The organism is Kitasatospora papulosa, from assembly GCF_000717245.1.
GTDB lineage: Bacteria > Actinomycetota > Actinomycetes > Streptomycetales > Streptomycetaceae > Streptomyces > Streptomyces papulosus.
In genome coordinates, this window is record NZ_JNYQ01000018.1 from 1 (window position 1) to 54617 (window position 54617).

General features: G+C 71.4%; 58 protein-coding genes and 1 riboswitch (1 of these 59 running past the window's edge). Of the genes, 24 read left to right on the forward strand and 34 right to left on the reverse strand.

The features are described from left to right. Positions 1 to 405: 405 nt before the first annotated feature. Complete coding sequence (locus IA22_RS0130500; RefSeq protein WP_015576648.1) at positions 406 to 1047, reverse strand: DNA-3-methyladenine glycosylase; 642 nt, start codon at positions 1045 to 1047, stop codon at positions 406 to 408. Between the two features lie 85 nt (positions 1048 to 1132). On the opposite strand from IA22_RS0130500, the gene IA22_RS0130505 reads away from it, so the two are divergent. From IA22_RS0130505 to IA22_RS0130515, 3 genes are all read left to right on the forward strand, one after another. Then, positions 1133 to 1915, forward strand: coding sequence for a sporulation protein (locus IA22_RS0130505; RefSeq protein WP_030125456.1), 783 nt, complete (start codon positions 1133 to 1135; stop codon positions 1913 to 1915). A gap of 56 nt (positions 1916 to 1971) precedes the next feature. After that, complete coding sequence (locus tag IA22_RS0130510; protein ID WP_014157032.1) at positions 1972 to 2505, forward strand: YbhB/YbcL family Raf kinase inhibitor-like protein; 534 nt, start codon at positions 1972 to 1974, stop codon at positions 2503 to 2505. A gap of 141 nt (positions 2506 to 2646) precedes the next feature. Next, positions 2647 to 3153, forward strand: a complete 507-nt coding sequence (locus tag IA22_RS0130515) for an HNH endonuclease (RefSeq protein WP_014157031.1) — start codon at positions 2647 to 2649, stop codon at positions 3151 to 3153. A 68-nt stretch (positions 3154 to 3221) separates the two neighbouring features. On the opposite strand, the gene IA22_RS0130520 is transcribed toward IA22_RS0130515, so the two are convergent. From IA22_RS0130520 to IA22_RS0130535, 4 genes are all read right to left on the reverse strand, one after another. Further along, entirely contained in the window at positions 3222 to 3995 is a 774-nt protein-coding gene (locus tag IA22_RS0130520) for a sulfite exporter TauE/SafE family protein (RefSeq protein WP_030125457.1), read from the reverse strand. A gap of 78 nt (positions 3996 to 4073) precedes the next feature. After that, complete coding sequence (locus IA22_RS0130525) at positions 4074 to 5003, reverse strand: SPFH domain-containing protein (protein ID WP_014157029.1); 930 nt, start codon at positions 5001 to 5003, stop codon at positions 4074 to 4076. A 128-nt stretch (positions 5004 to 5131) separates the two neighbouring features. After that, complete coding sequence (locus IA22_RS0130530; protein ID WP_015576653.1) at positions 5132 to 5560, reverse strand: NfeD family protein; 429 nt, start codon at positions 5558 to 5560, stop codon at positions 5132 to 5134. 65 nt (positions 5561 to 5625) lie between these two features. Further along, positions 5626 to 6426, reverse strand: coding sequence for an ABC transporter ATP-binding protein (locus IA22_RS0130535; protein WP_014157027.1), 801 nt, complete (start codon positions 6424 to 6426; stop codon positions 5626 to 5628). A 120-nt stretch (positions 6427 to 6546) separates the two neighbouring features. Here IA22_RS0130535 and IA22_RS0130540 point away from each other — a divergent pair, with 120 nt between their 5' ends. Next, positions 6547 to 7326 carry a hypothetical protein gene (locus IA22_RS0130540; protein ID WP_030125458.1) on the forward strand — a complete coding sequence of 260 codons (780 nt, stop codon included), beginning with the start codon at positions 6547 to 6549 and terminating at the stop codon, positions 7324 to 7326. A gap of 105 nt (positions 7327 to 7431) precedes the next feature. On the opposite strand, the gene IA22_RS0130545 is transcribed toward IA22_RS0130540, so the two are convergent. Together IA22_RS0130545 and IA22_RS0130550 are read right to left on the reverse strand one after the other, a co-directional pair. After that, the gene (locus tag IA22_RS0130545) at positions 7432 to 8076 is read right to left on the reverse strand and encodes a response regulator (protein WP_014157025.1); all 645 of its coding nucleotides are present in this window, start codon (positions 8074 to 8076) and stop codon (positions 7432 to 7434) included. After that, complete coding sequence (locus tag IA22_RS0130550; RefSeq protein WP_014157024.1) at positions 8069 to 9214, reverse strand: GAF domain-containing sensor histidine kinase; 1146 nt, start codon at positions 9212 to 9214, stop codon at positions 8069 to 8071. Before IA22_RS0130550 ends, IA22_RS0130545 begins: the two co-directional genes overlap by 8 nt. Before the next feature lie 458 nt (positions 9215 to 9672). Here IA22_RS0130550 and IA22_RS0130555 point away from each other — a divergent pair, with 458 nt between their 5' ends. After that, a complete protein-coding gene (locus IA22_RS0130555) occupies positions 9673 to 10419 on the forward strand; it encodes a transglycosylase SLT domain-containing protein (RefSeq protein WP_014157023.1) in 747 nt (248 codons plus the stop codon). Between the two features lie 133 nt (positions 10420 to 10552). Here IA22_RS0130555 and IA22_RS0130560 read toward each other — a convergent pair whose 3' ends face one another. Further along, positions 10553 to 13087 (reverse strand): ABC transporter ATP-binding protein/permease, encoded by a 2535-nt coding sequence (locus IA22_RS0130560; RefSeq protein WP_030125459.1) that lies wholly within the window; start codon positions 13085 to 13087, stop codon positions 10553 to 10555. A 279-nt stretch (positions 13088 to 13366) separates the two neighbouring features. Between IA22_RS0130560 and serB the strand changes: the two genes are divergently transcribed. After that, positions 13367 to 14611 carry a phosphoserine phosphatase SerB gene (gene serB, locus IA22_RS0130565; protein ID WP_030125460.1) on the forward strand — a complete coding sequence of 415 codons (1245 nt, stop codon included), beginning with the start codon at positions 13367 to 13369 and terminating at the stop codon, positions 14609 to 14611. A gap of 87 nt (positions 14612 to 14698) precedes the next feature. Here the strand turns inward: serB and IA22_RS0130570 are convergent, their stop codons facing one another. The 4 genes from IA22_RS0130570 to IA22_RS0130585 all read right to left on the reverse strand — a co-directional run bounded on the left by IA22_RS0130570 (position 14699) and on the right by IA22_RS0130585 (position 17043). Then, on the reverse strand, positions 14699 to 15217 hold the full coding sequence (locus IA22_RS0130570; RefSeq protein ID WP_014157020.1) for a SixA phosphatase family protein: 519 nt from the start codon (positions 15215 to 15217) through the stop codon (positions 14699 to 14701). Between the two features lie 77 nt (positions 15218 to 15294). After that, positions 15295 to 15501, reverse strand: a complete 207-nt coding sequence (locus IA22_RS0130575) for a hypothetical protein (protein WP_014157019.1) — start codon at positions 15499 to 15501, stop codon at positions 15295 to 15297. Between the two features lie 148 nt (positions 15502 to 15649). Then, on the reverse strand, positions 15650 to 15766 hold the full coding sequence (locus IA22_RS38055; protein ID WP_086010434.1) for an SGM_5486 family transporter-associated protein: 117 nt from the start codon (positions 15764 to 15766) through the stop codon (positions 15650 to 15652). Between the two features lie 17 nt (positions 15767 to 15783). Then, positions 15784 to 17043, reverse strand: coding sequence for a CynX/NimT family MFS transporter (locus tag IA22_RS0130585; RefSeq protein ID WP_030125461.1), 1260 nt, complete (start codon positions 17041 to 17043; stop codon positions 15784 to 15786). A 127-nt stretch (positions 17044 to 17170) separates the two neighbouring features. Between IA22_RS0130585 and IA22_RS0130590 the strand changes: the two genes are divergently transcribed. Beyond that, entirely contained in the window at positions 17171 to 17845 is a 675-nt protein-coding gene (locus IA22_RS0130590; protein WP_014157016.1) for a FadR/GntR family transcriptional regulator, read from the forward strand. A gap of 9 nt (positions 17846 to 17854) precedes the next feature. On the opposite strand, the gene IA22_RS0130595 is transcribed toward IA22_RS0130590, so the two are convergent. The 3 genes from IA22_RS0130595 to fabG all read right to left on the reverse strand — a co-directional run bounded on the left by IA22_RS0130595 (position 17855) and on the right by fabG (position 19873). Next, complete coding sequence (locus IA22_RS0130595) at positions 17855 to 18220, reverse strand: hypothetical protein (RefSeq protein ID WP_015576660.1); 366 nt, start codon at positions 18218 to 18220, stop codon at positions 17855 to 17857. 160 nt (positions 18221 to 18380) lie between these two features. After that, the gene (gene fabI, locus IA22_RS0130600; protein ID WP_014157014.1) at positions 18381 to 19148 is read right to left on the reverse strand and encodes an enoyl-ACP reductase FabI; all 768 of its coding nucleotides are present in this window, start codon (positions 19146 to 19148) and stop codon (positions 18381 to 18383) included. 5 nt (positions 19149 to 19153) lie between these two features. Then, on the reverse strand, positions 19154 to 19873 hold the full coding sequence (fabG, locus tag IA22_RS0130605; RefSeq protein ID WP_014157013.1) for a 3-oxoacyl-[acyl-carrier-protein] reductase: 720 nt from the start codon (positions 19871 to 19873) through the stop codon (positions 19154 to 19156). Between the two features lie 470 nt (positions 19874 to 20343). Between fabG and IA22_RS0130610 the strand changes: the two genes are divergently transcribed. The 3 genes from IA22_RS0130610 to tyrS are packed head-to-tail and all read left to right on the forward strand — an operon-like array spanning position 20344 to position 24580. Further along, positions 20344 to 21867 carry a TldD/PmbA family protein gene (locus IA22_RS0130610; RefSeq protein ID WP_030125462.1) on the forward strand — a complete coding sequence of 508 codons (1524 nt, stop codon included), beginning with the start codon at positions 20344 to 20346 and terminating at the stop codon, positions 21865 to 21867. Then, a complete protein-coding gene (locus IA22_RS0130615) occupies positions 21864 to 23258 on the forward strand; it encodes a metallopeptidase TldD-related protein (RefSeq protein WP_030125463.1) in 1395 nt (464 codons plus the stop codon). The genes IA22_RS0130610 and IA22_RS0130615 overlap by 4 nt, the downstream gene beginning before the upstream one ends. Before the next feature lie 53 nt (positions 23259 to 23311). Beyond that, a complete protein-coding gene (tyrS, locus tag IA22_RS0130620) occupies positions 23312 to 24580 on the forward strand; it encodes a tyrosine--tRNA ligase (protein WP_014157010.1) in 1269 nt (422 codons plus the stop codon). A gap of 70 nt (positions 24581 to 24650) precedes the next feature. Here the strand turns inward: tyrS and IA22_RS0130625 are convergent, their stop codons facing one another. After that, positions 24651 to 24935: a GlsB/YeaQ/YmgE family stress response membrane protein gene (locus tag IA22_RS0130625; RefSeq protein ID WP_014157009.1), complete on the reverse strand. Its 285-nt coding sequence runs from the start codon at positions 24933 to 24935 to the stop codon at positions 24651 to 24653. A 212-nt stretch (positions 24936 to 25147) separates the two neighbouring features. Here IA22_RS0130625 and IA22_RS0130630 point away from each other — a divergent pair, with 212 nt between their 5' ends. Next, the gene (locus IA22_RS0130630; protein ID WP_030125464.1) at positions 25148 to 25510 is read left to right on the forward strand and encodes a DUF3099 domain-containing protein; all 363 of its coding nucleotides are present in this window, start codon (positions 25148 to 25150) and stop codon (positions 25508 to 25510) included. Between the two features lie 221 nt (positions 25511 to 25731). After that, positions 25732 to 25980, forward strand: coding sequence for a hypothetical protein (locus IA22_RS0130635; RefSeq protein WP_014157007.1), 249 nt, complete (start codon positions 25732 to 25734; stop codon positions 25978 to 25980). Here the strand turns inward: IA22_RS0130635 and moaA are convergent. The 3 genes from moaA to IA22_RS0130650 form a co-directional block, all read right to left on the reverse strand. Next, positions 25963 to 26952: a GTP 3',8-cyclase MoaA gene (gene moaA / locus IA22_RS0130640; protein ID WP_030125465.1), complete on the reverse strand. Its 990-nt coding sequence runs from the start codon at positions 26950 to 26952 to the stop codon at positions 25963 to 25965. The two genes, IA22_RS0130635 and moaA, sit on opposite strands and share 18 nt — an antisense overlap. 160 nt (positions 26953 to 27112) lie before the next feature. Further along, entirely contained in the window at positions 27113 to 28753 is a 1641-nt protein-coding gene (locus IA22_RS0130645; protein WP_014157005.1) for a solute symporter family protein, read from the reverse strand. Further along, positions 28750 to 29115, reverse strand: coding sequence for a DUF485 domain-containing protein (locus IA22_RS0130650; RefSeq protein WP_014157004.1), 366 nt, complete (start codon positions 29113 to 29115; stop codon positions 28750 to 28752). Before IA22_RS0130650 ends, IA22_RS0130645 begins: the two co-directional genes overlap by 4 nt. A 306-nt stretch (positions 29116 to 29421) precedes the next feature. Between IA22_RS0130650 and IA22_RS0130655 the strand changes: the two genes are divergently transcribed. Continuing rightward, positions 29422 to 30957: a S8 family peptidase gene (locus tag IA22_RS0130655; RefSeq protein WP_014157003.1), complete on the forward strand. Its 1536-nt coding sequence runs from the start codon at positions 29422 to 29424 to the stop codon at positions 30955 to 30957. Positions 30958 to 31028: 71 nt separating this feature from the next. On the opposite strand, the gene IA22_RS0130660 is transcribed toward IA22_RS0130655, so the two are convergent. From IA22_RS0130660 to IA22_RS0130675, 4 genes are all read right to left on the reverse strand, one after another. Further along, positions 31029 to 32072, reverse strand: coding sequence for a zinc-dependent alcohol dehydrogenase family protein (locus tag IA22_RS0130660; RefSeq protein WP_014157002.1), 1044 nt, complete (start codon positions 32070 to 32072; stop codon positions 31029 to 31031). Between the two features lie 21 nt (positions 32073 to 32093). Continuing rightward, positions 32094 to 32774 (reverse strand): lysoplasmalogenase, encoded by a 681-nt coding sequence (locus tag IA22_RS0130665; protein WP_030125466.1) that lies wholly within the window; start codon positions 32772 to 32774, stop codon positions 32094 to 32096. After that, positions 32771 to 33667: a sterol desaturase family protein gene (locus IA22_RS0130670; RefSeq protein ID WP_030125467.1), complete on the reverse strand. Its 897-nt coding sequence runs from the start codon at positions 33665 to 33667 to the stop codon at positions 32771 to 32773. Before IA22_RS0130670 ends, IA22_RS0130665 begins: the two co-directional genes overlap by 4 nt. A gap of 106 nt (positions 33668 to 33773) precedes the next feature. Continuing rightward, positions 33774 to 34493, reverse strand: a complete 720-nt coding sequence (locus tag IA22_RS0130675) for a VIT1/CCC1 transporter family protein (RefSeq protein ID WP_014156999.1) — start codon at positions 34491 to 34493, stop codon at positions 33774 to 33776. A gap of 142 nt (positions 34494 to 34635) precedes the next feature. Here IA22_RS0130675 and IA22_RS0130680 point away from each other — a divergent pair, with 142 nt between their 5' ends. From IA22_RS0130680 to IA22_RS0130700, 5 genes are all read left to right on the forward strand, one after another. Next, on the forward strand, positions 34636 to 35643 hold the full coding sequence (locus IA22_RS0130680) for a DEDDh family exonuclease (protein WP_030125468.1): 1008 nt from the start codon (positions 34636 to 34638) through the stop codon (positions 35641 to 35643). Positions 35644 to 35706: 63 nt separating this feature from the next. Next, positions 35707 to 35940 (forward strand): hypothetical protein, encoded by a 234-nt coding sequence (locus IA22_RS0130685; protein ID WP_073747930.1) that lies wholly within the window; start codon positions 35707 to 35709, stop codon positions 35938 to 35940. Between the two features lie 69 nt (positions 35941 to 36009). Then, entirely contained in the window at positions 36010 to 36804 is a 795-nt protein-coding gene (locus IA22_RS0130690; RefSeq protein WP_015576669.1) for an SURF1 family cytochrome oxidase biogenesis protein, read from the forward strand. Between the two features lie 72 nt (positions 36805 to 36876). Beyond that, a complete protein-coding gene (locus IA22_RS0130695) occupies positions 36877 to 38670 on the forward strand; it encodes a glycoside hydrolase family 15 protein (protein WP_030125470.1) in 1794 nt (597 codons plus the stop codon). 4 nt (positions 38671 to 38674) lie between these two features. Then, complete coding sequence (locus tag IA22_RS0130700) at positions 38675 to 39430, forward strand: SDR family oxidoreductase (RefSeq protein ID WP_015576670.1); 756 nt, start codon at positions 38675 to 38677, stop codon at positions 39428 to 39430. 23 nt (positions 39431 to 39453) lie between these two features. On the opposite strand, the gene amaP is transcribed toward IA22_RS0130700, so the two are convergent. Genes amaP through IA22_RS0130725 form a run of 5 tightly spaced genes read right to left on the reverse strand, consistent with a single transcriptional unit; the run spans position 39454 to position 41786 of the window. Continuing rightward, complete coding sequence (gene amaP / locus IA22_RS0130705) at positions 39454 to 40032, reverse strand: alkaline shock response membrane anchor protein AmaP (protein WP_015576671.1); 579 nt, start codon at positions 40030 to 40032, stop codon at positions 39454 to 39456. Between the two features lie 4 nt (positions 40033 to 40036). Next, positions 40037 to 40723 carry a DUF6286 domain-containing protein gene (locus IA22_RS0130710; protein WP_015576672.1) on the reverse strand — a complete coding sequence of 229 codons (687 nt, stop codon included), beginning with the start codon at positions 40721 to 40723 and terminating at the stop codon, positions 40037 to 40039. Next, positions 40720 to 41073, reverse strand: coding sequence for a hypothetical protein (locus IA22_RS0130715; protein WP_030125471.1), 354 nt, complete (start codon positions 41071 to 41073; stop codon positions 40720 to 40722). The genes IA22_RS0130710 and IA22_RS0130715 overlap by 4 nt, the downstream gene beginning before the upstream one ends. After that, positions 41070 to 41261 carry a hypothetical protein gene (locus tag IA22_RS0130720; RefSeq protein ID WP_014156990.1) on the reverse strand — a complete coding sequence of 64 codons (192 nt, stop codon included), beginning with the start codon at positions 41259 to 41261 and terminating at the stop codon, positions 41070 to 41072. Before IA22_RS0130720 ends, IA22_RS0130715 begins: the two co-directional genes overlap by 4 nt. A 33-nt stretch (positions 41262 to 41294) precedes the next feature. Continuing rightward, positions 41295 to 41786, reverse strand: coding sequence for an Asp23/Gls24 family envelope stress response protein (locus IA22_RS0130725; RefSeq protein ID WP_014156989.1), 492 nt, complete (start codon positions 41784 to 41786; stop codon positions 41295 to 41297). Between the two features lie 92 nt (positions 41787 to 41878). On the opposite strand from IA22_RS0130725, the gene IA22_RS0130730 reads away from it, so the two are divergent. Next, positions 41879 to 42574, forward strand: coding sequence for a hypothetical protein (locus tag IA22_RS0130730; RefSeq protein ID WP_030125472.1), 696 nt, complete (start codon positions 41879 to 41881; stop codon positions 42572 to 42574). Between the two features lie 53 nt (positions 42575 to 42627). On the opposite strand, the gene IA22_RS0130735 is transcribed toward IA22_RS0130730, so the two are convergent. From IA22_RS0130735 to IA22_RS0130745, 3 genes are all read right to left on the reverse strand, one after another. Continuing rightward, entirely contained in the window at positions 42628 to 43419 is a 792-nt protein-coding gene (locus tag IA22_RS0130735; RefSeq protein ID WP_030125473.1) for an enoyl-CoA hydratase/isomerase family protein, read from the reverse strand. Between the two features lie 151 nt (positions 43420 to 43570). Then, positions 43571 to 43792, reverse strand: coding sequence for a helix-turn-helix domain-containing protein (locus IA22_RS0130740; protein ID WP_006123601.1), 222 nt, complete (start codon positions 43790 to 43792; stop codon positions 43571 to 43573). 356 nt (positions 43793 to 44148) lie between these two features. Next, positions 44149 to 45747 carry an ABC-F family ATP-binding cassette domain-containing protein gene (locus IA22_RS0130745; RefSeq protein WP_014156986.1) on the reverse strand — a complete coding sequence of 533 codons (1599 nt, stop codon included), beginning with the start codon at positions 45745 to 45747 and terminating at the stop codon, positions 44149 to 44151. Between the two features lie 446 nt (positions 45748 to 46193). On the opposite strand from IA22_RS0130745, the gene IA22_RS0130750 reads away from it, so the two are divergent. Continuing rightward, a complete protein-coding gene (locus tag IA22_RS0130750; protein ID WP_030125474.1) occupies positions 46194 to 46604 on the forward strand; it encodes a VOC family protein in 411 nt (136 codons plus the stop codon). Between the two features lie 19 nt (positions 46605 to 46623). Here IA22_RS0130750 and IA22_RS0130755 read toward each other — a convergent pair whose 3' ends face one another. The 3 genes from IA22_RS0130755 to IA22_RS0130765 all read right to left on the reverse strand — a co-directional run bounded on the left by IA22_RS0130755 (position 46624) and on the right by IA22_RS0130765 (position 49974). Continuing rightward, complete coding sequence (locus tag IA22_RS0130755) at positions 46624 to 47922, reverse strand: hypothetical protein (RefSeq protein ID WP_014156984.1); 1299 nt, start codon at positions 47920 to 47922, stop codon at positions 46624 to 46626. Positions 47923 to 48107: 185 nt separating this feature from the next. Beyond that, positions 48108 to 49247 carry an alpha/beta hydrolase gene (locus IA22_RS0130760; RefSeq protein ID WP_030125475.1) on the reverse strand — a complete coding sequence of 380 codons (1140 nt, stop codon included), beginning with the start codon at positions 49245 to 49247 and terminating at the stop codon, positions 48108 to 48110. Between the two features lie 67 nt (positions 49248 to 49314). Beyond that, entirely contained in the window at positions 49315 to 49974 is a 660-nt protein-coding gene (locus IA22_RS0130765) for a class II aldolase/adducin family protein (protein ID WP_030125476.1), read from the reverse strand. Between the two features lie 247 nt (positions 49975 to 50221). On the opposite strand from IA22_RS0130765, the gene IA22_RS0130770 reads away from it, so the two are divergent. The 4 genes from IA22_RS0130770 to IA22_RS0130785 all read left to right on the forward strand — a co-directional run. Further along, positions 50222 to 51472, forward strand: a complete 1251-nt coding sequence (locus tag IA22_RS0130770; RefSeq protein WP_015576681.1) for an inorganic phosphate transporter — start codon at positions 50222 to 50224, stop codon at positions 51470 to 51472. A 12-nt stretch (positions 51473 to 51484) separates the two neighbouring features. After that, positions 51485 to 51706: a hypothetical protein gene (locus IA22_RS0130775; RefSeq protein WP_014156980.1), complete on the forward strand. Its 222-nt coding sequence runs from the start codon at positions 51485 to 51487 to the stop codon at positions 51704 to 51706. A gap of 153 nt (positions 51707 to 51859) precedes the next feature. Next, a riboswitch (cobalamin riboswitch) is annotated at positions 51860 to 51987 on the forward strand. Positions 51988 to 52115: 128 nt separating this feature from the next. Beyond that, complete coding sequence (locus IA22_RS0130780; RefSeq protein WP_014156979.1) at positions 52116 to 53060, forward strand: cobalamin biosynthesis protein; 945 nt, start codon at positions 52116 to 52118, stop codon at positions 53058 to 53060. Then, positions 53057 to 54617, forward strand: the 5' portion of a protein-coding gene (locus IA22_RS0130785; RefSeq protein WP_030125477.1) for a cobyric acid synthase. It continues 56 nt past the right edge of the window; the window shows 1561 of its 1617 coding nt (coding positions 1-1561); it begins with the start codon at positions 53057 to 53059; its stop codon lies beyond the right edge, outside the window. The genes IA22_RS0130780 and IA22_RS0130785 overlap by 4 nt, the downstream gene beginning before the upstream one ends.

The following is a 54617-nucleotide window of genomic DNA, read 5'->3' on the forward strand; positions in this document are numbered from 1 at the left end:
TTTTGGCACGCTGTTGAGTTCTCAAGGAACGGACGCTTCCTTCGGTCCCGTTTCACCGGGGCCCTCCGGGCGCTTCCCTTCGTTCTTGCGTTTCCGACTGTATCAGACTCTTTCGTGTCCGATTCCCGGTCGAAGCGGGTTACTGCGGTACTACTTTTCGCTTTCCAGTTCTTCGCTTTCGCGTTTCCCTTTCGGCGTGGTCACTACTTTAGCTGATTTCCTCGGCGACTCATAATCGAGTCGTTCGGACAAATTTCGGCATGCCGAAATTGCACCCGCCAGGGGTGAATCGTAGGTAGTGGTTGGCCCTCTCACGATGCTTCGACCCGGTCCGATGGACCGCGCCAAGAACAACTGCATCCGTTCAAGCGGCTCGGACTACATTAGGGAAACGGCAGGGGCGAGTCAAGTTGCGCGGCGGCGGGGCGCGTGGGCCCGGTACGGACTCACCGTCGGGTCGCCGTCGATCCAGAAGCGCCAGGGCTGGTGGGCGCCGGCTCCGCCCACACCGGTGCGCGGACCGCTCCGCACCTGGTCGGGCGAGACCGGAGATCCCTGGAGGACGGACAGCGGCCGCCGCCGGCCGGCCACCACGTCGACTCCGTTCAACGCGCGGTCGACATCGAGGGCGGTGGCCAGACGCGCGGGCCCTTTGGCCAGTTCTCTGTCATGGCGGGCCGAAAAACGACGTTTGCGGGCCATCTCCGCCCCGACGCGGATCTCCCCCGCCCGGAGCAGGACACCGCTCGCCTTGCCCTCGGGTCCGCAGACCAGGTTGAGGCAGTGCCACATCCCGTACGTGAAGTAGACGTACGAATGCCCCGGCGGGCCGAACATCACGCTGTTGCGGGCCGTCCGGCCGCGGTAGGCGTGGGAGCCGGGGTCGATCTCCCCGGCATAGGCCTCCACCTCCGTGAGCCGCAGCTCGATCGCACCCTCGTCGGTGCTCCTGACGAGCACACGGCCCAGGAGGTCGGGTGCCACCTCCAGGACCGGCCTGTCGAAGAACTCCCGCCCGAGCGGCGTGCGGTCCATGCCCTTGTCCATGGAGTCCGAGGGTACTGGGCTCGGTGCGACGGGAACCGGCTACGGTCATGGCGCGTATGTAGGGGTCAGGACCTAGGAGGAAAACATGGGCTTCAAGCGGCTGCTCGCGAGCATGGGTGCCGGCGGTGCTTCGGTCGAGACCGAACTGACCGAACTCAACGTCGTTCCTGGCGGAGTCGTCCAGGGCGAGGTACGGATCCAGGGCGGATCCGTGGCCCAGCAGATCGAGGGTCTCTCGGTCGGGCTGCAGGCGCGGGTCGAGGTCGAGGGCGGGGACCAGGAGACCAAGCAGGACATCGAGTTCGGCAAGCTGCGGCTCGGCGGTGCGTTCGAGGTGCAGGCCGGCGCGGTGCACGTCGTGCCGTTCGGTCTGGAGATCCCCTGGGAGACGCCGATCACGATGTTCGCCGGGCAGCACCTGCGCGGCATGAACATCGGGGTGACGACGGAGCTGGAGATCGCCCGCGCCCTGGACTCGGGGGATCTCGACCCGATCAACGTGCACCCGCTGCCCGCGCAGCAGGCCATCCTGGACGCCTTCGGGCAGCTGGGCTTCGGCTTCCGCAGCGCCGACATGGAGCGGGGTCACATCCGCGGCACCCGGCAGCGCCTGCCGTTCTACCAGGAGATCGAGTTCTTCCCGCCGCAGCAGTACCGGGGGCTGCACCAGGTGGAGCTGACGTTCGTCGCGGACGACCGGGAGATGGACGTCGTCCTGGAGATGGACAAGAAGCCCGGCCTCTTCAGCGAGGGCAGCGACTCCTACCGTGCGTTCAAGGTGGGTCTGAACGACTTCCAGGGCACGGACTGGGCCGCGTACCTCAACCAGTGGCTCGCCCAGGTCGGCGGACAGCGCAACTGGCTCTGATCACCCCCTAGGGTCGGTGGGAAGACATCGCACAGCCGATCAGGAGAGGTGCTGACGTGACCGAGCCGAAGAGGGCGCCGCTGCCGCACGACTTCCATCCCGAGGTCCCCCCGTTCACCGTGGTGAGCGAGGACCTCGCGCCGGGCGCCGTATTGGCCCAGGCCCAGGTGTTCGCGGCGGGGAACACCTCGCCGCAGCTGCGCTGGGAGGGCTTCCCCGCGGAGACGAAGAGCTTCGCGGTGACGTGCTTCGACCCGGACGCGCCGACGGGCAGCGGTTTCTGGCACTGGGTGCTCTTCGACATTCCCGCCACCGTGACGGAGCTTCCGGCCGGTGCGGGGAGCGGGTCGTTCGAGGGGCTTCCCGCAGGTGCCGTCCAGGCCCGTAACGACTACGGGACGAAGGAGTTCGGCGGAGCCGCGCCGCCTGCCGGGGAGAACCACCGTTACGTCTTCACGGTGTACGCCGTGGACACCGAGAAGCTCGGGCCGGACAGTGACGCCTCACCCGCCGTGGTCGGTTTCAACCTGCGTTTCCACACACTTGGCCGGGCCCAGCTGATCGGGGAGTACGCCGCCCCCGAAAGCTGAACGTTCGCCTCCCGTTTGCCCTGCCCTGGTCTTGGAGAGACCAGGGCAGGGCACTTTTTATTGCGTTGTCCATCACGGTCCGCCCGGACAGAGTTGATCCGGGCCCGCCGACAGACGGGCGGCACACGGGAGGTGGGCGGGATGCGGGACACACTTGTACTCAACGCGAGCTTCGAGCCGCTGTCGACGGTGACGCTGAACCGCGCGGTCGTCCTGATCCTGCAGGACAAGGCCGTCGTCGAGCAGTCGCATCCCGGGCTCCGTATGCGTGGTGCCGCCGTGGACATCCCGGTTCCACAGGTGATCAGGCTCTGCCGGTACGTACGGGTGCCCTTCCGAAGACACGCTCCGTGGTCCAGACGGGGGGTGCTGATACGGGACCAGCACCGGTGCGCGTACTGCGGGCGGCGGGCCAGCACCGTGGACCACGTGGTGCCCCGGGCCCAGGGAGGCCAGGACACCTGGCTGAACACCGTGGCCTCGTGCGCGGAGGACAACCACCGCAAGGCGGCCCGGACACCGGAGCAGGCCGGCATGCCGCTGCTGCGTCAGCCGTACGTGCCGTCGCCGGCGGACGCGATGCTGCTCGCGCTGGGCGCCGGCGACCGTTCGGCACTCCCGGAGTGGCTGACGCGCTCGGCGGCGTGACCGCCCCGGCCGTCCGCACGGCCGGGCTAGGAGCCCGTACCCCGTCGTGAGGGGACGGGCTCCGTGCGTCAGCGCAGCAGCAGTTGGACGATGGCCGCGGTGCCGACGACGACGATCAGGGCACGCAGGAAGCCCGGGCTGAGCCGGCGGCCGACCTTGGCGCCCACCTGGCCGCCGATCGCCGAACCCACCGCGATGAGGACGACCGCCGTCCAGTCGAAGTCCGCGACGAAGAGGAAGAAGAGCGCGGCGACGCTGTTGACGACGGCGGCGAGGACGTTCTTGACGGCGTTCAGGCGCTGCATCGTGTCGTCGAGCAGCATGCCCATCAGGGAGAGGTAGATGATGCCCTGGGCCGCCGTGAAGTAGCCGCCGTAGACGCTGGCGAGCATCAGGCCCGTGAACAGCAGAGGGCCGCCGTCGGGGCGGGCGGACGTGCCGGTGCGCTCACGACGGCGTTGCACGGCCCGGCTGATGCGGGGCTGCAGGATGACCAGGGCCAGCGCGAGGGCCACCAGGACGGGGACGATCGTCTCGAATGCCGTGGAGGGCAGGGAGAGCAGGAGGGCGGCCCCGGCGAGGCCGCCGATCAGTGCGCCGACGCCCAGCTTCAGGGTCCGGCGGCACTGGCCGGCGAGTTCCGCGCGGTAGCCGATGGCGCCGCTGATGGAGCCGGGGATCAGGCCGAGGGCGTTGGACACGGTCGCGGTGACCGGGGGCAGACCGGTGGCGAGCAGTACCGGAAAGGTGATCAACGTGCCCGAGCCGACGATGGTGTTGATCGTGCCGGCGCCGATCCCGGCGGCGAAGACGGCGAGCATTTCCCAGATGGACAAGGCCATCTCCTTCGATGGTCAGTGATGCCTCCCCGCCATGAAGGTCGAGGGGCCTCACTGATCATGCACGAAGGTGTTTCGCCGCTATTCGACCGGGGGCTGCTCCCTGCGCTCCGTACCGGTGTTGAAACCGGGTGCACCGCTGCCGAGGTTGCCGAAGGCGCCGCTGAGTCCCTTGAGCGCGTCGCCGATCTCGCTGGGCACGATCCAGAGCTTGTTGGCGTCGCCCTCGGCGATCTTGGGGAGCATCTGGAGGTACTGGTACGAGAGGAGCTTCTGGTCCGGGTCGCCCGCGTGGATGGACTCGAAGACCGTGCGGATGGCCTGGGCCTCGCCCTCGGCGCGCAGGGCCGACGCCTTGGCCTCACCTTCGGCGCGCAGGATCGCGGACTGCTTCTCGCCCTCCGCGGTGAGGATCGCGGACTGCCTGATGCCTTCGGCGGTGAGGATCGCGGCGCGCTTGTCACGGTCGGCGCGCATCTGCTTCTCCATCGAGTCCTGGATGGAGGTGGGCGGTTCGATGGCCTTGAGCTCGACGCGGTTGACGCGGATGCCCCACTTGCCGGTGGCCTCGTCGAGGACTCCGCGCAGTGCCGCGTTGATCTCCTCGCGGGAGGTCAGGGTCCTCTCGAGGTCCATGCCGCCGATGATGTTGCGGAGGGTGGTGACGGTGAGCTGCTCGATCGCCTGGATGTAGCTGGCGACTTCGTACGTCGCGGCGCGGGCGTCGGTCACCTGGTAGTAGATGACGGTGTCGATGTTGACGACGAGGTTGTCCTGGGTGATCACCGGCTGGGGCGGGAAGGGGACGACCTGTTCGCGGAGGTCGATCCTGTTGCGGATCGAGTCGATGAACGGGACGACGATGTTCAGCCCGGCGTTGAGTGTGCGCGTGTAGCGGCCGAAGCGCTCGACGATCGCGGCACTGGCCTGCGGGATGACCTGGATCGTCTTGATCAGGGCGATGAAGACGAGCACCACCAGAATGATCAGGACGATGATGATCGGTTGCATCGTGTGCCTCGTGCCCTTCGGTTGCCGACGGATCGCGGTGATCGAGGTCGATCGGTCAAGACGGTCGCATTCTCATGATGATCGACTTCGAGTTTGGCAGACTGCGGCCTGCCGTGTGACCGGTTCGCTCACATGACGACGGCCGTTGCACCGTCGATGTCCACGACGTCCACCTGCCGGCCGGGTTCGAAGATCTGGTCGGCGTCGAGTGAGCGTGCGGACCAGACCTCACCGGCGAGCTTGATGCGCCCGCCGCTGCCGTCGACCTGTTCCAGGACGACCGCCTGACGGCCTTTCAGTGCGTCGATGCCGGTGGCGTGCGGGGAGCTGCTCGTACGGTGCCGGGCCGCGATCGGGCGCACGACCGCGATGAGCGCCACCGACACGAGGACGAACACCAGGACCTGGGCGACGATCCCGCCGCCGAGGGCCGCGACGACGGCCGCCGCCACCGCTCCCACGGCGAACATCCCGAATTCGGGCATCGCGGTCAGGACGAGGGGAATGCCCAGTCCCACCGCGCCGATCAGCCACCACACCCACGCGTCGATGTCCACATGGTCATCGTAGGACCGCGGGCCCCTTCCCCGACAGGGCGCAGAGGAGGTTGGCTGTGGTGCGCCTACTGGCCGAGGGGCAGTCCGCGGGCGGTGTAGCGGTCGCCGTGGTGCTCGACGACGAGCGGCAGGCCGAAGCAGAGGGAGAGGTTCCGGGAGCTGAGCTCGGTCTCCATGGGGCCCGCGGCGAGCACCTTGCCCTGGCGGATCATCAGGACGTGCGTGAAGCCGGGCGCGATCTCCTCGACGTGGTGGGTGACCATGACCATGGAGGGGGCGTACGGGTCGCGGGCGAGGCGGCCGAGGCGGCGGACCAGGTCCTCGCGTCCGCCGAGGTCGAGTCCAGCCGCGGGCTCGTCGAGGAGGAGCAGCTCGGGGTCGGTCATCATGGCGCGGGCGATGAGGGTGCGCTTGCGCTCGCCCTCGGAGAGGGTGCCGAACTTGCGGTCGAGGTAGTCGGTCATGCCGAGGCGGTCGAGGAAGGCGCGGGCGCGCTCCTCGTCGACGGCCTCGTAGTCCTCGTGCCAGGTGGCGGTCATGCCGTACGCGGCGGTGAGCACCGTCTGCAGCACGGTCTGGCGCTTGGGGAGCTTTTCGGCCATGGCGACGCCGGCGATGCCGATGCGGGGGCGGAGCTCGAACACGTCGGTGCCGACCCCGCCGAGCCGCTCGCCGAGGACCGTGGCCGTACCGGTGCTCGGGAAGACGTAGCTGGAGGCGATGTTCAGGAGCGTGGTCTTGCCGGCGCCGTTGGGGCCGAGGATGACCCAGCGCTCCCCCTCCTTGACCGACCAGGAGACGTCTTCCACCAGAGCGCGTCCGTCGCGGACCACGGATACGTCCACCAGCTCCAGTACATCGCTCATGGCGCGTTGTCTCCCCATACAGTGTCGAGATCGTCGCGTGCCTGTGGGCACAGCTCCCAGGGAAAACCTACGCCACCCGGGGAGTGCTCAGGCCCTGGGGCCGTTCCCTAGGCTGTCCCCATGCTTTCGGAACCACGCTCAGGGCGGCTCGCCGCATGGGGAAACGCTCTTTTGGCCGGACTTGTGTCGCCGGACGACGCCGCGCTCGCGATCGTCGGCGAGGACGCGGTGCACCGGGTGGAGGGGCTGCCGGGTGAGGCGGGGCCCGTGGGGCTCACGCTGGCGCTCGGACGGCTGAGGTCGCTCGGGGCGACCGGTTTCCGGGTCGCGCTGCCGGTGCCGGGCCATCCGCTGGGGCTCAGCGGGCCGCCGGACTTCAACGCCCGGGCGCTGGAGGCGGAGGAGGCGGTCCTGACGTCCGGGGTGCCGTACGGGCTCGTACCGGAGGTGAGTGAGGCGGGGCCCGCCGGGGATCTGCACGTGGAGGTGGTCTGGTGCTGCCTGCCGGTCCGGGAGGCGCCGCCCGCCGACGTGCCGTCGCTGGGTGAGGCGGAACGGGAGCTCGCCGAGGCGTTGCGGGACGCCACGGCGGTGCTGTCGCGGCTGGACGTGGCCGGGTCCGGCCCCGTCGCGGAGGCCGCGGTGGACGCCTACCGGGCGCGGGCGGAGCGAGGACGGGACGTGCTGGCACCGGGTTACCCGCCGCGGGCGGTCCGGGTGCTGGAGCTGGCCCAGCGGGTGGGGCTCCTGGTGTCGGTGGCGCACGAGAACGGGCACGGCGGCGCGGTGAGCGCGTCCGAGATGGCGGCCCGGGGGGAGGCGCTGCGGCCGGTGGAGCGGGTGGCCAGGCGGGCGCAGGTCGCGGCGTACAACGCGTACGTGGAGGAGCGGGGGCGCTGATCGGCCGCGGGCCGTGTTGCCGGCCACGTCCACCCGGACCTCCACCGCGACCTGGCCGGGGTCGCCCGGGGCGGGGCCGGAGGGGAGCCGTCGGTACGGCTCCCCTCAGCCCGCCGCCCCGTGCCGGACCGCCCAGAGCGCGGCCTGGGTCCTGTCCGACAGGTCGAGCTTCATCAGGATGTTGGAGACGTGGGTCTTCACCGTCTTCTCCGACAGGACCAGCGCCCGGGCGATCTCACGGTTGGAGCGGCCGTCGGCGATCAGTCCGAGCACCTCGCGTTCCCGCTCGGTCAGGGTGCTCCCCCGCCCCGTGCCGTTGCCCGTGTCCTCCTGGGCCAGCAGCGCGCCCGCGACCTCCGGCTGGAGCAGGACGTGCCCCGCGTGGACCGAGCGGATGGCGCCGGCCAGGGCGTCCGGGTCCACGTCCTTGTACACGTAGCCCGACGCCCCCGCCCGGAGCGCGGGCACGACCGTGCGCTGTTCGGTGAAGCTGGTGACGATCAGGACCCTGGCGGGGTTCTCCAGCTCCCTGAGTCTGCGCAGCGCCTCGATGCCGTCCGTACCGGGCATCTTGATGTCCATGAGGACCACGTCGGGCCGCAGCTCCTCGGTCCTGGCGACGCCCTCCGCTCCGTCCGACGCCTCGCCGACCACCTCTATGTCGTCCTGGATCTCCAGGAAGGTGCGCAGTCCCCTGCGGACGACCTGGTGGTCGTCGACCAGCAGCACCTTGATGATCTTGTCAGCCACAGGGGACCTCCATCTGGATCGTGGTGCCCGTGCCGGGCTCCGAGTCGACGACGAGCCGGCCGCCGACGCCACCGGCCCGGTGCCGCATGGAGACGAGGCCCAGGTGCCGGCCCGCGCGCCGGACGACGTCCGGGTCGAAGCCGCAGCCGTCGTCGGTGATCCGCAGCACCGCGGTGGTGGTGCTGCGGGCGAGGCTGACGTCGACCTGCCCGGCACCGGAGTGGCGCAAGGCGTTGTGCAGGGCTTCCTGGGCGACCCTGAGCATCGCCTCCTCCTGAGCGGCCGGCAGGGCCCGCACACCCGCGCTCGTGAAGGTGACGCGCGCACTGTGGGCCCGGTCCAGCACCTGGACCTGGGTACGGAGCGTGGCGACCAGACCGTCCTCGTCCAGGGCCGCGGGGCGCAGCTCGACGACGGCCGCGCGCAGCTCGTCCACGGCTTCCCCGGCGAGGGTGGCGACCTGCTGGAGCTCGCCCTTGGCCCGCACCGGGTCGCGGTCGACGAGCGCCGCCGCGGCCTGTGCGGTCAGCCGGAGCGAGAAGAGCTTCTGGCTGACGGCGTCGTGCAGCTCATGGGCGAGCCGGGAGCGCTCCTCGGCGATGGTGAGCTCGCGGCTGCGTTCGTAGAGCCGGGCGTTGGTGAGGGCGATGGCCGCGTGCTGGGCGAGGATCTCCAGGAGTTCCTCGTCCTCCTCCGTGAAACCGCAGCCGCCCGTGGGCCTGGGGCATCGCTTGTTGGCCAGGAAGAGCGCGCCGATGGTCTCGTCGCCGTCCTGGATCGGCAGGCCGAGGAAGTCGGACATGTCGGGGTGGGCGTCGGGCCACCCCTCGAACCGGGGGTCCTTGCGGACGTCGGCGAGGCGCTGGGGCTTCGCCTCGTGGAGCATCGCCGCCAGGATGCCGTGCTGGCGGGGCAGCGGTCCGATGGCCTTCCACTGTTCGTCGCTGACGCCGTCGACGACGAACTGGGCGAAGCCTCCGTGGTCGTCCGGCACACCGAGGGCGGCGTACTCGGCGTCGAGCAGTTCCCGGGCCGAGGCGACGATCGTCTTGAGGACGTCCCTCATCTCCAGGTGCCGGTTCATGGCGAGCAGCGCCGCGCTGACCGCGGCGAGGCCCGACGGCGGGCGATGACTCATGCGCTCACCGTACCGGCGGGGGCGCAGGGGCCGTATCGGGCTGCGGACCTCCCCCGTACGGGGCCTCGGACCTAGGCCGAAGTGCGGTGCCCGGCTTCGGCGCAGGGGTGGGGCGGGACGCCCGCCCCACCCCTCCCTCTGCCCTAAAAGCCCCTTACGTTCCGCATCGCTGTAGCAACTATTTGTGAGCGCCGAGGGGGTCTGATGTGAGCCCAGGCATAGGGCCCACGTCACTTACGAAGAAGGATAGTTCTCCCAAATCGGGCAAGTCGCCAAGGCTCAAACCGGACAAGGAGGGATTAACAAGACCCCCTTCCACTATCCAGCTTCGTACGTCACACCTTTGCCAGGCCATTTTGCTGGCGCTAAGAATTGCATCTGTCCCCGACGGAGATGCCCCCGGCTCTTCCGTCTGCGTCCTCGCCGAGGACCCCTGCTATTCGAAGAGGTACGACTGTATGTCCGTGTCCCGCATCTCCAGCCGTAGCCGTCGTCTGAACAAGACGCAGAAGCTCTCCGTCGCGGGGGTCTCCACCCTGGCCGCCGCCGCTGTCGCCTTCTCGCTCGTCCCGAACGACGCTTCGGCCACCACGGAGCCGCAGGCCGCCGCTGCCGCCGCGCCCGTCGCCTACACCGGCTCGCAGACGCAGAGCCTCAAGGCCACCGGTCTGAGCCAGAACACGACGGCCGAGCGTCTGGCCAAGACCGCCGACGCGGCCAAGGCCAAGGAAGAGGCCGCGAAGAAGAAGGCCGCCGCCAAGGCGGAGGCGAAGGCCAAGGCCGTCGCCGAGGCCAAGAGCAAGGCCGCCGCGAAGGCCAAGGCCGACGCGAAGAAGCGTTCCGCCAAGAAGGCCAGCCGCGCCGCCGACCGCAAGCCGGTCTACGCGAACAACCTGGACGGCTGGATCCGCGAGGCCCTGTCGATCATGCACGAGAAGAAGATCCCCGGTACGTACGAGGGCCTGCACCGCAACATCATCCGTGAGTCCAGCGGTAACCCGCGCGCCATCAACAACTGGGACATCAACGCGATCAACGGCATCCCCTCGAAGGGTCTGCTGCAGGTCATCAAGCCGACCTTCGACTTCTACCACGTCAAGGGCACCAAGCACGACCAGTACGACCCGGTCGCCAACATCACCGCGGCCGCCAACTACGCCGCGGACAAGTACGGCTCGATCGACAACGTCGACAGCGCGTACTGAGCCACGCACCGAGCAAGGCCTGGCATAGCGGGCCCGCCGGTCCGCAGCGTCGCGTGACCGGCCGGCACATGCCGAAGGGCGGCACCCCACGGGGTTGCCGCCCTCGGGCGTTTCCGGGTCCGGTGCGGGCCCGTTACTTGCGCATCACCTCGGGCTCGTGGCGCCGCAGCATCCGGGAGACCGCGACGAAGAGGACGGCGCTCATGACGAGCATGACCGTGATGTTGATGCCCCACTGGCCGGCCGTGTGCTCCCACAGCGGATCCAGGTCCGTCGGGTTCTTCGGGTCCCACGGCGGCATGAGGTGGGCGAGGTCGAGCGTCGTGCCGGCCGCGGCGACCGCCCAGCGCGAGGGCATCAGCCAGGCGAACTGCTCCAGGCCCGGCGAACCGTAGACCTGGAAGAGCACACCGGTGAACACGACCTGGACGATGGCGAACATGACGAGCAGCGGCATCGTCTTCTCGGCGGTCTTCACCAGCGCGGAGATCATCAGGCCGAACATCATCGAGACGAAGCCGAGCACGATGATCGACACGCAGATCTCGGCGGCGGGAGGCATGAACAGGCCCTCCTCCGGCAGCTGGCGGGTGGAGAAGCCGATCCCGCAGATGATCACGCCCTGCAAGGCCGTGATCACGCCGAGGACGATCACCTTGGACAGCAGATAGGCGGAGCGGGAGAGGCCGGTGGCCCGTTCCCTCTCGTAGATCACCCGTTCCTTGATCAGCTCTCGTACGGAGTTGGCGGCGGCGGCGAAGCACATGCCGACCGCGAGGATCAGCATGATCGTTCCGGCCTTGCCGTTGAACCGGGAGGGCGGATCGGGCTCCGCCAGGCCGAACTCGGCGGGGATGACCACGCTGACGACGCCGAGCACGGCGGGCAGCAGCACCATCAGGAGCAGGAACCCCTTGTCGGACGCGATCACCGAGATGTAGCGGCGCATCAGTGTCCAGAGCTGGGCCGCCCAGCCCGACGGCTTCGGGGGGCGGATCTGCTGCGGCGGCGGCATGTGCACGGGCTGCACGGCGACGGCATCGATGTCCGCGGCGTACATCTGGTAGTGCTGCGAACCGCGCCAGCGGCCCGCCCAGTCGTAGTCGCGGTAGTTCTCGAACGCGGAGAAGACGTCGGCCCAGCTGGTGTAGCCGAAGAAGTTCAGGGCCTCCTCGGGGGGCCCGAAGTAGGCGACGGACCCGCCGGGCGCCATCACCAGGAGCTTGTCGCAGATGGCCAGCTCGGCCACGGAGTGCGTGACCACCAGGACCGTGCGGCCGTCGTCGGCGAGGCCGCGCAGCAGCTGCATGACGTCGCGGTCCATGCCGGGGTCGAGGCCCGAGGTCGGCTCGTCCAGGAAGATCAGCGACGGCTTGGTCAGCAGCTCCAGGGCGACCGAGACGCGCTTGCGCTGACCGCCGGAGAGCGAGGTGATCTTCTTGTCGCGGTGGATGTCGAGCTTGAGCTCGGCGAGGACCTCGTGGATCCGGGCGGTGCGCTCGGCCTCGGTGGTGTCCGCGGGGAAGCGCAGCTTGGCCGCGTACCGCAGAGCCCGGGTGACCGTGAGCTCCTTGTGCAGGATGTCGTCCTGCGGGACCAGGCCGATGCGCTGCCGGAGCTCGGCGAACTGCTTGTACAGGTTCCGGTTGTCGTAGAGGACGTCACCCTGGTTGGCGGGCCGGTAGCCGGTGAGCGCCTTGAGCAGGGTGGACTTGCCGGAGCCCGAGGGACCGATCACGGCGATCAGGGACTTCTCCGGGACACCGAAGGAGACGTCCCTGAGGATGTCCTTGCCGCCGTCGACGGTCACCGTGAGGTGGCGGGCGGAGAAGGAGACCTCACCGGTGTCGACGAACTCTTCCAGCCGGTCCCCGACCAGCCGGAAGGTCGAGTGACCGACGCCGACGATGTCGTTCGGGCCGATGAGGGCGGAGCCGGACTTGCTGAGCGGCTGGCCGTTGACGTAGGTCCCGTTGTGGGACCCGAGGTCGCGGATCTCGAACCGGCCGTCCGGCGTCGCCCGGAATTCGGCGTGCAGACGTGAGACCTGGAGGTCGGAGACGACCAGCTCGTTCTCCAGCGCACGGCCGATGCGCATCACGCGGCCGAGGTCCAGCTGGTGGAACGTGGTCGGGCTGCGGTCCCCGTAGACGGGCGGAGTACCCGCCCCGCCGCCGGGCGCACCGCCGCGGTTCTGCTGGTGCGGGACCGGAGGCTGCTGCTGCGGTGCCTGCTGCCAGGCGGGCTGCTGCGGGGCCTGGTGTGCGGGAGCCTGCTGCGCGGGGGCGGCGGGCCAGGCCGCGGCGCCCTGCGGCTGCTGCGCGGGAGCCTGTCGCGCCTGCGGTGCGGGCGCTCCGGCGACCGCCGCCGCGGTGAGGTCCAGCCGAGGTCCGTCGGTGGCGTTGCCCAGGCGGACGGACGTTCCCGCGGCGATCTCCGTCTGCTGGACGCGCCGGCCCTGCACATAGGTGCCGTTGGTGCTGCCGTGGTCCTCGATGGACCAGCCTCGGCCGTTCCAGCTGATCGTGGCGTGCCGCCACGAGACCCTGGCGTCGTCGATCGTCATGTCGCCCTGCGGATCACGTCCGAGGGTGTACGACCTGGACGGATCGAGCGTCCAGGTCCTTCCGTTCAATTCCAGTACGAGTTCCGGCACTCCGCGCCCCACTAGTTGTCCCCCGAGTCGCCCCCGTCGCAGGGAGCCTAGGGATGCTGAACATCGTGGGGAACTATTCCAGGAGCGGTCCCGTAACGGAAAGCCGGGCGGCGTGAAGACCGCGCGGAGGCTCCTCGGCACCGCTGCCGAGTCGGGAGGAATCAGCCCGGAGCACCCCATCCCAGGCGCGCTCGCGCGGGCTCGGGGCGCCGTCGGAATCCGGCCACGGGCTGTCCGCCACTCGGGACGGCCTCTGGACCCGCCCCCGCAGCCCTATACGGTGGGACCACCATGAGCGCATCTCAGCCACCTCGGTCTCCTGAGTCCCCCGAGCCCCCGCGAGGCACGGACGCCCCCACACTTCTCGTCAAGATCTTCGGGAAGGACCGGCCGGGTATCACCGCCGGGCTCTTCGACACCCTGGCCGCCTACGCCGTCGACGTCGTGGACATCGAGCAGGTCGTCACCCGTGGCCGCATCGTGCTGTGCGCCCTGGTGACCTCGCCGGAGCCCGGCACGACGGAGGGCGACCTCCGGGCGACCGTGCACAGCTGGGCGGAGTCCCTGAAGCTGCAGGCCGAGATCATCTCGGGTACCGGCGACAACCGTCCGCGCGGTGACGGGCGTTCGCACGTGACGGTCCTGGGGCACCCGCTCACGGCCGAGTCCACGGCGGCCATAGCGGCCAGGATCACCTCCACGGGCGGGAACATCGACCGCATCTTCCGTCTGGCGAAGTACCCCGTCACCGCCGTCGAGTTCGCCGTGTCCGGCACCGGGACCGAGGACCTGCGGACCGCCCTGGCGCCGGAGGCCGCCGGGCTCGGCGTCGACATCGCCGTCGTGTCGGCCGGACTGAGCCGCCGGGCCCAGCGGCTGGTCGTCATGGACGTCGACTCCACGCTCATCCAGGACGAGGTCATCGAACTCTTCGCGGCCCATGCCGGCTGCGAGGCCGAGGTCGCTTCGGTGACCGAGCAGGCGATGCGCGGCGAGCTCGACTTCGAGCAGTCCCTGCACGCGCGGGTGGCGCTGCTGGCGGGGCTGGACGTGTCGGTGGTGGAGAAGGTGCGGGCCGAGGTCAGGCTGACTCCCGGTGCGCGCACCCTCATCCGGACGCTCAAGCGGCTCGGCTACCAGGTGGGCGTGGTCTCGGGGGGCTTCACCCAGGTCACGGACGATCTGAAGGAGCGTCTCGGGCTCGACTTCGCCTCGGCCAACACGCTGGAGGTCGTCGACGGCAGGCTCACCGGCCGGGTCGTGGGTGACATCGTGGACCGGGCGGGCAAGGCGCGGCTGCTGCGGAGCTTCGCGGAGCAGGCGGGGGTCCCACTGGCGCAGACGGTGGCGATCGGTGACGGCGCGAACGATCTGGACATGCTGAACACGGCCGGTCTGGGAGTCGCCTTCAACGCCAAGCCGGTCGTCCGGGAGGCCGCGCACACCGCGGTGAACGTCCCGTTCCTCGACACGGTGCTCTACCTGCTCGGGATCACCCGCGAAGAGGTCGAGGCCGCCGACGGACTGGTGGACTGACCGCGCGGGGACGACATGAGGGGCGCCGGCACACGATCGTGTGCCGGCGCCCTTCGTACGTGGTGCTCCGTCGTCGGGCGCCCGGTGTCAGTCGTTCGGCGTCCAGTACTCGACGAGCTTGCCCACCCCGTGCTCCAGGCTCTTCCAAGGACCGGAGAACTCCACGACGGCATACGCGGCGGTCGGGAAGCCGTCCCTGGTCATGCGGGCGAGCGCGTCGCCCTCGGCCGTGCCGGAGAGCGCGTCGGCGGCACCGTGCATGCCGGGGTTGTGGGCGACGACCAGCAGATTGCGCACGTCGTCGGGGGTCTCGCCGAACAGGGCGATCAGTTCACCGAGGGAGGCCTCGTAGAGCCTCTCCTCGTACACGGTCCTGGGGCGCTGCGCGAACTCGTGGACCGCCAGCTTCCAGGTCTCGCGGGTCCTGGTGGCGGTCGAGCACAGAGCGAGGTCGAAGACGGTTCCTGAGTCGGCAAGCCTGCGGCCGGCGACGGGGGCGTCCTTCCTGCCCCGTTCCGCCAGTGGCCGCTCGTGGTCGGAGTCCTGCGACCATTCCGCCTTTGCGTGCCTGAGAAGGACGATCCTGCGAGGTGTATCGGCGCTCATACACCTCAGCTTCGCACGGATTACGCGTCCGGGCGCAGGGTGTTGACATGCTCGCCCACGAGGCCTTTTCGTGCGGATCAGACGGCGAGCAGCGCCAGGATGCGCTCCACCAGGCGTCCGATCACGGGGGCGCCGGTGTCCGCATGGGCCTGTCCGGGTTCCACGATCAGCAGCAGGAGCACGGCGAAGGCGAGGGCGGGAAGCGTGACGGCCCACCACGGCAGCCGGACCTCGACGGCGTCCGTGGACGGGCGGTGGGTCCGGGTGTGTGTACGGGCCGGCATGTCCGCCTCCGTGGGGTCCTCGGCTGTGTCACCTCGAACCTACGGGCGGCGCGGTGGCGGGCCCATCCGGTGACCCACCCACTGGACCCTGACCCTGGCCCCCTAGGGGACAGGGGTGCAGGCCCCACCCCCGGGCGGATTCAGGGGGTCAGGGGGAGGCGATCGTGGCGATCACGCCGATGACCACGGAGATGAGAAGCATCGTCCCGAAGACGAGGAGCAGCTTCTTCTGGCCGTTCTGGGGATTCGGATCGAGCACTGGCATGCGCACAGTGTCGCATCTCAGCATTCGTCCTCGATCGTCCGGTCCCGGCCCGCGAGGACTCCCGCCACCGTCTGGGGGACGAGGAGGGCCGCCATGAGGGTGAGGGGAAGGCCCCAGCCGCCGCTGTGCTGGTAGAGCACCCCGACCAGCAGCGGGCCGGGGATCGAGATCAGGTAGCCGGTGGACTGCGCGAAGGCCGAGAGCCTGACCACGCCGGCACCGGTGCGCGAGCGCATCCCGATCATGGTGAGGGCGAGCGGGAAGGCGCAGTTGGCGACGCCCAGCAGCAGGGCCCAGAGCCAGGCACCGCCGGCCGGGGCCAGGTAGAGACCCGCGTAGCCGAGGAGGCCGCATCCGCTGAGGACGAGGACGATCGGGCCCTGGGTCCGCAACCGGGTGGCGACCCGGGGGATGACGAAGGCCAGGGGGACGCCCATGGCCATGATCACGGCGAGCAGGACACCGGCGGTGCCCGCCGAGAGCCCCGCGTCCCGGAAGATCTGCGGCATCCAGCCCATGGTGATGTACGCGGCCGTGGCCTGGAGCCCGAAGAAGCAGGCGAGCGCCCAGGACGTCCGGCTGCGGGTGATCTTCAGCGCGGGTGGCGCGGGGGCTCCCGCGGCCTGCCCGGACGCGTCTCCTCGGTCCTTCAGGAGCGGGACCCAGGGCACGACGGCGACCACGGCCAGGGCGGCCCAGATCACCAGCCCCGTCCTCCAGCCGCCGCCCAGGGCGTTCGTGAGGGGCACGGTGAGAGCGGCGGCGAGTGCGGTGCCGAGGGCCAGCGCCATCGAGTAGAGGCCGGTCATGGTGCCGACGCGGTCGGGGAACCAGCGCTTCACGATGACGGGCATCAGGACGTTGCTGACCGCGATGCCCATGAGCGCGAGGGCGCTGGCGGCGAGGAACCCGGCGGTGCCGCCCACGAAGGGGCGCAGCAGCAGGCCGGCGGCGATGGCCGCCATGCCGGCGCAGACGACGGCGCTGGGGCCGAACCGGCGGGCCAGGCGGGGCGCCATGAAGCCGAACAGCGCGAAGCACAGCGGCGGCACCGAGGTGAGGACCCCGGCGATGCTGCCGCTCATGTGCAGTCCGTCCCGGACCTCCTCGAGGAGGGGGCCGAGGCTGGTGATGGCGGGCCGGAGGTTGAGCGCGGCAAGGACGAGACCGACGGTCGCGATCCGCAGCAGCCAGGGAGAAGGTCCGGGCGCGGGCCTCTCGCGTCCCGTGGCGGGGGCGGCGGGAGGGCTCAGGATCGGGGTCTCGTCATGACGCATGAGACCCATCATAGAATCATGGGATGATTGACTGTCCACTTCCGCTCTCCGCCTGGGACAATCGGAGTGACGTCCGACGGGCCCGCACCTCCCGGACCGCCTTTCCGGAACACGAGCAAGGAGCAGCATGGCTCTGACGTCCACGCGGCGTTCGGCTCTCGCCGACCAGGTGATCGCCCAGCTGAGGAACCAGATCACCACGGGTGAGTGGCCCGTGGGCTCGCGGATCCCCACCGAGCCCGAGCTGGTCGAGCAGCTCGGGGTCGCCCGGAACACGGTGCGCGAGGCGGTGCGCGCCCTGGCGCACAACGGACTCCTGGACATCCGCCAGGGCTCCGGGACGTACGTGGTGGCGACCAGCGAGCTGGCCGGGGTCATGCACCGGCGCTTCGCGGACGCCGACCCCCGGCACGTCGCCGAGCTGCGTTCCACGCTGGAGTCCTCGGCCGCACGGCTGGCCGCCCTGCGGCGTACGGACCGTGACCTGCGGCAGCTGGACACACTGATGGCGAGGCGTGAGGCGGCGTGGGTGTCCGGGGACGCCGAGGCCTTCGTGGCGGCGGATGCCACCCTGCACCTGGCGGTCGTCGCCGCCTCGCACAACGACGTGCTGACCGAGCTCTACGCCGATCTGAACGACCTGTTGCGCGATTACCTGCGCGACGACGTGGGTCCGGAGCTGCGGCCGGAGGCGCACATGGACCATGCGCGGCTCGTCGAGGCCATCAGGGCGGGTGACGCGGAGGCGGCGGCCGCGGAGGCCGCCGCCCATGCGCTGAACTGTCTCCAGGAACGGGTCTGAGCAGGCGTTTCAAGACACCGAATGGCTGACCCAGGCCGAGCCGACCTCTTTCCAGCAGCGGTCCTCGAGCTTGACCGTCCGGCCGGGCTGCACCGCGACCGGGCCGCCGTCGGCGTCGACGTCCCACCAGCGCGCGCACTCGGTGTGGAGCTGGACGAGATCCGTGCTGGGGTAGGGGTTGTGGCAGTAGGCGACCACCCGGGACCCCTCGACCGACGTACGGCACTCCGCGCCCGCGGGCTCGGGTTCCGGTGCGACGGGGACCGCCGAGTTGCCCGCCCGGTTCGCCGCGCTCACGGCCACCGGGGTCAGCAGTCCCGCGACGACGGCGGCGGTGGCGAGCAGGGCCCAGGTTCTGCGACGTGTGGAGCGCACAACGGTCTCCTCCCCGCAGCCTGACCAAAAGTCCGGTTCCTCCACATTCTGCGGTGGAACGGCCAGCTTTTCGAGTCGAGCACGGGAGAGCCCCCGGACACGCGCGACGACCGCGTACCCGGTGAGGGGTACGCGGCCGTCGGTGAGCGGTGGGAGGCGGTCAGGCGCCCATCATGTGCACGCCGCCGTCGACGTGGACGATCTCGCCCGTCGTCTTCGGGAAGAAGTCCGAAAGGAGGGCGACGACCCCGCGGCCGGCCGGCTCCGGGTCGGCCATGTCCCACTCCAGCGGGGAGCGGTGGTTCCAGACGTCCGCGAGCTCGCCGAAGCCCGGGATGGACTTGGCCGCCATCGAGCCCAGCGGGCCCGCCGAGACCAGGTTGCAGCGGATGCCGTCCTTGCCCAGGTCGCGGGCGAGGTAACGGGAGGTCGCCTCCAGCGCGGCCTTGGCCGGGCCCATCCAGTCGTACTGGGGCCAGGCGAACTGCGCGTCGAAGGTGAGGCCGACGATGGAGCCGCCGTCGTTCATCAGGGGCTTGCAGGCCATGGCGAGCGACTTCAGCGAGAACGCCGAGACGTGCATCGCGGTGGCCACCGACTCGAAGGGCGTGTTCAGGAAGTTGCCGCCGAGGGCGTCCTGCGGCGCGAAGCCGATGGAGTGCACGACGCCGTCCAGCGAACCGAGCTCGTCCTTGACCAGGCCGGCGAGGCGGGCCAGGTGCTCGTCGTTGGTGACGTCGAGCTCGAGGACCTTGACGGGCTTGGGGAGCTTCTTGGCGATGCGCTCGGTCAGCGTCGGCCGGGGGAAGGCCGTCAGGATGACCTCGGCGCCCTGCTCCTGGGCCACCTTCGCGGTGTGGAAGGCGATGGACGACTCCATCAGCACGCCCGTGACGAGGATGCGCTTGCCGTCGAGAATTCCGCTCATGGTGATCAGTGACCCATGCCCAATCCGCCGTCAACGGGGATGACGGCTCCAGTGATGTACGACGCGTCGTCCGACGCGAGGAAGCGCACCGCGGCCGCGATCTCGGCGGGCTGCGCGTAACGGCCGAGCGGCACCTGGGACACGATCCCCTTGCGCTGCTCGTCGGTGAGCGCCTGGGTCATGTCGGTGTCGACGAACCCGGGTGCGACGACGTTGAACGTGATGTTCCGCGAGCCGAGCTCACGGGCCAGCGAACGGGCGAAGCCGACCAGGCCCGCCTTGGACGCAGCGTAGTTGGCCTGGCCCGCCGATCCGAGGAGGCCGACGACGGAGGAGATGAGGACGACACGGCCCTTCTTGGCGCGCAGCATCGCACGGTTCGCGCGCTTGACGACGCGGAAGGTGCCGGTGAGGTTGGTGTCGAGCACGGACGTGAAGTCGTCCTCGGTCATCCGCATCAGCAACTGGTCCTTGGTGATACCGGCGTTGGCGACCAGCACCTCCACGGGACCGTGCTTCTCCTCGATCTCCTTGTAGGCCTGCTCCACCTGCTCGGTGTCGGTGATGTCGCAGCGGACCGCGAGGACACCCGCCTCGGTGAGCTCCTGCGGAGGCTCTCCCGAGCGGTAGGTGACGGCGACCTTGTCGCCGCTGTCGGCGAAGGCTCGGGCGATGGCGAGGCCGATGCCCCGGTTTCCTCCGGTGACGAGAACCGAGCGGCTCAACGGATCACCCTTTCCTTGGCGGTGTGGTTCATCGAAAACCTATCGGTACCACCGCTCAACCAAGGAATCGGCCTCTGACAGCGCCGCCGGGCCGCGACTGTCGGGTTTCCACAGTCCGGACCCGGGGGTGGCCGGTCGAGGGCGACGTGCGTGGTGGGCTCCACGGCGCCGTCCACCGTGGCCGGCGGCGGATCCCCGACGGTCGCGTCGTCCCCCGGGGCCCCGCTCCGGGACGGGCCGTGACCCCGTGAACCGCCGCGCCGCGACCGGCATGCCCGAAGCCTGACCGGGAGACCGCCACGGAGTCCGGCAACGACCGAAATCGCACGTGGATACGGCAATTGCGAGCGAGTTCGGTCCATGAGGGCCCTGCGGCGACAGCCTGCCCGGGAAACGTGTAGCCGCCCGGCGGCGTCCGGGTGCATGGTTCACTCCGAGGTAACAAGAGAGAAAGAGAAGGGGAGCCCTTCGTGGCCCACGAGGTAGATCAGTCGTTCCTGGCCCTGCCGCTCCGCGCCCTCGCCGACGCGGCGCTCGCCCGCGCCCGCGCGCTCGGCGCCGTGCACGCGGACTTCCGGTTCGAGCGGGTGCGCGACGCCTCCTGGCGGCTGCGTGACGCCCGGCCCTCCGGGACGTCGGACACCACCGACACCGGATACGCGGTCCGCGTGGTGCACGGCGGGGCGTGGGGTTTCGCCTCCGGCGTGGACATGACGATGGACGCCGCGGCGAAGGTGGCCTCGCAGGCCGTCGCCATGGCCAAGCTGTCGGCGAAGGTGATCGCGGCGGCCGGATCCGACGAGAGGGTCGAGCTGGCGGACGAGCCGGTGCACGGCGAGCGGACCTGGGTGTCGGCGTACGACGTCGACCCGTTCTCCGTGCCGGCCGACGAGAAGGCCGCGCTGCTCGCCGGGTGGAGTGCGCGGCTACTGGCCGCCGACGGGGTGGCGCACGTGGACGCCTCCCTGACGACGGTCCACGAGAACAAGTTCTACGCGGACACCGCCGGCACCGTCACCACGCAGCAGCGGGTGCGGGTCCATCCGCAGCTCACCGCGGTGGCCGTGGACGGCGGGACCGGCGAGTTCGACTCGATGCGGACGATCGCCCCGCCGGTGGGCCGGGGCTGGGAGTACCTCACGGGCACCGGCTGGGACTGGGACGCCGAGCTGGAGCGCATCCCGGACCTGCTGGCCGAGAAGATGCGGGCTCCGAGCGTCGAGGCGGGGTCCTACGACCTGGTCGTCGACCCCTCCAACCTGTGGCTGACGATTCACGAGTCGATCGGCCACGCCACCGAGCTGGACCGGGCTCTGGGCTACGAGGCGGCCTACGCGGGAACCTCGTTCGCGACCTTCGACCAGCTGGGGAAGCTGGCCTACGGCTCCCCCGTGATGAACGTGACCGGTGACCGCACCGCCGAGCACGGGCTCGCGACCATCGGTTACGACGACGAGGGCGTCGCGGCACAGTCCTGGGACCTGGTCAGGGACGGCACGCTGGTGGGCTACCAGACGGACCGCAGGATCGCGAAGCTGACGGGACTGGGCCGGTCCAACGGGTGCGCGTACGCGGACTCGCCGGGCCACGTCCCCGTGCAGCGCATGGCGAACGTGTCGCTGCAGCCGGATCCGGGCGGGCTGTCGACGGAGGACCTGATCGGCGGGGTGGAGCGCGGGATCTACGTGGTCGGCGACCGGTCCTGGTCGATCGACATGCAGCGCCACAACTTCCAGTTCACCGGCCAGCGGTTCTTCCGGATCGAGAACGGCAGGCTGGCGGGCCAGCTGCGGGACGTCGCGTACCAGGCGACGACCACGGACTTCTGGGGCTCGATGGAGAAGGTCGGGGGCCCGCAGACCTACGTCCTGGGCGGTGCCTTCAACTGCGGCAAGGCCCAGCCGGGCCAGGTCGCGGCCGTCTCCCACGGCTGCCCCTCCGCCCTCTTCCGAGGCGTGAACATCCTCAACACGACGCAGGAGGCCGGGCGATGAGCCGCGCCAGCAAGCCGTACGAGATCGTCGAGCGGGCGCTCTCGCTGTCCACCGCCGACGGCTGTGTGGTGATCGCGGACGAGAACTCCTCCGCCAACCTCCGCTGGGCCGGCAACGCGCTGACCACGAACGGGGTGACCCGTGGCCGCACCCTGACCGTGATCGCGACCGTCGACGGCGCGCAGGGGACGGCGTCCGGTGTGGTGACGCGTTCGGCCGTCACGGCCGACGACCTGGAACCGCTCGTGCGGGCCGCGGAGGCCGCCGCGCGCGGTGCCGGGCCGGCCGAGGACGCGCAGCCGCTGGTGTCCGGGGTCCCGGCGTCCGCCGACTTCACGGAACCGCCGGCGGAGACCGGATCCGACGTCTTCGCCGACTTCGCCCCGGCACTCGGCGACGCCTTCGCGCGGGCCCGCTCGGGCGGCCGCGAGCTGTACGGCTTCGCGAACCACGAGATGACCTCCACCTACCTGGGGTCGTCCACGGGGGTGCGGCTGCGCCACGACCAGCCGAACGGGACCCTGGAGCTGAACGCCAAGTCCCCCGACCGGACCAGGTCCGCCTGGGCGGGCCGGGCGACCCGGGACTTCAAGGACGTCGACCCGGCCGCGCTCGACACGGAGCTCGCCCGCCGGCTCGGCTGGGCCGAGCGGCGGATCGAGCTGCCGGCCGGCCGGTACGAGACGTTGCTTCCCCCGACGGCGGTGGCGGACCTGCTGATCTACCAGTACTGGTCGGCGTCGGTACGGGACGCCGCCGAGGGCCGGACGGTCTTCTCGCGGCCCGGCGGCGGTACACGTGTCGGGGAGAAGCTCTCGGGCCTGCCGCTCACGCTGCGCAGCGACCCGTACGCGCCGGGGCTGGAGTCGGCCCCGTTCGTGATCGCCCACGCGTCCGGGGACGGGGACTCCGTCTTCGACAACGGGCTGCCGCTGGCCCCGACGGACTGGATCGCGGGCGGCAAGCTGGAGCGGCTGACCGCCACCCGCCACTCGGCGGGGCTGACGGGCCTTCCCGTCGCGCCGGCCATGGACAACCTCGTCCTGGACGGCGGCGGCGAGCGGTCCCTGGACGAGATGGTCGCCGCGACGACCGGCCGCGCCCTGCTGCTGACGTGCCTCTGGTACATCCGGGAGGTGGACCCGGCGACCCTGCTGCTGACCGGGCTGACCCGGGACGGGGTCTATCTGGTGGAGGACGGCGAGGTCGTCGGCGAGGTGAACAACTTCCGGTTCAACGAGTCGCCGGTCGGGCTGCTGTCCCGGGCGTCGGAGGCGGGCCGTACGGAGAAGACGCTGCCGCGCGAGTGGGGCGACTACTTCACCCGTGCCGCGATGCCCCCGCTGCGCGTCCCGGACTTCCACATGAGCTCGGTCAGCCGGGGCGTATGACCCCCATAGACTGACCGGACAACCCATCGAACACCCAGAGGAGAGAAACGACCGTGACGGACATCGTCGACGAGCTGAAGTGGCGCGGGCTGTTCGCCCAGTCCACCGACGAGGACGCACTGCGCAAGGCTCTCGCGGACGGCCCGGTCACCTTCTATTGCGGTTTCGACCCGACCGCGGCGAGCCTGCACGTGGGCCATCTCGTGCAGGTGCTCACCATGCGCCGGCTCCAGCTCGCCGGGCTGAAGCCGCTCGCCCTGGTCGGCGGCGCCACCGGCCAGATCGGTGACCCGCGGCCGACCGCGGAGCGCACGCTGAACGACCCGGAGACCATCGCCGCGTGGGTCCAGCGGCTGCGCGGGCAGATCGAGCCCTTCCTCACCTTCGAGGGCCCGAACGCCGCCACCATGGTGAACAACCTGGACTGGACCGCGGGTCTGTCCGCGATCGAGTTCCTCCGGGACATCGGCAAGCACTTCCGGGTCAACAAGATGCTCACCAAGGACTCGGTGGCCCGTCGGCTGGAGTCGCAGGAGGGCATCAGCTACACCGAGTTCAGCTACCAGCTCCTCCAGGGCATGGACTTCCTGGAGCTGTACCGGCGCCACGGGTGCACCCTCCAGCAGGGCGGCAGCGACCAGTGGGGCAACCTCACCGCGGGCATCGACCTGATCCACCGCCTGGAGCCGGGCGCCGCCGTGCACGCGCTGGCGACGCCGCTGATGGTGAAGGCGGACGGCACCAAGTTCGGCAAGTCCGAGAGCGGCGCCGTCTGGCTCGACCCCGAGATGACGACGCCCTACGCGTTCTACCAGTTCTGGCTGAACGTGGACGACCGGGACATCTCGACGTACATGCGCATCCTCAGTTTCCGGAGCCGCGAGGAGCTGGAGGAGCTGGAGAAGCTCACCGAGGAGCGGCCTCAGGCGCGTTCGGCGCAGCGGTCGCTGGCCGAGGAGCTGACGACGCTGGTGCACGGCGGTGAGCAGTGCGCGGCGGTCATCGCGGCGTCGAAGGCGCTGTTCGGCCAGGGTGAGCTCGGCGAACTGGACGAGGCGACGCTGAGCGCCGCCCTGTCCGAGGTGCCGCACGCCCGGGTCACCGAGCTGGGCCCGGTGGTGGACCTGCTGGTCGAGGTCGGACTGTCCGCGAGCAAGTCGGCGGCCCGTCGCACGGTCAAGGAGGGCGGGGCCTACGTGAACAACGCGAAGGTCACGGACGGCGAGAGTGCCCCCTCGGCGGACGAGCTGCTGCACGGGCGCTGGCTGGTCCTGCGCAGGGGCAAGAAGAACCTGGCCGCCGTCGAGGTCACGGCGGGCTGACACCGGGGAACACGACGCCGCGGCCGGTCACGCGTCACGCGTGACCGGCCGCGGCGTTCCCACGTCCGGGTCAGGTTCTCCGGGTCCCGCTCCTGTTGCCCCTGATGGACTGCCAGACCATGTCGCCGACACCGACGACGGCGATGGCGCCGATCAGCTGCAGCAGGTGCCGGATCCAGTCGATCCCCTTGGTGTCGTTGACGCCGATCCAGGTCGCGACGGCGTTGCCGAGGATGCTGCCGAGGATGCCGAACACAACCGTCAGCCAGAGGGGGATGGCCTGCTTCCCCGGCAGGATCGCCCGGGCGATCACACCCAGCACCAGACCTACGATGATTGCCCACAGCCAGCCCATGTCGCCTCCTCGCGCGGCGCGGTGTGCGCACGTTCACCCAGTCTCGGCGCACCGGACGTACGCCGCATGCCGGACAGGTCCGTACGTGGAACTGCGGTTCGAACCCGTATGGGCGGACGTGCCCCGGTCTCGAACACGGCCGGCCCCGGGCGTACCGTGGGAGCGGCACCGTCCGGGGAAGTCCGGCACAGAGATCTGGTGGTGGAATCACGATGCGGAAGCAGAGCGGCCCGGAGGTTTTCCGGATCACGGGTGCCCGGCAGGGCCTCGCCGACGACGTGCGCGGCCGGCAGCGGCGGTACATCATCTCGATGTCCGTACGCACCGTCTCAGTGGTGCTGGCCGCGACCCTGTGGAACGTCGAGAGGCATGTGGCCGTGGTGGCGCTCGCGCTGGGCGTCCTGCTTCCCTACGTCGCGGTCGTCATCGCCAACGCGGGTCGTGAGAACGCTCCTTCGCTCCCCTCCACGTTCGTGCCGGCGCCGATGCGGCCGGCTCTCGGAACGGCTCCCGCGGAGCCCGCCGCGGAACCCGGTCCCACCGGCCGTGGCGCGGGAACGCGCCCGGCCGACTGACCGGCGGGCGCACTCCGGGGGCCGTGGGAAGAGCCCGGGTCAATCATGACGATCCCGTGCACCGGATCCCGGGGCCCGTGCCATACTTCGTGTGCGCTCCGCATCCCCCGTCGGAGCGACGGACCGACGCCGGGCAGCTCCCCCCGTGGCTGCCCGGCGTCGCCATTCTCCGGCGGGGATGCGCCGCGGAGCCCTCCGGAACGAGGCTTAGGGTTGGGGCCGTGAACCTCTTCGAGACCTCCGCCGAGAGCGCCACCGGCGCACCGGTCTGTTCAGCCAAGGGCTGCCGCGCCGATGCCGTGTGGGTGCTCGCCTGGAACAACCCGAAGCTGCACACACCCGAGCGCCGCAAGACCTGGCTGGCCTGCGACGAGCACCGGGAGCACCTCTCCTCTTTCCTCGACGTGCGCGGTTTCCTCAAGGACGTCGTGACGCTCGCGGAGTGGGAGTCCTCAGCCGCCGATCGCTGACATCGGGCGGTCGGGCTGCAGGAAGGCCGGGTCGTCGAGACCGGAGCCCGCCTTCTTGCCCCACATCGCGAGCTTCCAGATCCTGGCGATCTCCTCGTCCGGGGCACCGGAGCGCAGGGCGCCGCGCAGGTCCGTCTCCTCGCGCGCGAAGAGGCAGGTGCGGACCTGGCCGTCGGCGGTGAGCCGGGTGCGGTCACAGGCCCGGCAGAAGGGCCTGGTCACCGAGGCGATGACGCCGACGCGGTGCGGGCCGCCGTCCACGGTCCAGCGCTCCGCGGGGGCGGATCCCCGCTCCTCGTCGTCCTCCGCGGTGAGGGTGAAGCGTGTGCGCAGCGAGGCGAGGATGTCGCCTGCCGTGATCATGCCGTCGCGCTTCCAGCCGTGCTGGGCGTCGAGCGGCATCTGTTCGATGAAGCGGAGTTCGTAGGAGTTCTCCGCGGCCCAGGCCAGCAGTTCGGGGGCCTCGTCGGCGTTGAGGCCGGGCATCAGGACGGAGTTGACCTTGACGGGGGTGAGTCCCGCCTCGCGGGCGGCCTCGAGCCCTTCCAGTACGTCCTTGTGCCGGTCGCGGCGGGTGAGCGTCTTGAAGACGTCGGGACGCAGGGTGTCCAGGGACACGTTGACGCGGTCCAGTCCGGCCGCCTTCAGTGCGGAGGCGGTGCGCTTGAGCCCGATGCCGTTGGTCGTGAGCGACATCCTGGGCCGGGGCTCCAGGGCGGCGCACCGCTCGACGATGGAGACGAGGCCGGGGCGCAGCAGCGGCTCACCGCCGGTGAAGCGGACCTCGGTGACACCCAGGTCCGTGACGGCGACCCGGACGAGCCGGACGATCTCGTCGTCGCTGAGCAGATCGGTCTTGGAGAGCCACTGCAGGCCTTCCTCGGGCATGCAGTAGGTGCAGCGGAGGTTGCACTTGTCGGTCAGAGAGACACGCAGGTCGGTGGCGACCCGGCCGTAGGTGTCGATGAGCACTGTGGGCCTCCCCCGGTGATGTCCGCGGTTGCGGTCTGACACCTCCGAGACTACGCGAGGCCTCCGGCATCGGGGGGGCGCGGTTGGCACGAGGTGCGCCGGGGCCCCGTCGTAGGGATCTACGACGGGGCCCCGGCGGGGCACGGCGGGCGCGGGGGCGTCAGTGGGCCCCGGTGCCGGTGAGGGACTTGACCTCGAGTTCGGCGTACTTGCCCTTGTCCGGCTCCTCCTTCGAGAGGACCGAGCCGACCCAGCCGAGCAGGAAGCCCAGCGGGATGGAGATGAGACCGGGGTTCTCCAGGGGGAACCAGGCGAAGTCCACGTCCGGGAACATCGAGCTGGCCTTCCCGGAGACGACCGGGGAGAACAGCACCAGGACGACGGACGAGGCGAGACCGCCGTAGATCGACCAGAGGGCGCCCTGGGTGGTGAAGCGCTTCCAGAAGAGGCTGTAGAGGATGGTCGGCAGGTTGGCCGACGCGGCCACGGCGAAGGCGAGGGCCACGAGTCCGGCGACGTTCAGGTCGCGTGCCATGGCGCCGAGGGCGATGGAGACGACACCGATCGCGACGGTGGCCCAGCGGGCCGCGCTCATCTCCTCCTTCTCGGTGGCCTTCCCCTTGCGGATGACGTTGGCGTAGATGTCGTGGGCGAAGGAGGACGAGGAGGCGAGGGTGAGGCCCGCGACGACGGCGAGGATCGTGGCGAAGGCCACCGCGGAGATCACGGCGAGCATGATGGCGCCCCCCGTGGTGCCGACCCCTCCGAGGTACTCGGCGAGCTGCGGTGCCGCCGCGTTCCCCGCCGGGTTCTTCGCCTTGATCTCCTCGGGCCCGATGAGCGCCGCGGCGCCGAAGCCGAGGGCGATCGTCATGAGGTAGAAGGCGCCGATGATGCCGATGGCCCAGTTCACGGACTTGCGGGCGGCCTTGGCGGTCGGGACGGTGTAGAAGCGGATCAGGATGTGCGGGAGTCCGGCGGTGCCGAGGACCAGCGCGATGCCGAGCGAGATGAAGTCCAGCTTCGAGACGTCCGTGGCGCCGTACTTGAGGCCGGGCTCCAGGAACGCCGCGCCGTGGCCGCTCTTCTCCGCCGCGGTGCCGAGCAGGTCGGAGACGTTGAAGTCGAACTTCCACAGCACCATCAGGGTCATCAGCAGGGCGCCCGCGATGAGCAGCACGGCCTTGACCATCTGCACCCAGGTGGTGCCCTTCATCCCGCCGATGGTGACGTAGACGATCATGAGGACGCCGACCAGTGCCACGATGAGGATCTTGCCCGCGTCGCTGGTGATGCCGAGCAGCAGCGAGACGAGGACGCCCGCGCCCGCCATCTGGGCCAGCAGGTAGAAGATCGACACGACGATGGTGGAGACTCCCGCGGCGGTGCGCACCGGCCGCTGGCGCATCCGGTAGGCGAGGACGTCGCCCATGGTGTAGCGGCCCGAGTTGCGCAGCGGCTCGGCGACGAGCAGCAGGGCGACGAGCCAGGCGACGAGGAAGCCGATGGAGTAGAGGAAGCCGTCGTAGCCGAAGAGGGCGATGGCGCCGGCGATGCCGAGGAAGGACGCCGCCGACATGTAGTCGCCGGAGACGGCCAGGCCGTTCTGGAAGGCGGTGAACTGCCGCCCGCCGGCGTAGAAGTCCGACGCGCTCTTGGTCTGCCGGCCGGCCCAGACGGTGATGCCCAGGGTCGCGGCGACGAAAACGGCGAAGAGCGTGATGATCAGCGGGCGGTGCTCGGCCGTCGACGACGACGCGGCGAGCTGGATCACGGGATGCGATGCGTACGCGGCGCTCATGCGTCGCCCTCCAGACGTGACTTGATGGCCGCCGCCTGCGGGTCGAGCTTGTTCGTGGCGTGGCGCGAGTAGAACCAGGCGATGAGGAACGTGGTGGCGAACTGAGCGAGGCCGAAGACGAAGGCGACGTTGAAGTTCGCGAAGACGATCTTGCTCATGAAGTCGTCGGCGTAGCTGGACAGCAGCACGTACAGCAGATACCAGGCGATGAAGCCGATGGTCAGCGGAAAGGCGAAGGAGCGGTGGGAGCGGCGCAGCTCGGCGAACTCCGTGCTGTCCTGCGCCTCGAGGAACGCCTCGGTCGTGGGCTGGACGGGGCTGCCGTCCTCGGGGCTCTGGGGCGGCGGTGCTTCGGTGACCACGGATTCTCCTCGCGACGCGGGTGCGGTGATGGGGACGTTGGCTTTCACGGGGAGTCCTCTGCTGAGTGACGGGGGCTGATCGCACGACTCCCTGTGCAACGGCACGGAGAGCGTGGCGAAGCGGTTCACCGCAGGTTCGGTCCTCCTGGGGAGGCACTCGTGTACGCGACTCCCGGAGGTCACACCTCGAACTCACTTGCCCGCATTCATTGATGTGCCGGGAAGATCAGCGATAGCTTCACTGGTCATGTACCGGACCGGACACGCCTGTGTCCGGTTCCACGGCACGGATGATGTGGAGAACCCATGGCTCATCTGGCATCCCGACGGACTCGCGTACTCACGCTGCCCGTCGGACTCGCGCTCACGGCCTCGCTCGGCTTCCTCCCGACCGGGACCGCGGCCGCGGCACCCGCGGACGAGCAGCCCGCGGCGCAGGTGCGGACGGACGGCCCCGAGCTGTCGTACGTCGTGAACACGCGGGCGGGTCACGGCACCGTCAAGCAGGTGCGGAAGGCGATATCCGCGGCCGGCGGGACCGTCGTGACGTCGTACGACACGATAGGTGTCATCGTCGTCCACTCGCAGAACCCGGACTTCGGCGCGACGATCCGCAAGGCCAAGGGCGTCCAGTCCGCGGGCGCCACGCGCACCAGCCCCATCGCTCCGGCCGCGACGAAGGACATCGGGGTCGAGCAGCCCCTGACCGCCGCGCAGGCGCAGGCGGCGTCGGCGGACGCGGCGGCGGGCCAGGACCCGCTGGAACCCCTGCAGTGGGACCTCCCCGCCATCAAGGCGGACCAGGCGCACAAGAAGTCCCTGGGCAGCAGCAAGGTCACGGTCGCCGTCATCGACACGGGCGTGGACGACACCCACCCGGACCTGGCGCCGAACTTCGACCGCGGCGCCTCGGTGAACTGCGTGTCCGGCGCCCCTGACACCACGGACGGCGCCTGGCGGCCCGCGGCCGGGGAGAGCGACCACGGCACGCACGTGGCGGGCACCATAGCCGCGGCCAAGAACGGCACCGGGATCACCGGCGTCGCGCCGGGCGTGAAGGTCTCCGGCATCAAGGTGTCCACACCGGCCGGCCTGTTCTACACCGAGGCCGTCGTCTGCGGCTTCGTGTGGGCCGCCGAGCACGGTGTCGACGTGACGAACAGCAGCTACTACACCGACCCGTGGCTGTTCAACTGCAAGAACGACCCGGACCAGGGCGCCCTGGTCGAGGCGGTCACCCGCGCGACCCGCTACGCGGAGCGCAAGGGCGTCGTCAACGTCGCCGCGGCCGGCAACTCCGACCACGACCTGGCCCTCGACGCCATCGAGGACTCGACGAGCCCCGACGACTCGACGCCGGTCACCCGCACGGTCGACCCGAGCGCCTGCCCCGACATCCCGACCATGCTGCCGGGCGTCGTGACGGTCTCCGCGACGGGTGCGAAGAACCTCAAGTCCTCCTACTCGAACTACGGACTCGGGGTCATCGACGTGGCTGCTCCGGGCGGTGACTCGACGCGCTACCAGACGCCCGAGGCGCCCGCCGACAACGGTCTGATCCTCTCGACGCTGCCCGGTGGCCGCTTCGGCTACAAGGCCGGTACGTCGATGGCGTCGCCGCACGTCGCGGGTGTCGCGGCGCTGATCAAGTCGACCCACCCGCACGCCTCATCGGCCGCGGTGAAGGCGCTGCTGACGCTCCAGGCGGACGCCACCGCGTGCGGCGCGCCGTACGACATCGACGGTGACGGCACCGTCGACGCGGTCTGCGAGGGCGGCAAGCGGTACAACGGCTTCTACGGAGCCGGAATCGTGGACGCGCTGGACGCGGTCCGCAAGTAGGGCATGACGGAGGGGCCGGGGACAGCTGTCCCCGGCCCCTCCGTGTTCCGTCCCCGCGTTCCTTCCGGCTGCTACGGCTTGATCAGGACCTTGAGCGCCGTGCGCTCGTCCATCGCCTTGTAGCCGCCCGGCACCCCGTCCAGCCCGACCGACAGGTCGAAGACGGGCGACGGGTCGATCGTGCCGTCGAGCACGTCGGGGAGCAGTTCCGGGATGTAGGTGCGCACCGGGGCGACGCCGCCGCGCAGGGTGATGTTCCGGTCGAACATCGCGTCGAGGTCGATCCCGGTGCCGCTGCCGTGCGGGACTCCGACGTATCCGACGGAGCCGCCGTCGCGGACGATGTCGATGGCCGTGCGCATCGACTGCTCGGTGCCGACCGCCTCGATGACCCCGTGGGTGCCCTCGCCGCGCGTCAGCTCCCGTACGGCCGCGAGGGCCGCCTCGCCGCGCTCGGCGACGACGTCGGTGGCGCCGAACGCCCGGGCGATGTCGGTACGTGCCTGGTGGCGGCCCAGCGCGATGATCCGCTCGGCGCCGAGCCGCTTGGCCGCCATGACGCCGCAGAGGCCGACCGCACCGTCACCGACGACCGCGACCGTGCTGCCGGGCCTCACGCCCGCGCCGAGTGCGGCGTGGTGACCGGTGCCGAGCACGTCGGAGAGCGCGAGGAGCGCGGTGAGCAGCCGGTCGTCGGAGGCGGCCGCCGCCGGGAGCTTGACCAGGGTGCCGTCGGCGAACGGGACACGCACGGCTTCGCCCTGGCCGCCGTCCGAACCGACCGACCCCCAGAAGCCGCCCCGCGGGCAGGAGGTGGTGAGTCCTTCGGCGCAGTAGGCGCAGGTGCCGTCGGACCAGACGAACGGGGCCACCACGAGGTCACCCGCGGAGAAGCCGGCGACCTCGGAGCCCGCCTCCTCGACGACACCGAGGAACTCGTGGCCGATGCGCTGGCCCGGCTGCCGGGCCGACTCACCGCGGTAGGCCCAGAGGTCACTGCCGCAGATGCAGGCCCGCAGGACCCGCAGGACCACGTCGGTGGGCTGCTGGACCGTGGCGTCGGGCACCTCCTCCACACGGATGTCGTGGGGGGCATGGATCACAGTGGCGCGCATGCGTGGGGGTCCTCGCTGGTCTCAGATTCTGATACGCCCCTCACGGTACGCCCCGGGGGCGGCTCCGGTGGCATCTCTGTGCAGATCGAGCGCCCCTCTCGTGAGCAGGTACTGCGCCGCGAGGTAGGTCAGCATGATCCAGAAGTCGTGGGCGGGCAGCTGGGGCAGGTCCGCGATGCCGGTGGCGATGAGCGCGTCGGAGAAGAGGAAGAGCGCGCCTCCGAGGGCGGCGGGGCGGCCGAGGACGCCCGCACGCCAGGCCATGGCCGTGAGCAGCAGGCTGTACCCGGTCAGCGGGACGCGCAGTCCGTCCGGCAGGCCCGGCCACAGCAGCGCGACGAAGGTCACGAGCACGACGGCGTAGACGGCGCCGGAGACCGGCCGGACGGGGGCGCGGCCGAAGAGCGCCAGGTAGCAGACGTGGCCCGCGGCGAAGAAGCCCATCCCGGCGAGGAACGCGAGCTCGGCGTCGGGCATCAGCAGCACGTCCCCGGCCCAGCCGCAGAGCAGCGCGGCGATCAGCAGCCCGGGCCCTCCCCGGGCTGCGGCGTAGCCGGTGAGCAGGAGCATCAGCAGCGGCTTGGTGGCCACGTGCACGGCGTCCTGCCCGGCGAGGAGCCCGGCCAGATGGACGGCGGAGACGGCCAGGAAGGCCACGAGCAGCGGTCGTACGAGCCGGGGCGCACCGGCGCGGGGCCTCATCCGGTGCGCTCGGTGGCGGCGTGCGGCCGGGCGGGCACGGGGGTGGCGGGCACGGCGGGGCGCGACGGCTGCCAGCCCGGGCCCCTGAAGACCCGGCCCGCGCGCTCGCTCCAGGTGGCGGCCGACCGTACGTCGCGGGCGATGGCGGCGTACTCGTGGGTGGCGACACGGAACGGGTTGTGGGTGCTGATGTTCTTGGTGAGCCCGAAGACGGGGCGCTCGGTCTCCGGGGCGAACGAGCCGAAGAGCCGGTCCCAGAGGATGAGGATCCCGCCGAAGTTCCGGTCCAGGTAGCCGCCCTGGGAGGCGTGGTGCACCCGGTGGTGGGAGGGGGTGTTGAGGACGAACTCGAAGGGGCGGGGCAGCTTGTCGACGCGTTCCGTGTGCACCCAGAACTGGTAGACGAGGTTCGCCGACGAGCAGAAGGCGAGCGCGGCCGGGTGGACGCCCAGCGCGATGAGCGGCAGGTAGAAGGGCCAGGAGGTGAGCGAGGTCCAGGGCTGGCGCAGGGCGGTGGTCAGGTTGAACTTCCGGCTGGAGTGGTGGACGACGTGGCAGGCCCACAGGATCCGGATGACGTGGTGGCCCCGGTGGGACCAGTAGTAGAAGAAGTCCTGGGCGAGCAGCATCAGCAGGACCGTCCACCACAGCACGGGGACGCGCAGCGGGGTCAGTTCGTACAGGGCGGCGTAGATCGCCACGACGGGTATCTTCCACAGCAGGTCGAAGACCAGGCTGCCCAGCCCCATGGTGACGCTGGTGGCCGCGTCCTTGGCGTCGTACCCGGCGGCCTCGTCGTCCGGGTGCAGGCGGTACGACACCATTTCGAGGACGGTGAGCAGGACGAAGGCCGGGATCGACCACAGCACGACATCGGGCAGGTTCGGCTCCATGCGAGCACCGTAGAGCCGCTCCGGGCACCGGGCATAGATGTTGTTACCGACAAGTATGTGAGACGTGGCGTCAGGACCGGTTGGCGGGTTCCTCCAACCGCCCCCCTCACACCCCCGCGGCCCCCAACAGCGCCCCCGCTCCGTACGTCACCGCCATGGCCACCGCTCCCCCGGCCATGTTCCGCAGCACCGCCCGCCCGGCCGGCGCCTCGCCCAGCCGGGCGCTCCACCAGCCGGTGAGCGCCAGGGCCGCGAGGACCGAGACCACTGTGACGGGGAGCCGTGCCGAGGTGGGCGGCAGCACGATCGCCAGCAGGGGCAGCAGCGCGCCCACCGTGAAGGCCAGGAAGCTCGCCCCGGCCGCGTGCCACGGGTTGGTCAGCTCGTCCGGGTCGATGCCCAGCTCGACCTCGGCGTGGGCGCGCAGCGCGTCGCGCCGGGTGAGCTGGACGGCGGCCTCCCGGGCGAGCCGGCGGCTCAGCCCCTTCTCCTCCAGGAGTCCGGTCAGTTCGGCGAGCTCGGCCTCCGGGGTCTCGCGGAGCTCCCGCTTCTCCGTCTCCAGTGCGGCCTTCTCCGAGTCGCGCTGGGTGGACACCGACACGTACTCGCCGGCCGCCATCGACATGGACCCCGCGAGCAGCCCCGCGAGGCCGGCCGTCAGGAGGGTGGACCGCGCGCCCGTGGCTCCGGCCACACCGACGACGAGGCCGGCGGTGGAGACCACTCCGTCGTTGGCGCCGAGCACGGCGGCCCGCAGCCAGTTGAGCCGGGTGCCGAGCCCGTTGCCGTGGGGTTCGTCGTGTGTCTGGTCTGGTGTGTCCGTCACTCCGGGAGCGTCTCACCGGACCCGCCCGGGGGGCGCCACCGACCCGCGTGCACGGCGGCCACGGTCAACTGCGGGCCGTCCCGTCCGGGTTCGCGGCCGAAGGTCCCGGATGGGTGGCTGTCGGTGGCGGCCCGTATTCTCTGTGACCATGCTCGACGACCGTCAGACCGCAGCGCCGTGGCCGGCCGCCTATCCCCAGGGGTACGCGGTCGTCGACGTGGAGACCACCGGACTCGCCCGCGACGACCGGATAATCTCCGCTGCCGTGTACCGCCTGGACGCGAGAGGCGACGTCGAGGACCACTGGTACACGCTGGTGAACCCGGAGCGGGATCCCGGCCCCGTCTGGATCCACGGGCTGACCAGTGACGTCCTGGAGGGAGCGCCGCTCTTCCCGCAGGTCGCCGCGGAGTTGTCGGAGCGGCTGGCCGGGCGGGTCCTCGTCGCGCACAACGCCGCGTTCGACTGGTCGATGATCGCCCGGGAGTACGCCCGGGCGGCGGTCACCGCGCCCGTCGAGCAGCGGCTGTGCACCATCGCGCTCGCCAAGGAGCTGCGGCTCCCCCTGCCCAACCACAAGCTGGAGTCGCTCGCGGCGCACTTCGGCGTGGTGCAGCAGCACGCGCACCACGCCCTGGACGACGCCCGGGTGCTGGCCGAGGCCTTCCGGCCGTCCCTGCACGCGGCGGCCAAGGGCGGGGTGCGCCTTCCGCTGCTGGAGTGCCGGCCGCTGACCGAGTGGTACGACTCCCCGGTCACCCCGCGCGCCGGCTACCGGCCCTCGCAGGGTCAGGGCAGCTGGCGTCCCTCGCGCAAGCGTCCCGCGTGCCCGTATCCGAATCCCGGGCGCTACGAGTCGGACAAACCTCTCATGCAGGGCATGCGGGTGGCCTTCTCGGGAGACACCTCGATCGACCGTGAACTCCTGGAGGACCGCGCCGTGGAGGCCGGCCTGCACGTGGCGACCAGCGTGTCCCGGCTGACGAGTCTGCTCGTCACCAACGACCCGGACTCGGCGACGTCCAAGACGGTGAAGGCGAAGTCGTTCGGCACACCGGTCCTGGAGGAGAGCGCGTTCACCCATCTGCTGAGGGACGTGGCACCGGCCGTGTCGGTCGTCGTGCCGAAGCCGTCGCCGTCATCGGAGTGAACCGGCGGCGACTCGCCCCGTGCCGGCTCGCCCCTCACCGCCCGGCGTCCCACCCTGTGGCGCATGGCACGTTGCGAGGTATGCGGAAACGACTACGGGATGTCCTTCGAGGTGCACGCGCAGGGCGCGGTGCACGTCTTCGACTGCTTCTCCTGCGCCATCCACCGCATGGCGCCCATCTGTGAGCACTGCCGGGTCCAGGTCATCGGCCAGGGCGTCGAGGTCGACGGCCACTGGTACTGCGGCGGTCACTGCGCCCGCGCCGAGGGAAGGGCGGGCATCGTGGACAAAGTGTGACGGGCCGGCCCCGGCCGCACGGGGGACCCTCCGTGCCGCACCCCATGACCCCGGTTGTACGGTCATGGGGTGTACCGCTTCCTGTTGACCCGGCAGTGGGTGATTCTCACCCTGCTCGTCCTCGCCATGATCCCCACGATGGTGGAGCTGGGTTTCTGGCAGTTGCACCGGCACGAACACCGCGTCGAGCAGAACGCGCTGATCACCCGGAACCTCGAGGCGGACCCGGTCCCCGTCACCCGTCTCACCTCTCCCGGGCACACGGTCCCGCGCTCCGACTACTGGCGCGCCGTGACGGCCACCGGGACGTTCGACACCGGGCACGAGGTGGTCGTACGCCGCCGCACCTCGCAGGACGAGCGCATCGGCGTCCTGGTCCTGACCCCGCTGGACCTCAGGGGCGGGGGCACGGTCATGGTCAACCGGGGCTGGGTCCCGGCCGCCGCCGACCAGCAGTCCTTCCCCGAGGTCCCGCCGCCGCCGCGCGGCGAGGTCACGGTCACCGGCCGCCTCAAGGCGGACGAGACGACGAGCGCCAGTGGCATCAAGGACCTGGAGGGTCTGCCCGACCGCCAGGTGATGCTGATGAACAGCGCACAGCAGTCGCATCTGCTGGACCGTCCCGTGCTGGGCGGGTACCTGGAGATGACCGGTCCGGCGCCGGCCGACGGCAGCCCCGAGACGATCGCCGCCCCCGACGACGGCTCCATCGGTCCCCATATGGCGTACGCGGTGCAGTGGTGGCTCTTCGCCGCCGGGGTCCCCGTCGGCTGGGTGATCCTCGTACGCCGCGAGAAGCGCGACCGCGAGGAGGCCGCCGCGCGGGACGCGACGGCTGAGCAGCCGGAACCGGCCACCGCCTGAGGCCCTCACGCCTGTTCCGTTCGCACCGGTCCGGCTGCTTAGCGGGGCCCAGGTTCGGGAAGACGCCAGAGCGTGACCCCACGTATCGAGGACTACGCCATCATCGGCGATCTCCAGACCGCCGCCCTCGTCGGCAGGAACGGTTCCGTCGACTGGCTGTGTCTGCCCCGCTTCGACTCCGGTGCCTGTTTCGCCGCCCTGCTGGGCGACGAGGACAACGGCCACTGGCGCATCGCACCCCAGGGCACGAACAGCACGGAAACCTGCACCAGGCGCGCCTACGTGGAGGACTCCCTGGTCCTGGAGACCTACTGGGAGACCAGGACCGGGACCGTCAAGGTCGTCGACTTCATGCCGCAGCGCGACAAGGCGCCCGACGTCATGCGGATCGTCGAGGGCGTCAGCGGCAGCGTCGACATGAGCTCGGTCCTGCGGCTGCGGTTCGACTTCGGCTCCGTGGTCCCGTGGATGCGCCGCTCGGACGGCCACCGGGTGGCCGTCGCCGGCCCCGACTCCGTCTGGCTGCGCAGCGAGCCGCCGGTCAAGACGTGGGGCCAGCAGTTCAGCACGTGCTCCTCCTTCACCGTCGCCGAGGGCGAGTCCGTGGCGTTCGTGCTCACCTGGCACCCCTCGCACTCCCCGCGCCCGAAGCTGATCGACCCTCACACGTCGCTGAAGCACACCCTCACCGACTGGGCGAAGTGGTCGGCCCGGTGCACCTACCACGGCAGGCACCGGGAGGCGGTGCTCCGCTCGCTGATCACCCTGAAGGCCCTCACCTACGCGCCCACCGGGGGAATCGTGGCCGCCCTCACGACCTCGCTGCCGGAGGAGATCGGCGGCGTACGGAACTGGGACTACCGCTACTGCTGGCTGCGGGACTCCACGCTCACCCTGGGGGCCATGATCTCGGCGGGCTACGTGCACGAGGCGGCCGCGTGGCGTGACTGGCTGCTCCGGGCGGTGGCGGGCGACCCCGCGGACCTCCAGATCATGTACGGCCTCGCCGGTGAGCGCAGACTGCCCGAGTCGGAGCTGCCGTGGCTGAGCGGCTACGAGAACTCGCTGCCGGTCCGCACGGGCAACGCGGCGGTGCGCCAGCTCCAGCTCGACGTGTACGGCGAGGTCATCGACTCGCTCAGGGTGGCCCGCGCCGCCGGACTCGACGACAAGCCGCACGCCTGGAATCTGCAGCTCAGTCTGCTCGGCTTCCTGGAGTCCAGCTGGCGTGAGCCGGACGAGGGCCTCTGGGAGGTGCGCGGCGAACGCCGGCACTTCGTCCACTCCAAGGTGATGGCCTGGGTCGCGGCCGACCGGGCGGTGCGCACCCTGGAGGAGAACCCCGGCCTGCCGGGGGACGCCGACCGGTGGCGGGCGATGCGGGACGCCGTGCACGCGGAGGTCCTCGAGAAGGGGTACGACCCCGTACGCAACACGTTCACCCAGTACTACGGATCCCGGGAGCTCGACGCCTCGACGCTGCTCATCGTGCGCACCGGCTTCCTGCCGCCCGACGACCCCCGGGTGATCGGGACGGTCGACGCGGTGCGCGAGGAGCTCGCCCACGACGGCCTGATCCGCCGCTACAGCACCGAGGACGGCTCGGTGGACGGCCTTCCCGGCAACGAGGGGGCGTTCCTCGCGTGCTCGTTCTGGCTCGTGGACGCCCTGCTGCGGACGGGCCGCCGGGACGAGGCCGAAGCGCTCTTCGACCGGCTGCTGGACCTGCGCAACGACGTGGGACTGCTCGCCGAGGAGTACGACTCGGCGGCCGGGCGCCAGCTCGGCAACTACCCGCAGGCGTTCAGCCACGTCGGTCTGGTGAACAGCGCGGTCGACCTCGCCGGTGAGGACTTGGCAGGATAGGACCATGGATCTTGGACTGAAGGACCGTGTGTACATCGTCACCGGGGCGACCCGCGGGCTGGGCAACGCCACCGCGCGCGCCCTCGCCGCCGACGGCGCGAAGGTGGTCATCTCCGGCCGTGACGAGAAGGACGCCGTCGAGGCCGCCGCCGAACTGGGCGCCGACGCGGTCGGGCTGGGCGCGGACAACGCCGATCCGCTGGCCGCCCGGCGGCTGGTGGACACGGCGAAGGAACGCTTCGGCAGGCTCGACGGCATCCTGATCAGCGTCGGCGGCCCCGCGCCCGGTTTCCTGGCCGACAACACGGACGACCAGTGGCAGTCGGCGTTCGAGTCGGTCTTCCTCGGAGCCGTGCGCCTGGCCCGTACGGCGGCCGAGGCGCTCGGCGAGGGCGGTGTCATCGGCTTCGTGCTGTCCGGGTCGGTGCACGAGCCGATCGCCGGTCTGACGATCTCCAACGGGCTGCGCCCCGGCCTGGCCGGCTTCGCCAAGTCGCTCGCCGACGAGCTGGGGCCGCGCGGTGTCCGCGTCGTCGGCGTCCTGCCGTCGCGGATCGACACGGACCGGGTGCGCGAGCTCGACGCGCTGTCCGGGGACGCCGAGGCGTCCCGCACGGCCAACGAGGCCCGCATCCCGCTGCGCCGCTACGGCACCCCGGAGGAGTTCGGGAAGACCTCGGCCTTCCTGCTCTCCCCTGCCGCCTCCTACCTGACCGGCATCATGGTGCCGGTCGACGGCGGCGCCCGCCACGGGTTCTGACGGTCCCGCCGGAAGGCGGTCGGTCAGTTCACCCGTTCCGCGCGGTGCTTGACCGCCTTCATACGGACCTCGGCGGGCAGTTCGTCCAGCCCGGCCGAGGTCCGCGCGTGGGTCAGCGCGCCCTCGGAGAGGCCTCGCAGCGCCAGGCCCGGGGACGCGTGCGGCTCCATGAGCATCCGCACCCGGGCCCGGGGGGCGGTACGCCGCCCGGTCAGTGCCACCTTGGCGCCGGACACCCCGTCCAGGGCGCCCGCCTCGTCGCCGAGGGCGTCCTCCAGCGCCCTCCCCCGCAGCAGCGCGCCCTCGCCGTCGCCGCTGTCGACCAGCACCTCGGCGAGGCGCCCGCGGCGCAGCTGGGCGAGGAACCACCACAGCGCGAGGACCACGAGGACGGCGAGGACCGCGATGACGGTGGGCCACCACCAGCCCTCGTCGCGCCATCTGGTGCGGTCGGCCTTGCTGAGCAGCACGTCGTCCGTGCCGTCCCAGGGCCACCAGGACGGCACGTCCAGGCCGAGGCCCGTCGCGAGGACGGCGCCGCCGACGGCGACGAGGACCAGTCCTGCCAGGCCCAGCAGGACCCGGTTGGCGGTCTTGATCACGGGGTCACCCCTTCTTCGCCGGCCGGCGCACGTGCACGGAGAGGCCGGGCGGCCGGGCCAGGTCCAGTTCGCCGACGGCCGTGGACAGGACGCTGTCCAGATCGGCCCTGACCTCGTCGAGTTCACGGAAGTGCGAGAGCGCCCGCACGGTCGCCCTACGGCGGCTCATCTTCACCCGTACGGACTGCACACCGGCCACTTCCACGGCCCGGTCGCGCAGGACGAGGCCGGCGGCGGTCCGGTCGAGCCCGGCCCGTACACCGGTGTGCCGGCGGCGCATGGGAAGCAGGGCGCGCAGCCCGGGAGTGAGAGCCAGCAGGAGCAGCCAGAGTCCGAGCGCCGCTGCCAGCGCGGACCCCGCGAGGACCCATACGTCGTCGAGGTGACGGCTCGCCAGGTCGTCGGCGACGGATCGCCGCCACTGCATGGCCGGGTGGTCCGCGCGCACGGCGGCGATGTCGTAGAGCAGGATTCCGGCGGCGCCCAGGACGACCAGGGCGACGAGCGCCGCGGGGATCCTGCGGCCGGACCAGAAGCGGCCGGCCCTGCCGCCCGGCTGCTCCGGGGCGGGCGCGGCCTCGTAGGTCGAGCCCGAGGCGGACCGGTCCGTCGCGAGCACGCCGCCCGACGTCGCCGGCCCGACGGTGGGCAGGCGCCGGGTGCTGTTCTCCGGGTCCTGGGGCTCGGTCATCGGATCCTCCCCTCCGGTGCGGTGCCCGCTCCCGACGGATGCAGCCGTTCGACCTGGACCGCCACCTCGGGCACCTCCATTCCCGCCAGTGCTCTTACCCGCTCGGTCACCCGGCGACGTACCGACCCGCACTGGCGGCCGATGTCGCAGGGGTAGGCGAGGTCGAGGCTGACCCGCACCCGGGCGGTGTCGTTGTGCACGGTGACGGTGGCGCGGGGCGGGGCGGCGGAGTCGGGCCGCTCGTCTGCGGCCTCCTTCGCCGCCTGCGCGGCGATCTTCGCGACGACCCGGTCGGCGATCCGGGTCTGCCCGCGCTCCGCGGGGTCGACCCGGCCGGTTCCCCCCCTCACCGTCGCCGGTCGCCGCGCTCGCGACTCCGGAAGAAGTCGCCGGGTTCCAGGTCACCGTCCAGGAAGCGGCCGGCGACGAAGCCGACCGCGCCCAGCGCGGCCACCAGCACGAAGGCCCCGAACCCGCCGAAGTACCCGGCGAAACCGAGCGCCATACCGGCCACCAGGCCGACCACAGCCATGCTCATCGTGTGCTCTCCTCAACTGCCGACGGGGGAGGTCTACTGGACGCGTGACTCGGACTCGTCCTCGTCGTCGTCCTCGTCGGGCAGTTTGACGTCGCTCACGGCGATGTTGACCTCGACGACCTCCAGGCCGGTCATCCGCTCGACGGCCGCGATGACGTTCTCACGGACGTCACGGGCCACCTCGCTGATCGCCACGCCGTAGTCGACGACGATCTCCAGGTCGAGCGCGGTCTGCGATTCGCCGACCTCCGCCTTGACGCCGCGGGTCACCGACTTGCCGCCGGGAACACGGTCGCGCACCGCACCGAAGGTCCGGGAGAGGCCGCTGCCCATGGCGTGGACCCCGACGACGTCCCGTGCCGCCATTCCGGCGATCTTCTCGACCACGCCGTCGGCGATGGTGGTGCGTCCGCGGGTGGCGGGAGCTCCCCCGCCACGCTTGGTGAGCTGGCTCTGCCTGCCGTCGTCGCCGCGGGACGCCGCGCCGGGGCTGTCGGGCCTGTTCTGCTGCGGGTTCTCGGTCATCGCCGCTCTTTCCTTCCTGCGGGTTGGACTTCCGTGGCCCACAGTAAGTGCGCTTCCCCGGTCCCGCGCCGTGGATGGGGCAGGCTGGGGCAATGACAACGGCTGACAGCCCGCACCGGGCCGACGGATGGACCGCTGCCGTACGCCAACGGCTCGGCCTGGGCAGGTTGCTCCCTCTGGGCGGCCCCTCCGACTGTTCGTGGATCGCCGAACGGGCGGCCGCCGCCGTGCTGCGGGACGCGGCAGCCGGTTCGGGGGCCGTGCTGGGAACGCTCCGGATCGCCCTCGCCGAGCCTGATCACGCTCCGGAACCGGTGGTTCCCGGGCCTCCCAGCGCGCTGCCGCCCGGGCCGCTGCGGATCGAGGCGGGTTTCTCCGCGACGGTCCGGCGGCCGCTGCCCGCGACCGCCGACGCGTTGCGCGCGGCTCTGCTGACGGCAGCGGCCCAGCGGCTCGGCCTGGTGGTCGACGAGGTCGACCTGCGGGTGACGGAGCTGCTGGAGGAGGAACCCCGGCCGGCCTCGGAGCCGGACGCGGACGTCCGGGCCGCGGAACCCGACGGGGCGGCCGGCACGGCGGCGGCCGGTGTCCCGGGCGTCGTGTCGCTGACCCGGGTGCTGGGCAGCCCCGTTCAGCAGTCGGAGAGTCACGTCCGGGTGGAGCTCGCGACGGCGGAGGGACATCGGGCGCTCGATGTCGCACGGGCGGTGCGCGGGGCGGTGGCCGACGCCGTGGAAGGCCCTCCCACGGTCGCGGTACTCGTCACGGCGGTGGTGGAACGGGACTGACGCCGCCCCTCACCGGACGGTGAGGGGCGGCGGGGCGCGAGCACCCCGGCCGCTCAGTCGGCGAGACCGGCGAGATCGCGCAGCCGACGGCCCTGTGCGGCACGCTCGGCGGTGCGCTGCTCCTCGTACGTACGCGAAAGGGCACCACTCAGCAGCGCCTTGGTCTCGACGACCGCGTCACGCGGGGCGGCCAGCAGGGCGGCGGCCAGGTCGCTCCCTGCCGCGTCGAGCTGATCGGCGGGGACCACGAGGTTGGCGAGGCCGGTGCGCTCGGCCTCCTCCGCGTGCACGAAGCGCCCGGTGGCGCAGATCTCGAGCGCGCGGGCGTACCCCACGAGGTTCACCAGGGGGTGCGTGCCCGTGAGGTCGGGAACGAGTCCGAGGCTGGTCTCGCGCATGGCGAACTGCACGTCCTCGGCGACGATCCGCAGATCGCAGGCGAGGGCGAGCTGGAAGCCGGCACCGATGGCGTGCCCCTGGACCGCCGCGATCGACACGATGTCGTTGCGGCGCCACCAGGTGAACGCCTCCTGGTACTCGGCGATGGTCGCGTCGAGGTCCGCCTCGGAGCCGCGTGCCATGTCGAGGAAGGACGGCTCGCCGTCGAATCCCTCGGGTGCGAACGCCTGCCTGTCGAGTCCTGCGGAGAAGGACTTGCCTTCGCCGCGCAGCACGACGATCCGCACGCTGCCGGGGAGCGCTCGTCCGGCCGCTGCCAACGCCCGCCACAGAGCGGGAGACTGAGCGTTGCGTTTGGCCGGGTTGGTGAGCGTCACCGTGGCAACCGCGTCATCGACGGTGAGCCGTACACCGTCCTTGTCGAGCACAGAGTCGAGCGAGGTCATGGAGCGCCTCCGGAGCCGGGTGCAGTCAGCACGTACTGGACGAGTACTGAACAGTAACCACCCGGACGACCTGATGGCCGACCGGGTGGCCACCCGGTGTTCCGGTGAGCTCCGGGGCCGGTCCGGACCGGCCCGTGACCGTCGCCCGCCGTCAGGCCGAAGCGGCCTTCTTGCCTCGAGTAGCCCCGCCGCGTCCCCGCAGCGTGACTCCGGACTCGCTGAGCATCCGGTGGACGAATCCGTAGGAGCGACCGGTTTCCTCGGCCAGCGCCCGGATGCTCGCACCGGAGTCGTACTTCTTCTTCAGGTCTGCCGCGAGCTTGTCGCGCGCGGCGCCGGTCACCCGGCTGCCCTTCTTCAGAGTCTCGGCCACCCGTGCCTCCTCAAGGAAGTGCGCTCTGGACTCTCATGATCACCCCTCCCGCGCTTCCTGGCCACCCATTCGGCAAGGTACGTACGACGGGATTCCGCGCCCCGGAGCGGTCCGACACAAGCGGAATTCAGCATTCCCACAGGCCTGGACGCCATTCGGAAGCGGCTGAGGGAAAAACGGGCAGGTCAGGGCCGTACGGGGCGAGGTGGCCGGAAATGAGTGCGCCCGGCAGCTATCTGCCGGGCGCCGCGCCGGGGTACGAGACGTGCTCATCCAGATGATGGATCACCGATGGGCCGAATGATCCAGACTCGTTGGATCACGGGGTTCCGCACCGGATACGGGAGCCTCCAGGATCAGGCCAGGGCGACCAGGTCACGGTAGTCCGCGCCCCAGAGGTCCTCGACCCCGTCGGGCAGCAGGATGATCCGCTCCGGCTGGAGCGCCTCGACCGCGCCCTCGTCGTGGGTGACGAGGACGACCGCGCCCTTGTAGGTGCGCAGGGCCCCGAGGATCTCCTCGCGGCTGGCCGGGTCGAGGTTGTTCGTCGGCTCGTCGAGCAGCAGCACGTTGGCGGAGGAGACGACGAGCGTCGCCAGGGCGAGCCGGGTCTTCTCGCCGCCGGAGAGCACTCCGGCGGGCTTGTCCACGTCGTCGCCGGAGAAGAGGAAGGAGCCGAGCGTCTTGCGGACCTCGACGAGGTCGAGGTCGGGAGCGGCGGTGCGCATGTTCTCCAGGACCGTGCGGTCCGGGTCCAGGGTCTCGTGCTCCTGGGCGTAGTAGCCGAGCTTGAGGCCGTGGCCCTCGATGACCTCACCGGTGTCGGGCTTCTCCGCGCCGCCGAGGAGGCGGAGCAGGGTCGTCTTGCCGGCGCCGTTGAGGCCGAGGATGACGACGCGTGAACCCTTGTCGATGGCGAGGTCGACGTCGGTGAAGATCTCGAGCGACCCGTAGGACTTGGAGAGCCCCTCGGCCATCAGCGGGGTCTTCCCGCACGGGGACGGCTCGGGGAAGCGCAGCTTCGCCACCTTGTCGGAGACTCGCACGGCCTCCAGCCCCGAGAGCAGGCGCTCGGCGCGCTTGGCCATGTTCTGCGCGGCCACGGTCTTGGTCGCCTTGGCGCGCATCTTGTCGGCCTGGGAGTTCAGGGCCGCGGCCTTCTTCTCGGCGTTCTGGCGCTCGCGCTTGCGGCGCTTCTCGTCGGCCTCGCGCTGCTGCTGGTAGAGCTTCCAGCCCATGTTGTAGATGTCGATCTGCGCGCGGTTGGCGTCGAGGTAGAACACCTTGTTGACCACGGTCTCGACCAGCTCGACATCGTGGGAGATCACGATGAAGCCGCCCCGGTAGGACTTCAGGTAGTCGCGCAGCCAGACGATGGAGTCGGCGTCGAGGTGGTTGGTGGGCTCGTCGAGGAGCAGGGTGTCGGCGTCCGAGAACAGGATCCGGGCGAGCTCGACGCGACGGCGCTGACCGCCGGAGAGGGTGTGCAGGGGCTGGCCCAGCACCCTGTCGGGCAGGCTGAGCGCGGCGGCGATGGTGGCGGCCTCGGCCTCGGCGGCGTATCCGCCCTTGGTGAGGAACTCCGTCTCCAGGCGCTCGTACTTCTTCATCGCCTTCTCGCGGGTGGCGCCCTTGCCGTTCGACATCCGCTCCTCGTTCTCCCGCATCTTGCGCAGGATCTCGTCGAGACCGCGGGCCGAGAGGATGCGGTCACGCGCCAGGACCTCGAGGTCCCCGGTGCGCGGGTCCTGGGGCAGGTAGCCGACCTCGCCGCTGCGGGCGATGGTGCCGCCGGCCGGCGTCCCCTCACCCGCCAGGCACTTGGTGAGGGTCGTCTTGCCCGCGCCGTTGCGGCCGACCAGGCCGATGCGGTCGCCCTTGGCGATACGGAAGGAGGCGGACTCGATGAGGATGCGGGCGCCGGCACGCAGCTCGATGCCGGAAGCGGTGATCACGGAAAAACTCCAAGGCGGTATGGACGGCGGAGGGACAGCGGGTTCACGACTCGACGCCGTCTAATGCACAAGGAGAATTGCCATGGACTCAGTCTACTGGCGGTGTCCACCTGCTTTTCCGCATGCTCCCGCCGCGCCGCCGCACCACCGCAGCACCTCACCCGACCGGGCATTTCACACCGAACGGGCCGATACTCGGCACAGGGCCGCGCACGCGGCGTGCAGCGGCCGGAACGGAGGGTGGTGGCGGACGCGGTTCGACGACGACGCCGGCCTGGACACATCCACGGCTCGTCCGCGCAGCGCCGGCGGTGGTTCACGACGGGCTTCCGCAACGGGACCCGGGCCGCCGCGACACCTTCCGCCGACACCGTCGGCGACCGATGGAAAACTGAGACGCGGATCACATCGACCGGGTACGCGTGAGACAGGAGAGGGTGAGTCCGATGGCAGGCACGGGCGGCGTTCCCACGATCTTCCCGACGGTTCTGTACGACGACGCGAAGGCCGCGATCAGGGTGCTGACCGAGGCCCTGGGGTTCACCGAGGAGGCGGTGTACGAGGGGGACGACGGCAGCGTGCTCCACGCCGAGCTGTCCTGCGGCAACGGCAGGGTGATGCTCGGCTCCAGGGGGCGCGGGGGCGTCTTCGCCGAGGCGATGGCCGGCGGCGGGCCTGCCGGGGTGTACGTGGTGGTCGACGAGGTGGACGCCCACCACGCGCGGGCCGTGGAGCACGGCGTGGAGATCCTGATGCCGCCGGCCGACCAGGACTACGGCTCCCGCGACTACATGGCGCGGGACGCCGAGGGCAACGTCTGGAGCTTCGGTACGTACGCCCCGGGGTCCTCGGGCTGAGGCCCCCGGGGCGGCGGGGTCACACCCCGCCGGTGTGCACCTGGAAGGCCGCGCGGCGTACGGCTTTGGCGAGGGCCGGGTCCGGGTGGGCGGCGGCCAGGGCGACCAGCACCTGGACGGTCCGCGGGTGCCCGACGGCTCTCACCTCGTCCAGGAGCGCGGGAACCGTGCCCTGGACGGCGGAGTCGAGATGACGGACCAGCAGCCCGGTCTCACCGTGGTCGGCCACGGCCGCGGCGGTGTCGACCCAGAGCCAGGTGGCCTCCTCACGGCTGAGGACGTCCTGGGCGTCGTCAGGGTCGGTGCCCTCGTACTCCGCGAGCCACAGCAGCGCGTAGGGGCGCAGCGGCGCCTCGGTGACGACGGAGCGGACCACGGGCTCGGCGGGGGCGCCGACGACGCGCAGCGCCTCGAAGGCGAGGCCGCGCAGCAGGGCGTCCTCACCTCGGGCGACGGCGAGCAGTTCGGCCACGGCGCTGCCGACGGGCCGGGCGGCGAGCCAGGCGCGGTATTCGGCGCGGGCCGGGCCGGGGGTGAGGCGTGCGCAGCCGAGCAGCATGTCGGCGGCGGACTGCTCGATGTTGCCGGCGGGGCTCTGGGCCGCGACGCAGATCTGTTCCAGCTTGACCCAGACCGCCCAGTTGCCCAGCGGGGTGAGGGTGGCGTGGCCGGCGCCCAGCGTGAGCGCGCCGACGGAGGCGAGGCCCTCCAGGGCCCAGTCGAGCAGCAGCGCGTTCAGGTCGGCCGGTTCCGCGCCGGTGGGCGCGGGCTGCTCCTGCGGCCCGTACGGCACCTCGCACCGCTCCTCGTGGAGTTCCGCGACGCGCTGGCCGAGCAGGTCGAGGAGGGCGGGCACGGTGACGGGGCCCGCCGAGAGCTGGAGGAGGGACAGCACCTGGGGTACCGCCTCGACGGCCTCGGCCACGGCGGTGGCCTCGATGCCGTCGGGTGAGGCGTGGACGAGCGACCACGCGTCGAAGAGCGCCACCCAGCCGCGGAGCACGGCGGAGTCGTCACGGTCCCAGGCGCGCAGCCGCCAGCCGGGGCGCGCGGTGTCGCCGTGCAGCTCGATGAGTCCGGCCAGCCTGGCCCGGTCCCATCCGGCCTGCACCTGGGCCGGGGCGAGTGCGAGTGCGGCGGCGGCCCGCTCCAGGGTCCGGGCGGCGAGCGGGGCGGAGCCCGTGCTCGTCCCGTCCGCGGCCCAGTGGGCGATCCGCACGGCGTCGGCCAGGACGGCCCTGGCCTGGCGCGCCAGTTCGGCCGGGGGCGGTGTGCCCTCGGGTGGGCGGGGGGCCGGCCTGGTGCGCCGGGTCGTCACGGCCTTGCGGGCGGTTGCCTGGGGTCGCGGGCGGACAAGTCGCAGCCTGGAGTCGCGCGGGGTACGGGACGTCACGAGGAGCAGTCTTGCCTCTGACGGGCCGAAAGCCCAAACGGAAGCCGTGTCACCGGGGTTCGGAGGGGCTCCGGGACGGGTCACCAACCGGGCGGTTCCGGCCCATCAGCTCACATCAGGGGCGTGAGGAAACGCCGGAGCGCCTCTTCGTAACCGGCGGGGTCCGCGTTCCACATCGCCGCATGCGGAGCCCGTGGCACGGGGTGCAGGGTCACGAGGTCGGGCCGGCGGGCGGCGAGCTCCCGGGACTGCTGCCAGGGGGCGAGGGCGTCGTCGGGGCCGTGCAGGACGAGTGTGGGCACGTGCAGGGCGGTCGGCACCGAGGTGTCCAGGAGCCGGGCGCCGTGCAGTCCGGTCTGGCCCTGGGCGGCCCTGACGGCGAGGGGCAGCAGCGCGGAGGGGACGCCCCGGGCCGAGGCGAGCGCGCGCAGGGTGGTCCTCCAGTCCAGGACCGGGGAGTCGAGGACGAGGCCGCTGATGCGGTCGCGGAGGGCGGAGTTGACGGCCGCGTGCAGGGCCATCGAGGCGCCGGACGACCAGCCGTGCAGGATGACGCGCTCGGCCCCGTAGCGGACGGCGTAGCGGACGGCGGCGTCGAGGTCGCGCCATTCGGACTCGCCGAGGTGGGCGAGTCCGTCCGGGGAGCGCGGGGCGCCCGGGTCGCCCCGGTAGGCCAGGTCGAGCACGGGGAACTGCCGGTCGTGGAGGAACCCCGTCAGATTCAGGGGGTGGTCCCTGGTGGTGCCGAGGCCGTGCACGGTGATCACCCAGGTGTCGCGGGCGCCGGGCACGAACCAGGCCGGCAGGGCGCCGAGTTCGCCGGGGACCTCGACCTCCTTGTACGCGAGCCCGAGGGCGGCGAGCGGGTCGCCGCGGTGGAGCTCCGGGGTGAGGCGGACCCTGGTGCCCGGTTTCAGGTTTCCGAGGGTGACGCGCTCCAGCCGCCGTACGACGGTGTCGGCGGAGACCGCCGGGTCGCCGGGCGGCTGTTCGATCACCGGGCCGACGACCGCGTGGACGTCGCGGCCGGTCAGGCCGTACGTGCCGGGCCGCAGCGCGGAGAAGGAGCGGGTCAGGGTGACCTGCCCGGCCGCGACGGCGTGCACGGTGAGGCGGCGGTCGGCCGGGAAGGGCCGTGGCGAGGGCGCCCCGAGGGCGGCGTCGCTGGCGTAGCGTCCGGCGGCGACCGCTGCCGCGCCGACGCCGATGACCGAGGTGGCGGCCACTGCCGCCGCTGTTGCCGGGCGCACGGCTCCAGTCTCCCGGGCGGCGGCGCCGACGGCCAGTGGGCCTCGGCCGTACGGTGGGCCGCCCGGTTCAGCCAGGCTGTCCGTACCCCTCCAGGGCGTCCTGCACGTCGCGCAGCTGGGCGGGGGTGAGGAGGGTGGGGCTGTGGCCGGGCACGGAGCTGGCGGTGAGCCAGAGCCTGCACATCCATTCGAGCTGGGCGGTGCGGTCGTAGGCCTGGTCGAGGGTGTTCCCGTAGGTGACCGTGCCGTGGTTCCGCAGCAGGCACCCGGTGCGGTCGCGCAGGGCGGTCAGCATGTGGTCGGCGAGCTCGCGCGTCCCGTAGCGCGCGTAGGCGGCGGTGCGGACGGGGCCGCCGAGGAGGGCGGCGGCGTAGTGGACGAGCGGCACCTCGGTGACGAGGGTGGAGACGGCCGTGGCGTGCACGGCGTGGGTGTGGACGACGGCCGCGGCGTCGGTGTGGCGGTAGACGGCCAGGTGGAGGGGGAGCTCGCTGGTGGGGACCATGTCGCCCAGGACCTGCCGTCCTGCGAGGTCGACGCCGACCGCGTCCCCGGGCGCCAGGCGGTCGTAGGGAACCCCGCTGGGGGTGACCAGGACGATGTCGCCCACCCGGGCCGACACGTTGCCCGAGGTCCCCACGACCAGGCCGTCCGCCGCGGTCCGCCGGGCCGTCCCGACGACCGCGTCCCACGTCTGCCCGATCGCGTCCTTGCCCACGTCACTCATGCGGGGATCCTAAGGCGACGTGACCGACGTCTCGCCAACGGGGCAAATCGGTCATGGCGGCGATCTTCCGCGACGCGTGGGGCCGGGCCCCGCACCGGCCGCGGGGGCCCGGCCCCACGCGTCGCGCACACAAGCGGAACCCGCCCACGCGCTTGGGGTCACCGTGCCGCCCTGCCCAGTTCATCTTCCGTTCACCCAGGTTGCTTACGTTCCCCGTGCCAATGACGTCGAACGATTGCCTGGGTAAATGGAACACATCACGCTGCTGCTTGCGATTGTTGTCGTAACAGCTCTCGTGTTCGATTTCACGAACGGTTTCCACGACACCGCCAACGCGATGGCCACCACCATCTCGACCGGCGCCCTCAAGCCCAAGACAGCGGTGGCCATGTCCGCCGTTCTCAACCTCGTCGGCGCGTTCCTGTCGGTGGAGGTCGCCAAGACGATCTCCGGCGGGATCATCAACGAGAACGGCCTCAGAACCGAGGTCATCTTCGCCGCGCTCGTCGGCGCGATCCTGTGGAATCTGCTGACCTGGCTGGTCGGCCTGCCCTCCAGTTCCTCCCACGCACTCTTCGGCGGCCTCATCGGCGCCGCGGTGATGTCGGCCGGCTGGTCCTCGATCAACGGCGGCACCGTCGTCACGAAGGTCCTGCTGCCCGCGATCGCCGCGCCCCTGGTGGCCGGAGTCGCCGCGCTGCTGGCCACGAAGCTGACGTACCGCCTCAACCGGAAGATCACCGACGAGGCCCAGCTCAAGTCCACGGCCAAGGGGTACCGCGCCGGCCAGATCGCCTCGGCCGGCCTGGTGTCGCTCGCCCACGGCACCAACGACGCGCAGAAGACCATGGGCATCATCACCCTGGCCCTGGTCACCGGCGGCGTCCTCGCCCCCGGTTCCAACCCGCCGGTCTGGGTCATCGCCTCCGCCGGTATCGCCATCGCCCTGGGCACCTACCTCGGCGGATGGCGCATCATCCGCACCATGGGCAGCGGCCTCACCGACCTGCGTCCGCCGCAGGGCTTCGCGGCCCAGACGAGCGCGGCCACGGTCATCCTGGCCTCCTCGCACCTCGGCTTCTCCCTCTCGACCACCCAGTCCTGCTCGGGTGCCGTCATGGGCGCGGGCCTCGGACGCAAGGGGGGCGTGGTCCGCTGGTCCACCGCCACCCGGATGTTCGTCGCCTGGGGTCTGACGCTGCCGGCCGCCGGCCTGGTCGGCGCGGGAGCCGAGTTCCTGACCAAGCAGGGCCCCTGGGGCGTCGCGGTGGTCGCCGTCCTGCTCGTCGCCGGCTCCGGCGCCATCTGGCTGCTGTCACGCCGCAAGCCGGTCGACCACACCAATGTGAACGCGACCGGGGACGAGCCCGCGGGCGTCGTCACGACCGCCATCGCGGCCGTCAGCCCGCCGCCCGCCGGTCTGAACGTCCCGGACCTCAAGACCACCATCCACGCCCCGACGGCCGAGACCCCGGCCGACCGGCCGGCCACGGTGTAAGGACAGATCCGCATGAACATCGACTGGGCAGCTCTCGCGTCCGTCTTCGGCGTCAGCCTCGTGATCACCGTCGCGCTGGTCGGCCTCTTCACCCTCGGCATCACCGGTCTCGCCAAGCAGACGGCGACGGCGCAGGGCGGCGGTGGCGGCGTCCTGGCACGCACCGGCGCGTACGCCTGCTTCGCCCTGTGCGCGGCGGCGGTCGCCTACGGGATCTTCCTGATCGTCGTCTGACTCCTCGGGCGGGCGACCGCGTCGGGCCGGACACACTCCGTGTGTGTCCGGCCCGATGTGCGTCTGAGCACACCGAAGCCTCGCAGGTCAACGGCAGGTTGACGGACGTTCGCGGAGCGTGGTGGACTGCCGGAGCCATTCACGGCGACAGGAGAGGAAGCCGGTGCGAATCCGGCGCGGTCCCGCCACTGTCACCGGGGAGCAGCCTCCACACGGAATTCACGGTCCGCCACCGCGGACCGGAAGGCCGGAGGACTGCGGATCCGGGAGCCAGGAGACTCTCGTCGCCGGTCACGTCGAACCAGGGCGCGGACCCTGAGTGAGGACATACGCCATGTCGGGCTGCCCCGAGCCGGTCACCGCACCACCTGCCGAGAAGGCCCTCCGAGGCACGACGGCCGGCTGAGCGGTGCGAGCCGACCGCGTATTCGCGTACGGCGCCGCCGCGGGGCTGATCGGCGACCTGCTGCTCGGTGACCCCCGGCGGGGCCACCCCGTCGCCGCCTTCGGACGTGCCGCGACCCATGCCGAGAACCTGCTGTGGCGCGACCACCGCGGCTGGGGCGTCCTGCACACGCTCGTCTGCGCCGGGGGCGCCACGGGCGCCGCCGCGCTGGCCGCGCGTGCCGTACGGAACCGTCCGGCCGCCGCCGTGGCGCTGACGGCCGCCGCCACCTGGTCCGTCGTCGGGGGCACGTCGCTGGGCCGCGAGGCGCGCGCCATCGGCGGGGCCCTGGCCGCCGGGGACATCGAGCTGGCCCGGGAGCGGCTGCCGCACCTGTGCGGCCGGGACCCCCAGGCGCTGGACGGGCCGGGCATCGCCCGCGCGGTGGTGGAGTCCGTCGCCGAGAACACCTCCGACGCCGTCGTGGGGGCCCTGGTGTGGGGTGCGCTCGGCGGGGTGCCGGGGCTGGTCGGCTTCCGGGCCGTCAACACGCTCGACGCGATGGTCGGGCACAAGTCGCCCCGCCACCGGCGCTACGGCTGGGCCTCGGCCCGGCTCGACGACGTCGCCGGCTGGCCGGGGGCCCGGCTGACCGCAGCGCTCGCCGTCGCCGCCGGAGGCCGCCCCCGCGAGGCCGTCCGTGCCTGGCGGGCCGACGCGCACCGTCATCCCAGCCCCAACGCGGGCCCGGTGGAGGCGGCGTTCGCGGGAGCGCTCGGCGTGCGGCTCGGCGGCACCCTCGCCTACGGCGGACGGGTGGAGCACCGGCCGGTGCTCAACGGCGGGGCGGGCCGGGACGTACGGGTCACGGACATCGAACGGGCGGTGCGGCTGTCGCGCCGGGTGAGTGTGCTGGCCCTCGCCGTGTGCGCGGCGGGGCGGCTGGCCAGGGGACGGAGAGCCACATGAGCGGCGGACTGCTGGTCGCCGGAACGACGTCGGACGCGGGCAAGAGCGTCGTCACGGCCGGGATCTGCCGGTGGCTGGTGCGCCGGGGGGTGAAGGTCGCGCCCTTCAAGGCGCAGAACATGTCGCTGAACTCGTTCGTCACCCGGGAGGGGGCGGAGATCGGCCGCGCCCAGGCGATGCAGGCGCAGGCCGCCCGGGTGGAGCCGTCGGCGCTGATGAACCCGGTGCTGCTCAAGCCCGGCGGTGACCGCTCCAGCCAGGTCGTCCTCATGGGCAGGCCGGTCGGCGAGATGAGTGCGCGCGGCTATCACGGGGGGCGGCAGGAGGCCCTCCTGGGGACGGTCACGGACTGTCTGGAGCAGCTGCGGGGTACCTATGACGCGGTGATCTGCGAGGGGGCGGGCAGTCCGGCCGAGATCAATCTGCGGCGTACGGACATCGTGAACATGGGCATCGCGCGGGCGGCGCGGTTCCCGGTGCTGGTGGTGGGCGACATCGACCGGGGCGGCGTGTTCGCCTCGTTCTTCGGCACGACGGCGCTGCTGAGCCCGGAGGACCAGTCGCTGGTCGCCGGATACCTCGTCAACAAGTTCCGCGGTGACGTGTCGCTGCTGGAACCCGGTCTGGACATGCTGCTCGGGCTCACGGGCCGGCGGACCTTCGGGGTGCTGCCGTACGCCCACGGTCTGGGCATCGACGAGGAGGACGGGCTGCGGGTGTCGATGCGCGGCGCCGTGCGGGAGTCGGTCGTCGCGCCGCCGCACGGCGAGGACGTCCTGCGGGTCGCGGTGTGCGCCGTGCCGCTGATGTCGAACTTCACCGACGTGGACGCGCTGGCGGCGGAGCCGGGCGTGGTGGTGCGGTTCGTGGACCGCGCGGAGGAGCTGGTCGACGCGGACCTGGTGATCGTGCCGGGGACGCGGGGCACCGTGAAGGCCCTGGCGTGGCTGCGGGAGCGCGGTCTGGCGGACGCCCTGCTGCGGCGGGCCGCCGAGGGGCGGCCGGTGCTGGGGATCTGCGGCGGGTTCCAGGTCCTGGGCGAGCGCATCGAGGACGACGTGGAGTCGCGGGCCGGTCGCGTCGAGGGGCTCGGGCTGCTGCCGGTGCGGGTCCGCTTCGGCCGCGAGAAGGTGCTGGCCCGGCCGGTCGGGACGGCGCTGGGGGAACCGGTGGAGGGCTACGAGATCCATCACGGGGTCGCCGAGGTGAGCGGCGGCGAGCCGTTCCTGGACGGGTGCCGGGTGGGCTCGGTGTGGGGGACGCACTGGCACGGGTCGCTGGAGAGCGATGCCTTCCGGCGGGCGTTCATGACCGAGGTCGCGCGGGCCGCCGGGCGCCGGTTCGCGGCGGCGCCCGACACGAGCTTCGGGGCGCTGCGGGAGGAACAGCTCGACCGGCTGGGGGACCTGATCGAGGAACACGCCGACACGGACGCGCTGTGGCGGCTGATCGAGACCGGCGCGCCGGAGGGGCTCCCGTTCGTCCCGCCGGGCGCGCCGCCCGCGCCGGCCCTCGCCTCCGGAACGTCCGGAAGACCCGCTCCGGACGGGCGAGGGT

Excerpts from the sequence above, each read along its gene's own strand:
- IA22_RS0130500 (WP_015576648.1), bottom strand. The coding sequence starts at position 1,047 with ATGGACAAGGGCATGGACCGCACGCCGCTCGGGCGGGAGTTCTTCGAC.
- IA22_RS0130505 (WP_030125456.1), top strand. The coding sequence starts at position 1,133 with ATGGGCTTCAAGCGGCTGCTCGCGAGCATGGGTGCCGGCGGTGCTTCG.
- IA22_RS0130515 (WP_014157031.1), top strand. The coding sequence starts at position 2,647 with ATGCGGGACACACTTGTACTCAACGCGAGCTTCGAGCCGCTGTCGACG.
- IA22_RS0130520 (WP_030125457.1), bottom strand. The coding sequence starts at position 3,995 with ATGGCCTTGTCCATCTGGGAAATGCTCGCCGTCTTCGCCGCCGGGATC.
- IA22_RS0130525 (WP_014157029.1), bottom strand. The coding sequence starts at position 5,003 with ATGCAACCGATCATCATCGTCCTGATCATTCTGGTGGTGCTCGTCTTC.
- IA22_RS0130535 (WP_014157027.1), bottom strand. The coding sequence starts at position 6,426 with ATGAGCGATGTACTGGAGCTGGTGGACGTATCCGTGGTCCGCGACGGA.
- IA22_RS0130540 (WP_030125458.1), top strand. The coding sequence starts at position 6,547 with ATGCTTTCGGAACCACGCTCAGGGCGGCTCGCCGCATGGGGAAACGCT.
- IA22_RS0130550 (WP_014157024.1), bottom strand. The coding sequence starts at position 9,214 with ATGAGTCATCGCCCGCCGTCGGGCCTCGCCGCGGTCAGCGCGGCGCTG.
- IA22_RS0130555 (WP_014157023.1), top strand. The coding sequence starts at position 9,673 with ATGTCCGTGTCCCGCATCTCCAGCCGTAGCCGTCGTCTGAACAAGACG.
- serB (WP_030125460.1), top strand. The coding sequence starts at position 13,367 with ATGAGCGCATCTCAGCCACCTCGGTCTCCTGAGTCCCCCGAGCCCCCG.
- IA22_RS0130570 (WP_014157020.1), bottom strand. The coding sequence starts at position 15,217 with ATGAGCGCCGATACACCTCGCAGGATCGTCCTTCTCAGGCACGCAAAG.
- IA22_RS0130575 (WP_014157019.1), bottom strand. The coding sequence starts at position 15,501 with ATGCCGGCCCGTACACACACCCGGACCCACCGCCCGTCCACGGACGCC.
- IA22_RS38055 (WP_086010434.1), bottom strand. The coding sequence starts at position 15,766 with ATGCCAGTGCTCGATCCGAATCCCCAGAACGGCCAGAAGAAGCTGCTC.
- IA22_RS0130585 (WP_030125461.1), bottom strand. The coding sequence starts at position 17,043 with ATGCGTCATGACGAGACCCCGATCCTGAGCCCTCCCGCCGCCCCCGCC.
- IA22_RS0130590 (WP_014157016.1), top strand. The coding sequence starts at position 17,171 with ATGGCTCTGACGTCCACGCGGCGTTCGGCTCTCGCCGACCAGGTGATC.
- fabI (WP_014157014.1), bottom strand. The coding sequence starts at position 19,148 with ATGAGCGGAATTCTCGACGGCAAGCGCATCCTCGTCACGGGCGTGCTG.
- IA22_RS0130615 (WP_030125463.1), top strand. The coding sequence starts at position 21,864 with ATGAGCCGCGCCAGCAAGCCGTACGAGATCGTCGAGCGGGCGCTCTCG.
- IA22_RS0130625 (WP_014157009.1), bottom strand. The coding sequence starts at position 24,935 with ATGGGCTGGCTGTGGGCAATCATCGTAGGTCTGGTGCTGGGTGTGATC.
- IA22_RS0130630 (WP_030125464.1), top strand. The coding sequence starts at position 25,148 with ATGCGGAAGCAGAGCGGCCCGGAGGTTTTCCGGATCACGGGTGCCCGG.
- IA22_RS0130645 (WP_014157005.1), bottom strand. The coding sequence starts at position 28,753 with ATGAGCGCCGCGTACGCATCGCATCCCGTGATCCAGCTCGCCGCGTCG.
- IA22_RS0130655 (WP_014157003.1), top strand. The coding sequence starts at position 29,422 with ATGGCTCATCTGGCATCCCGACGGACTCGCGTACTCACGCTGCCCGTC.
- IA22_RS0130660 (WP_014157002.1), bottom strand. The coding sequence starts at position 32,072 with ATGCGCGCCACTGTGATCCATGCCCCCCACGACATCCGTGTGGAGGAG.
- IA22_RS0130665 (WP_030125466.1), bottom strand. The coding sequence starts at position 32,774 with ATGAGGCCCCGCGCCGGTGCGCCCCGGCTCGTACGACCGCTGCTCGTG.
- IA22_RS0130670 (WP_030125467.1), bottom strand. The coding sequence starts at position 33,667 with ATGGAGCCGAACCTGCCCGATGTCGTGCTGTGGTCGATCCCGGCCTTC.
- IA22_RS0130685 (WP_073747930.1), top strand. The coding sequence starts at position 35,707 with ATGGCACGTTGCGAGGTATGCGGAAACGACTACGGGATGTCCTTCGAG.
- IA22_RS0130700 (WP_015576670.1), top strand. The coding sequence starts at position 38,675 with ATGGATCTTGGACTGAAGGACCGTGTGTACATCGTCACCGGGGCGACC.
- IA22_RS0130710 (WP_015576672.1), bottom strand. The coding sequence starts at position 40,723 with ATGACCGAGCCCCAGGACCCGGAGAACAGCACCCGGCGCCTGCCCACC.
- IA22_RS0130720 (WP_014156990.1), bottom strand. The coding sequence starts at position 41,261 with ATGAGCATGGCTGTGGTCGGCCTGGTGGCCGGTATGGCGCTCGGTTTC.
- IA22_RS0130725 (WP_014156989.1), bottom strand. The coding sequence starts at position 41,786 with ATGACCGAGAACCCGCAGCAGAACAGGCCCGACAGCCCCGGCGCGGCG.
- IA22_RS0130730 (WP_030125472.1), top strand. The coding sequence starts at position 41,879 with ATGACAACGGCTGACAGCCCGCACCGGGCCGACGGATGGACCGCTGCC.
- IA22_RS0130735 (WP_030125473.1), bottom strand. The coding sequence starts at position 43,419 with ATGACCTCGCTCGACTCTGTGCTCGACAAGGACGGTGTACGGCTCACC.
- IA22_RS0130750 (WP_030125474.1), top strand. The coding sequence starts at position 46,194 with ATGGCAGGCACGGGCGGCGTTCCCACGATCTTCCCGACGGTTCTGTAC.
- IA22_RS0130765 (WP_030125476.1), bottom strand. The coding sequence starts at position 49,974 with ATGAGTGACGTGGGCAAGGACGCGATCGGGCAGACGTGGGACGCGGTC.
- IA22_RS0130770 (WP_015576681.1), top strand. The coding sequence starts at position 50,222 with ATGGAACACATCACGCTGCTGCTTGCGATTGTTGTCGTAACAGCTCTC.
- IA22_RS0130775 (WP_014156980.1), top strand. The coding sequence starts at position 51,485 with ATGAACATCGACTGGGCAGCTCTCGCGTCCGTCTTCGGCGTCAGCCTC.